Raw genomic sequence first — 53,805 nt, forward strand, 5'->3', positions numbered from 1 at the left:
AAATGAATAAATGGATCGTCCGCTGTCCCGGTCTTCAGGAACGCCTGCTCGATCTGGGCTATCAGCCGCAGCACCGTTCTTACACTCCGCTGGAGGTAAGAGTGATTGTGGATGCGCTGGGAGAACCATGAGCAGGTAATAAGTATTAGGTAACAGGTAATAAGTGTTGGATACTGCGAGGGGCGCTTTGTATTAGCTAAAGCTAAGCTTTAGAGGCCATAAAGCACCGCTTTAGAAGGCGTAAAGCATAGCTTTAGCCTACACAAAACGCTATACTCTGATTTTCATAAAATAACGATAAAAGACGATGTTATCAACAGGTACAGTAGGTACACTTTTACCCGCCCTCCCTAACACACGCACACGCGTGCGTGCGCGTAAGTACCTTTACCGTCAAGATTGACTATCAGTCCCTGTTTTACCAGTCGTTTCAGCCAGGTGAGGGCAGTGTTGGGCTTGATTCCCATAGTCGTAGCCTGCTCCAACAACTGTGCACGGGTAAATTGGATACCCAGTGCCTCAAAGAATGCGTCACGGTCGGCATTGGCCCTATGGCTGACTTCTGAAGGAGGAAGGAAAGACAAGATATGCGTGGCATGCTGATAGAGTGGTTTCACAAGGTTCAACACAGCCTTAAAATCTTCGGGAGTGATCGTCATATCCCAACGGGTAATGATACCGTCTTTGATATTATCAGTGGCGATTTCCTTGTCCGGTGTAAGCAGGGGATGAGAAGATGCCTGGTATTGATACGGCTGAGGATTTTCAAGAGCACGAAGCATGGCCACTACTGACATGATACGGCAGATGTTGACAGCCATTCGGGCGATGGAACTGTTCATTTCTCTGCCATTGGCAATCGTTGACCGGGTGAATAGTTCGGAAAAGAGATCATTGAACTCCTGTTTCTGTTCATCTGTGAGCCGGAGTGTGTGGAGACCATGTTCCTTGAGTAAGTTCAAGAGCTTTTTCCATTCCAGACCAATGGAGGTGAAGATGGCTTCCAAGTCCGTTTCGTTCTCGTCAAACTGATTGATCCATTGATAGATACCGTGCATATAATAGAACAGCTGGCGTGAAAAAAGTCCGTTCTCTACTGAAGGAATGAGTGGTTTCACCTGTGCGGGTGTCCCCGAAAGCAGGAGAGAGAGGTAACTTTTCTTGTTTTCCCGGTACTCCTGATTGGTACGTCGGTTGTATGCTAACCAGTCATGGTCGAATGCTCTGCGAAGCGTCTCACTCCAGTGACCGTATTCCGAACCGATGGCGGTAGAGATCGTATCCGCCTCGGTTTCGCAGATGAGGCCTGTTCCGTTGTTATCCATAATATTTTGAAGGATACCGGTACCGGTATTGTTGCCGGAGATGAGGAACATTCTGTTTAAAGGCATTTCGGGGATTTCCGCTTTGGCACGCTCTTTGCCCATCATTTCGTAGGCGACTTTTGCCTTTTTGTAGACATTCATCTCTTTTTCAACTTGTTGGCGGATATCATCGTGGATAGGCATAACGAGCAGGCGGATGAGTGATAGTACTCCCTTGCCCGAGGCTGCCGGAGCTACAATGAAGGATTGCATGCAGGGCGATTGGTATTTGCCGGCATAATGACATCTCACGTATCGTTCCATGGTGGCACCCAGGGCAGTCAATGCTCCGAGCAAGAGTACGTCTTTTTGAGTGACGGTAGTACCATAACTTATGATGCGTAGCAGTAGCTTCGGCCAGTCTTCTAAGGTGAAAGTAGGTAATGGGTGATGCGGGTCGCTGCCTTCCAGCAGTTCTTCTGATTCACTCTTTTCTTCTTCTACTTTATTATATACGTGCGCGTGTGTGGAAAAATTGTGCGGTGAACTTTCTGTACCTACTGTACCCGTCCGGTTGTTCATAACTTTCTTCCGGTCTTCCCTGCAGATTTTTACTCCTGTCGATTCAGCGAGGTGAAATGCCGTTCCGAGATGTATTGCTCCCTGCTGTTTCGTGAGTGCATTGGAAAACATTCGTTCGGCATGGGCGGATTGATACTTGGCGGAAATCCGGCACAGGCGATGAAAAAACTCCCGTCCTGCTTCACCACAGTCCGTTGCGATGGCGAATGCTAATTGTACGTACTCGGCGTAAGTGGGTGCAATGTCGGCACCTGCTGTTTCGACTGCTTCGGTGAGGAGGCGTAAAGATTCAATATCGGTCATTTTTTGATAATTGACAATTGACAAATGATAATTGACAATTGAAGTTTGATCATTCGTGATTATAATTTAATATTCTCTGAATAGTGCTTGTGGGTCATGGCTGAGGAAGCAGGCTCTTACGATGTCTTTGCCGGAGGTGTCTACGGCTTTTTGAACTGTTTCGATGGAGTTGTTCATTTCTGATCCGTAGGTCATTTCTACGTATTCCATTGCCCAGCTCATACTCTCTCTTACATTACGGCTCTGATCGTCTGTGTACAGGTTGCTGTAAGGTACGAATGTTTTCACACCCCGGTTGCTGGGACTGATAAATGCGAGTACAGGGTGGAGAAAAGGATCGTCGAACAGTGTACGACGCATTTCTACGGCTTTCTGATAGGAGTCGAGGTTATCTATATCTACCACTACGAGTCCGGAAGGAGATGCGAAGAATTTACTGTTCCGGCGGATGAATGTGCCGCACGGAGTCACGTATGGCAGCAAGGATGTTTTCGCCATTCGTATATCTTCGGCGCTGCGCACCTGTTCGGTCAGTGCTTTGAGATTTTCATTGCAGGTGATCATCTGATATACTTGCTCTACTGAGACTTCGCAGAAGGGAGTGAGAGTGGCGGGTGTAACGGTTTGTCCTTGTTCGTTCCTGATGGGAGCAATCGGGGGCATGAAATAAGACATTCTGAAAAAGTTTTGCATAGAATACTTCTATTAGGACGTTTAATAAATGACTTTGACTTTCAAAGCATGGTGCGAAAGTAAGACAAATAAAATAAGTCGAGTTCAGATATGTCTGAAGTAGTGTGAAAATGTTTAATATATAAGACGTGTTTTTAACTAATAATAAGAAAAATGGAAAATAAAATCGTGCATCCTAAACTCGGTGAGTTTATTGAAAAGGTGCTTAAAGTAGCACATGTGAATCTTTCAAAAATGTGTCAAGAGATACATATGGGACCTGCTACTTACCAAAAGGTAAAAAAGGGGAAGAAAAAGCTCTGATTCATTATGAGCGTATTCTTGAATATTATTATAGGACTCGCACCGAAGAAGAGTTTTTGGAGAAAGTGAATGAGTGGGCAAAACTTTATATTCGATATAAGAAGGAGAAGAATGACATTTGAATATTGGAATTTTTTAGTAGCTTTGTGAAAAAGAAAGTTGTTATGGAAGATTTGCAGAGATTATATCCTATAGGGATACAGACATTTTCTAAGATTCGTGAGGGAAATTTCCTCTATGTAGATAAGACAGAATACGTTTACCGGATGACGCATTCTGCTTCCAGTTATATGTTCCTGAGCCGTCCGCGTCGTTTTGGTAAATCATTGTTAACCTCTACGTTGCATAGCTATTTCTCCGGTCGTGAAGAACTGTTTCGTGGATTGGCGATGGAGAAGCTGGAGAAAGAATGGATACAGTATCCGGTTCTGCACTTCGATATGAGTATGGCCAAGCACGTGGACAAAGATAAACTGATGAATCTTTTAGACTTCATGCTAACAGAACACGAACGTACACTAGGGATTGATGCAGCAGGTACAGACCCTAATTTGCGCCTGACTAATCTGATAAAACGTGCTTATGAACAGACTGGCAGGAAGGTCGTGGTCCTTATTGATGAATATGACGCTCCTTTGCTGGATGTGGTACACGAACGGGAGAACTTGGGGGTATTGCGTGACGTTATGCGTAACTTCTATAGTCCGTTGAAAGCCTGTGATCCTTATTTGCGCTATGTGTTTCTTACAGGTATCACTAAATTCTCACAGCTCAGCATTTTCAGTGAACTCAATAACATCAAAAATATCAGCATGGATGAACCTTATGCTGCCATTTGTGGCATAACGGAGAATGAGATACTTACCCAAATGAAAGAAGATGTGGATAGGATGGCTGTCAAATTGAATATTACTGCGGAGGAAGTACTGGCTAAGTTGAAAGAGAATTATGACGGCTATCATTTCACTTATCCATCGCCCGACATCTATAATCCATTCAGTCTGCTCAATGCTTTTGCAGATGGGAAATTTAATTCTTATTGGTTTGGTAGCGGCACTCCTACCTATCTGATAAAGATGCTGGATAAGTTTGGAGTAGAGCCTTCTGAAATAGGAAATAAATTGGCGGCGGTCGAAGAATTTGATGCTCCCACTGAAACGATGAGTAGCATTACTCCATTGCTGTATCAAAGCGGCTATGTCACTATCAAGGATTACGATAAGGAATTGGAACTATATACGTTGGATATTCCTAATAAAGAGGTGAGGGTGGGATTGATGCGAAGCTTGTTGCCTTATTATGTAACCAATGACACACGTGAGGCGACGAACATGGTGGCTTTTATTTCCCGTGATATCCGGAAAGGTGATATGGACGCGGCATTACGGCGTTTGCAAACCTTTCTGTCTACTATACCTCAATGCGATCATACAAAGTACGAAGGTCATTACCAGCAGGTATTCTATATCATATTCAGCTTGCTGGGATACTATGTGGATGTCGAAGTACGTACTTCCCGTGGTCGTGTGGATGTAGTGTTGCGTACTGAGGCCACATTATATGTGATGGAATTGAAACTGGATAAGAATGCGACAGTTGCTATGGAACAGATAAATTTAAAGAATTATCCGGAACGCTTTGCTCTATGTGGACTGCCAGTGGTGAAGGTGGCTGTTAATTTTGATAGTGAAAGTGGCACACTGGGGGATTGGATGATTGAAAAATAGAGATTGATAAGTGAATATAAAAAGTGTAAGGACGAAGGCCATTTTCTTTAATTATCAGATTAATAACATTTTAATAACTCCCTAAAATAAAAAGAGCCCCGCAAGGGGCTTTTCCTTTGTCTTTTTAATAGACATGCAAAGAATAATGTGTTTTTTCTTATTGTAACCTTACGATTTATACTTTTTTATTCCTCTCTTAATTAATTTTATCACAAATATTTGGTATTTTCGGACGCTTTTTGGACAAACGACTTGAATTACTAATAGTTTATTATATGGAAAATATCGAAACAGCGATCCTGCTGATGGTGGTCGGCATGGCTACCGTATTTGTTATTCTGCTGATTGTGATTTATTTAGGTAAGTTACTGATTACTCTTGTCAACAAGTATGCTCCCGAAGAAGTGATTCCTGCGAAGAAGGAAGCGCTACAAGGTCCTGCGCCTATTCCGGGTAATATAATGGCGGCTATCACAGCAGCTGTGAATGTGGTGACATTAGGAAAAGGAAAGATTACAAAAGTAGAAAAGTTATAAACCTATCAAAAGTATATCATAGAAAAACATGAAAAGAGAAGTTAAGTTTAGTCTGGTTTTCCGAGATATGTGGCAATCTGCCGGAAAATATGTACCTCGTGTAGACCAACTCGTAAAGGTAGCTCCTGCCATCATTGAAATGGGCTGTTTCGCCCGTGTAGAAACAAATGGCGGAGGTTTTGAACAAGTGAATTTATTGTTTGGTGAAAACCCGAATAGAGCCGTGCGCGAATGGACGAAGCCGTTCCACGAAGCCGGCATACAGACACACATGCTCGACCGTGCATTGAACGGACTCCGTATGAGCCCCGTTCCGGCAGACGTCCGCAAGTTGTTCTACAAAGTAAAGAAAGCACAAGGCACAGATATCACCCGTACATTCTGCGGATTGAACGACGTACGCAATATCGCTCCTTCCATCACGTATGCCAAAGAGGCAGGCATGATCTCACAGTGTTCACTCTGTATCACCCATTCGCCGATCCACACGGTAGAGTACTACACCAATATGGCGTTAGAACTTATCAAGCTGGGGGCGGACGAGATTTGCATCAAAGACATGGCAGGTATCGGTCGCCCCGTTTCATTGGGCAAGATCGTGGCCAATATCAAAGCGGCACATCCTGAAATTCCTATTCAGTATCATAGTCATGCCGGTCCCGGTTTCAACATGGCAAGCATCCTCGAAGTATGCGAAGCCGGTTGCGACTACATTGACGTAGGTATGGAACCGCTTTCATGGGGTACGGGACACGCCGATCTTCTCAGCGTACAGGCTATGCTGAAAGATGCCGGATATCAGGTACCGGAAATCAATATGGAAGCCTACATGAAAGTGCGTGCGCTGATTCAGGAATTTATGGATGACTTCCTCGGCTTGTATATCAGCCCGAAGAACCGTCTGATGAACTCGCTGCTGATCGGTCCGGGACTTCCTGGCGGTATGATGGGTAGTCTGATGGCTGACCTCGAATCGAATCTGGAATCTATCAACAAGTATAAAGCCAAACATAACCTGCCGTTTATGACACAGGATCAGCTGCTGATCAAGCTATTCAACGAAGTGGCGTATGTATGGCCCCGCGTCGGTTATCCTCCATTGGTAACTCCGTTCAGCCAGTACGTGAAGAACCTTGCCATGATGAATGTGATGGCAATGGAGAAAGGCAAGGAACGCTGGGGAATGATTGCCGACGATATCTGGGATATGCTGCTAGGTAAAGCAGGACGCCTGCCGGGTACACTGGCTCCCGAAATCATCGAGAAAGCCGAACGTGAAGGACGTAAATTCTTCGAAGGTAATCCGCAGGACAATTACCCCGACTCACTCGACAAGTATCGCAAGCTGATGAAGGAAAACAAATGGGAAGTGGGAGAGGACGACGAAGAACTCTTCGAATATGCCATGCATCCGGCTCAGTATGAGGCTTACAAGAGTGGAAAAGCGAAGGAAGACTTCCTGGCAGACGTGGCAAAACGTCGTGCAGAGAAAGATAAATCGCCGGAAGAAGATGCAAAACCAAAAACACTGACTGTACAGGTGGACGGACAGGCTTATCGTGTGACGGTAGCATACGGAGATGCCGAACTGCTTGCTGCACCTGTAGCTGCAGCTCCGGCAGGAGAGGGCAAAGATGTTCTTTCTCCGCTGGAAGGTAAATTCTTCCTGGTGAAGAATGCGCAGGAATCTGCCTTGAAAGTTGGCGATGCGGTGAAAGAGGGCGATGTGCTTTGTTATGTGGAAGCAATGAAGACTTACAACGCTATCCGTGCCGAATTTAGCGGTACGATAACTGCTATCTGCGCTAATCCGGGAGACACTGTTTCAGAAGATGATGTATTAATGAAGATAGGATAATGAACGAGATATTTGAGAACTTATATGACATGACTGCGTTCAGCAATATCATTGCCGAACCGCAGTTTCTGATAATGTATGCCATCGCGTTCGTCCTGCTTTATCTGGGTATCAAGAAACAGTACGAACCGTTGCTGCTTGTTCCGATTGCTTTCGGTGTGTTGCTTGCCAACTTCCCCGGAGGAGATATGGGAGTGATACAGGCAGACGAGAATGGTATGGTGATGATAAACGGTGTGATGAAGAATATCTGGGAAATGCCTTTGCATGACATTGCGCATGAACTGGGAATTATGAACTTCATCTATTATATGCTGATCAAGACCGGGTTCCTGCCTCCGATCATCTTTATGGGGGTCGGTGCGTTGACGGACTTCGGACCGATGTTGCGTAATCTGCATCTTTCCATCTTTGGAGCTGCTGCACAGTTAGGTATCTTTACTGTTCTGTTGGTAGCCATCCTGATGGGATTCACTCCGCAAGAAGCTGCTTCACTGGGTATTATCGGTGGTGCGGACGGACCGACAGCCATCTTTACAACGATCAAGCTGGCTCCGCATTTGCTGGGTCCGATCGCTATTGCCGCTTATTCTTATATGGCACTGGTGCCTGTGATCATTCCGTTGGTAGTGAAGCTGTTCTGTACTAAGAAAGAACTGAGCATCAACATGAAGGAACAGGAAAAGAAATATCCTTCGAAGACGGAAATCAAGAATCTGCGTGTACTGAAGATTATTTTCCCGATTGTAGTGACTACGATTGTAGCTCTCTTCGTCCCAAGTGCAGTACCTTTGATCGGTATGCTGATGTTCGGTAATCTGGTGAAAGAAATCGGAAGCAATACTTTCCGTCTGTTCGACGCTGCTTCCAACAGTATCATGAATGCTGCTACTATCTTCCTCGGACTTTCGGTAGGTGCAACCATGACGGCTGAAGCCTTCTTGAACTGGACGACAATCGGTATTGTCATCGGTGGTTTCCTTGCATTTGCTCTTTCTATTACCGGTGGTATCTTCTTTGTGAAGTTAGTGAATCTATTCTCCAAGAAGAAGATTAATCCGCTGATCGGAGCGACCGGACTGAGTGCCGTTCCGATGGCAAGCCGTGTGGCGAATGAGATTGCGTTGAAATACGATCCGAAGAATCATGTATTGCAGTATTGTATGGCAAGTAACATCTCAGGGGTAATCGGCTCGGCAGTAGCTGCAGGTGTACTGATCTCCTTCCTTGCATAATAAAAAGAACAACCAATAAAGATTAGGCACGGATTACGCGGATAAACACGGTTTTTAGTTACTCAACTCTTAAAACCGTGAAATCCGTGTCATCCGTGCCTAATTTTGTTTTTATCTATTCGCTGGTCACCTTCTTGTATTCAGCCACAGCCATCTTCTCTGCCAGATAAGCATTGATCAGATTGGTGTGTGCTTGCGTCCATGACAACTGGGCGGAAAGTACATCTACCATGCTCGCTTTTCCTTCATTGTAGGAGAAAGTGGCCAGATCCAGATTCTCATTTGCCAGACTCATGTTTTCTTTCGCTGTTTTCACCTGAGATTCTGTTTCCGTCAGTTTGGTGAGAGCTGCCGACAGTTCTTCGTTGATATTGTCCGTCATATAACTCTGTTGCAACTTTTGTATTCCGATATATGCCTTCTGCTGCCGGTTCGTCTTGAAACGGGCTCCCCAGCGGAAAATGGGAATATTCAGATTGACTCCTACGATGGGATTGAAAGATACGTCGTATCCCAAGTTGGGTGTGGCCGTTGCCCAGCCACCGCTGAAATACATGTTTAATTGGGGATTGAACTGGCTGAGAGCCGCTTTACGTTGTGCCTGGCTCTTCATGATGTTTACTTCCGTACTGGCATAATCGGCACGTCGTTGCAAAACATCTTCCAGAGGCAGTATCCGGACAGGAGCGGAGATCATTCCGATGTTGTACAGGCTGTCTACAGGAGTATTCGGTGCTTCTCCCATCAGAATATTCAGTTGTTGCAGCGCTAATGTATAATTCTGGCGGGCTTTGATATACTGCAGTTCCGCTTCTTTCAGCCGGGTGGAAATCATCAGAAGATCTGTACGGCTGATCATTCCGTCATCGAAACGGTCCTGAATAATGTCATATTGCTGTTTGACAATGCTCTGGTATTTGTCGGCCGCTTGTAGCATGGCTTTTGAAGCGGAGGCATTCCAGTAGACAGCATCACTTTGATAGTGAATCTGGTCTAACGTGAGTTCCTCGTTCAGTTGGTTCAGCTTTTCGTCTGCCTTCGCTATCTGATGTTGGGCATTGAGCGCACCGCCTGTGTAGAGTGGCTGTGATACGACAAATACTCCCTGGTAGGTATGGTTGCGGTATTCGCCCACCGGTTCGTTCCATGCGCTAAGGTCGCTCATGTTCAGGGTACCGTCTGCATTTACGTCGATTTTCGGCAGGAAACCTGTATGGGCTATCTTTCGCGCCTCCGAACTGGCCAATGTCTTTAGTTTTTGTTGTTTCAATATCTGGCTGTAAGCCTCCACTTTTTCGCGGTAGGCGTCCTGACTCAGGCAGGGCTGTTGCGCCCAGGCTGTGGAGCCAAGGAGCAACAGTGAAAATAGTATGAGTTGGGTTTTCATTTCTTTCATGGATAATCTTTTTAGTTGACAATTGACAGTTGACAATTGACAATTGTCAGTTGATGGTTATTGTTCTCCTTTGATCCGGTGGATGGCGCAATAGGCTACAGGAAGGACGAATAGTGTCAATGCCGAGGCTACTAACAGTCCGCCCATGATGGTGGCGGCCATTCCGCCGAACATGGCGTCGAACAGTAGCGGCAACATACCCAGAATCGTTGTTCCGGAGGCCATCGCTACCGGAATGATGCGACTGGTCGTGGCACTGATGACTGCGTCCAGCGGTTTTTTGCCTGCTGCTGTTTCCAAATCGATTTGGTCTACCAGTACGATAGCGTTCTTGATGTTCATACCAATCAGACCTAGCAGACCCAATATGGAGAAGAAGTCGAACGACTTGCCGAGTACGAGCAGTCCCAACACGATACCGATGAAGATCAGCGGCAGCATTAACAGGATGACGGTCGGCTTGCGATACGTCTTGAACAAGAAGAGCAGCGTCACAAACATCAGGAAGAATGTCAGCGGTAAGTTTTTGGCCAGCGCTTCATTCGATTCCACCTGACTTTCCTGTTCACCGAAATACTTCATGGTATATCCTTCCGGTATTTTTATCTCTTGCTGTACTTGCGACCATACCTGGTTGAAAGCGGAAATCGCATTGGTTCCGCGACGCGGGTCGCATTGTGCCATCATCACCATCTGCCGGTTATAGTCTTTCACGTTCGAGAACCGGTACTGGAAGTCAAATTCAGATACTACCTGTTCCAGGCTGGTCGTCTCGTTGCCTGTCCCGAATACGGGCAGTGTGCGCAGATCATTGATCCGGAATGAATCCAGCTGGTTATTTTTCAATAGGATAGGAAGTACCTGATCTCCCTGCCGGTATTCTCCCAAAGTCATTCCCGTGGTACCGATCTGAATGCTCTGTGCCATTCCCTGTCGGGATACACCCAGCGGTTGTGCCCGTTCCGGGCTGTAAACCGGTTTCCAGACGGGTATCTTGTTTCCCCACGAATTGCGGATATTAATTAAATCCGGATTCTGGTGCATAATGGCTATTGCCTGATTGGTAAGTGATACAAGCGTATCCACATTCGGACCGATAAAGCCGATTTCGATAGCCGCATCCACTGCGGGGGACAGTTTGAACAAGCTGGTCCGTGTGATTGCACTCGGATAATTGGCTTTCATATATCCGTCAAAATCTTCTTCGTATTCTTTCGTATATTTACTGTCTGTCAGTTCGACGAGTACATTGGCAAAATTCGGTTTCGGACCTACGGAAGTGGAGGCAAGGTAATACCTTAGCGGGGTGCTGCCGAATGTGATGGATACCTTTTTTACTTCCGGCTGCTTCGCCAGGTGCTCTTCTACCGATTTCATCTCTTTCACTACGTCATTGATGCTGTATCCGTCCGGATAGAATACATCCGCCCGGAAATAAGGCTTATCGAGCGACGGGAAGAAGTTCTGCGGCATCGTTCCCATAATAATGAGCGAGATGATGAAGAGGATCACCATGGATACCAGTGTCACTGCTTTCTTGCGGATCAATACTCCGAGAACGGAAGCGAACTTATGATAGAACGGCTTGTCGTATGGATCTTTCGTGCTGTCGCCTGTTTTGGCTTTCAGAATGAAATTTCCGAATACGGTAGTCTGCGTCAGGGCAAGTACCCAGCTCAGTCCTAGTGAAATGGCAAGTACCACAAACAGCGGTTTTACGATTTCCGCTACAGCAGAGGGAGCAAGGTAAAGCGGCAGGAAGGAGCAGATGGCAATGAAAGTTGCTCCGAGCAAGCCCCATTGTGGTCCGGTTGCTCCGTCTATCAGGGCTTTCCGTCGGTTTATACCTCGGGCAATGGCTATTTGGGCGTTGTCCGTCACTACGATGGCGTTGTCCACCAGCATACCCATGGCGATGATAAATCCTGCCAGGGACGTTCTGTTGAGTCCGACGCCGAAGAAAGACATGATGAGCAGTGTACCTCCGATAGAGAAAATCAGCGAAGAGCCGATGAGCAGACCGGCACGGAGTCCCATCACCAGCATGATAATGACAATCACGATCAGGATGGATTCGATCAGGTTGATGATAAATCCGTTGTTGGCTTCGTTGGCGATCTCGTTTTCGAGGTAGAGGCTTTGCAGTTCCAGTCCCACAGGCATGAGGGGGAGGAGCTCGTTCAGTTTTACTTTTACGTTCTCACCCGTCTGCACTACATCTCTTTGCGGGTCGGTGGAAACACCGATGCCGATAGCCCGTTTCCCGTTCACATGCATGATGTTGGATGGAGGGTCGAGATAACCTTTCTCGATCACGGCTATGTCGCCCAGTTTCACCTGTCCGGCTTTGGTGGTGATTACCTGGTTGCGGATATCGTCTATGTTGGCATACATTCCGTTGGCTGTTACCCGTAACTGCTGTACGCCTGCACGGATTTCTCCGGTGTTGATAATCTGGTTCTGCGATTGCAGAAGGTTGGCCAGCTGTTTGGGATCGATTCCCATTCCCACCAGTTTGTTGGTAGAAACGAAGATGTTGACTACTTCCGTCTGTACGCCGAACAGTGCTACTTTCATCACGCCGTCTGCTGTGACAACCTGCGTCTTGATCCTTTCCGCCCAGTTACGCATTTCCTCATAAGTGAAGCCGTCATCTGCCGTCAGTCCATAATAAATGCCGAATACGTCGCCGAAATCATCGGAGACGGTCGGGGTGGAAGCACCGCTGGGCAGCTGCGGCTGAATATTGAGCACTTTGCGTCGCAGTTCGTCCCATTTCTGAGGGATGGAACTGGCGGAAAGTGAGGGTTGCAGTTCGAACGTGATTTTGGAGAGCCCGTACATGGACTCTGATTTTATCTTGTACACGCCGCTCATACTTTGTATCTCACGGGAGATAGGCTCTGTGATCAGCCGTTCTACTTCTGCCGGTTCGGCTCCCGGATAGCGTGTCATGATGACCGCTGATTTGATAACGAAGGGGGCATCTTCTTTCTTGCCCAGCTTTCCGAAGGAGGTAATACCTCCAATCAGCAGTACGGCAAGGAAGAAATAGATGATCTTCGTGTTATCCAGTGAATATTTTGCTAAGTTCATTTGTCTATTGATTTAATACTTTCTCCTTCTACCAACTGGTATACTCCTGCTATGACGATTTGTTCTCCGGGTTTCAGTCCTTCGGACACGAGTACTTGCGCCTCTCCTGTGGGGGCATTGACGACGATTTTGCGTTTGTGCACTTTGTTGTCCTCTACTACCCAGACATACATGTTGTTTCCGTCACTTTCGCCGAAAACAGCACTGAGCGGGATGATTGTCCAGCTATCCTGCACCAGTGGGCCTACATCGGCTGTGAAACGGATGCTGCAAGTGAAGCCGGGCTTCACGGCATATAAGTCCCGGTCGAATGAAGGGTCGTCGATAGTGATGCTGACCGGAATACCCGTTCCTTCGGTGGATATGTCCAGATATTCCTCCAGTCTCGCCTTGAACACATGGCCCTTGAAGGTATCAAACTCTACAAGGAAACGGGGATCTTTGGCACGGAGGAGATAAAGATATGCATCCGGTATGGTGAACTTGATACGCAGGTTCTGTGTGTTGACCAGTTGTACGATCCCTTCTCCTGAATTGACACGCTGGTAGTTCTCCACCAGCCGCTTCTCGATAGAACCGTCGAAAGGGGCCGTCAGTTTGGTGTCACGCATGTTGTTGCTGGACAGTTCGTACTCCGATTTTGCTTTCTGATAATTGGAAAGGCTGATTTCATACTCCTGCACGGAGATCGCTTGCCGGGAGAGCAGGCGCTTGTTGCGTTCCACTTGTGCGGAAGCCGTTTCGTAGGCAGACTTGGTGGCAGCATACTGCAATGCGATATCTCTGGGATCGATAGCTGCAATCAGTTGCCCTTTTTTCACTTTCTCTCCTTCGATAACAGGCAGGCTGATGATCTGTCCGCTGACGCGGAATGCCAGTTTGACATACTCCACTGCTTCTACAATGCCGGAGAAGTCTTTTCTGATTACTGACCTTGATTCGACAATAGTTGTCTTAACAGGTCGGGTGGCGGGTGCCGTCATCTCTTTTTTTTGCCCGCAGCCTTGAAATAGGATGGCTGCGAGTGCAATCACATAGATATTTTTCATAAGTCGTTCATTGTTTGGGAAGTAAACAATTTGATACTTGACTATGTTCAGTAGAGACGGGTATATTAGAAATGTGAAATTAGTATCAACATTAAAGGAAAATGATTGTTTATAGATAAAAAATGCCTTTTCTGTTGATTTTATCAGAGATTATTCCCACTTTTGCACCGCACTAGTATTACAGTCGCGGAATGCGATATGAGAATTTAATTCTCGAATTTAAGCTACGAGCATGTGGGAATATGCTCGTGGCTTCCTTAGATATACGGTTCTGTCCCCCGTGTGGAGCGTTAATGCGCCCACTGTATCTCATCCCTCGTGGACTGTAATATGTAGTGCAACGGGTCAGCAGGACCGTCTTTTTTGCCTGCTGAATATTATTATATATAATAGGAAGTATTTCTCCTGAATAGTACTATTTAATAAACCATCATTTTTCAGGAGATCAGACAATATAATGGTATGGTATATTCCCTTAACTATACCATTTTTATATTACCTGGTAATAGTTCCCCTTAGCCAGTTAATATACGGACCGCACTACTCTGTGAAGAATGGTGCGGTCCTTTAGTTTATCTATGAAACGAAAAAGAGGAAATTTCCAACCGGAAATCTCCTCTTTTTTCATCTTAACGAAAGATTGAATTATTTCTTCTTACGGTCACCGTAACGGCTCATGAACTTATCAACGCGACCTGCAGTATCTACCAATGTAGATTTACCTGTATAGAACGGGTGAGAAGTGTTAGAGATTTCAATCTTCAGCAACGGATAAGTTTCACCTTCGAATTCGATGGTTTCTTTAGTTGCTACAGTTGATTTAGACAAAAACATATCACCATTTGACATATCTTTGAATACTACCGGACGGTATGATTCTGGATGAAGGCCTTTTTTCATTTCAGTATCTGTTTTTTTAATTTATATTCTGTTACTATTTTGGTAAGAAATAGTGTAATGGTCATTTTCAGAGCGCAAAGATAGCACATTTCTCCGGAATAGAAAAAACTTTGCTGAAAAAACTTCTGTGAATTATGCTATTTCTATGAATTATATGATTGGCACGAAAAGAATGTCTTGTGCTTTTTATGGTATAATACCTGTTTTGGGATAGAACCTTTCAGCCGTTTATTTGCTAGGTGGACATTACAATCTAATGTCAGACCCGCTTACGGATGAATATTTGCTGATCGATTTAAACCTTTTTCTATTATATTTTTCTTTCCGATGCTCGTTATTCGGTGGATAATGCTTACTTTTGCGTAGAATTTTAATTCACTAACAATAAACTTTAAACAAAATGGTTAATTACAAAGACTTAGGATTGGTAAACACAAGAGACATGTTTGCTAAGGCTATTAAGGGTGGATACGCTATCCCAGCATTCAACTTCAACAATATGGAACAGATGCAGGCTATCATCAAGGCTGCAGTAGAAACAAAATCTCCGGTGATTCTTCAGGTTTCTAAAGGTGCTCGTCAGTATGCTAACGCTACTTTGTTGCGTTACATGGCTCAGGGTGCTGTAGAGTACGCAAAAGAATTAGGTTGCGCACATCCTGAAATCGTTCTTCACCTTGACCACGGAGATACTTTTGAAACTTGCAAATCTTGCATCGATTCAGGTTTCTCTTCAGTTATGATCGACGGTTCTCATCTTCCTTACGAAGAAAACGTTGCTTTGACTAAGAAGGTGGTTGAATACGCTCATCAGTTCGACGTAACAGTTGAAGGTGAACTTGGTGTATTGGCAGGTGTAGAAGATGAAGTTTCTTCTGACCACCACACATACACTGACCCTGAAGAAGTAATCGATTTCGCTACTCGTACAGGTTGTGACTCATTGGCTATCTCTATCGGTACTTCTCACGGTGCTTACAAGTTTACTCCGGAACAGTGCCACATCGATCCGGCTACCGGTCGTATGGTTCCTCCTCCATTGGCTTTCGAAGTATTGGATGCTGTAATGGAAAAACTTCCGGGATTCCCTATCGTACTTCACGGATCATCTTCAGTTCCTGAAGAAGAAGTTGAAACAATCAACAAGTTTGGTGGTGCTCTGAAAGCTGCTATCGGTATTCCTGAAGAAGAATTGCGTAAAGCTGCCAAGTCTGCTGTTTGCAAAATCAACATCGACTCAGACTCTCGTCTGGCTATGACTGCTGCTATCCGTAAGACTTTCGCTGAAAAACCAGCTGAATTCGACCCACGTAAGTATCTTGGTCCGGCTCGTGACAACATGGAAAAACTGTACAAGCACAAAATCCTTAATGTGCTGGGTTCTGACAACAAATTGGCTGAATAATCACAGATTATCCTATTATATAGAAAGGCTGCAATCGTTTGACGGTTGCAGCCTTTTTACGTAATATTCTCTATCTGCTTATTCCGGTTTCTGAGCGGGCACATTTCCTCCCAAGAAGAAATCTTCTATCTTTTGCTTACTTTGAATGTCTTTCAGCCAGTTAGCTGCAGCATTATAATAATTCTTAGTGCCTAAAACGAGTTCGCCTCGTTCGTTTAGTTTCGCTTCTTCTTCCTTATCTTCTTTCGGGCGTGTTTTTAAGAATGCTTCCAGACAGCGTTCGGTGTTTTTCTTGTCTTTCAGCGAATAGAAATAAATGAAAGCCATATCATAGAGCAGCTTATGATTTTGTTTATCGTATTTCCGGTAGCGTTCTCTGATCGATTCAATCTGCTCTTTAGGCATCTGTGCCATTTTGTAGCAGTCGGTCATGCCAATATAGAGCCGTACCATATTACTGTCTTTGGGAATAGTCAGATCAAGCGCTTTTTCGAGATACTCTACGCCTAACTTCTTCCATGAAGTCTTGGCGCAGGCACGGCCGAGATAATAAAGCAGGTTTACGTTTTCAGGATCATGTTTTCGGGCGGCTTCCAGAAAGTCATGTGCTTCGTAATATTTCTCTTCCGCATAATAGCTGATACCCAGATAATAACAGGTATGAAAAGAACTGTCGCCCTGGCTCACCAGGTATTCATAACGCTGGATAGCGGTAGGATAATCCTTATTCAGACAATATGCCAGTGCATTCTGGCGGTTGACAGCGATGTTGGTGGTGTCAATCTGCCGATATTTCTCCGTGGCTTCAATTGCTTCGTTGAAATAAGAACCGGCTATGTTCAGTGCGGCGAGCTTGGCGGCGGCAAGATAGTCGTCGGGGTATTTCTCCTGTATATTATAGTAGCACCCCGTGGCGGGGAGAAGCTCTCCCATACCTTCGAAACTTTGGGCCTGCAGATGCAAGGCGATGGCGGAACTGTCTTTCTCTGTCATCAGACTACTTTCTCCTAAAGCATCCTGAAACTTCTGTAAAGAGAGCAGTAGTCCGATGTATTGAATACGCACATATTTGTTTTCCGGATTCAGATCGAGTGCCTGTTCATAATATTTCAGTGCCTGTTGGTATTTGGCCAATGAACGGCAGCATTCGGCTGCTTCGATATATGCACGGGTATTGGCAGTGTCATTGGTTATGATTTCCTGATAAGTGGAAAGTGCTTCTGTATTCATCCCAAGTCCCCGTTGTGCTTTACCTTTTTGCAAGAGTAGGGGAATTGTCGGCTTTTCTTTGGCAATGAGAGTGAGAGCTGCCTCGTAATCGTAGTTTGCTATTGCTTCCTGAACATGATTGATGCGCTGCGCCATCACCAGGGTGGTGGTACAAAGGAAGGCGAGGAGAATAATCCGTTTCATAAATATTTATTTTAGTGTGTCGTAACAAAGACGCAAGATGCTAAAAAATATCGTATTTACGAATTATTCGTAGCCTTTTTGGAATAGATTAACGGAATGATAAGAGAAGATAACATAATGATAAGTGCGGATATTGCATCTAAAACAGCAATATCCGCACCTAATATTTTGTCCCGGCATTCCGAATGGAAGCCTGACAGGGGCACCTTGTCCCTACATTAAGAATCCTAACAGGATACCGGCAGCAACAGCCGAACCGATTACACCTGCTACGTTCGGACCCATAGCGTGCATCAGCAAGTAGTTGGTTGGATCATATTCCAGACCGACAACTTGTGAGATACGTGCAGAGTCGGGAACGGCAGATACACCTGCATTACCGATCAACGGATTGATCTTATTGCCCTTCTTGAGGAAGAGGTTGAAGATCTTAACGAAGATCACACCTGATGCGGTAGCAATGATAAATGACAAAGCACCGAGGGCGAAGATCTTGATGGAGTCGAGTGTCAGGAACTCAGAAGCCTGAGTAGAAGCACCTACTGTCAAACCTAACAGGATAGTGATTGTGTCAATCAGTGGACCGCTGGCTGTGTTAGCCAGACGACGGGTTACACCACTTTCTTTCAACAGGTTACCGAAGAACAGCATACCCAACAGAGGCAGACCGGAAGGAACCAGGAAGCAGGTCAGCAACAGACCGATAATCGGGAAAATCACTTTCTCTGTATGAGAAACGGCACGTGGCGGTTTCATACGGATAACGCGTTCGTGTTTGGTGGTGAGCAGACGCATGATAGGCGGCTGTATCACCGGAACTAACGCCATATAAGAGTAGGCGGATACCGCAATGGCTCCCATTAAGTTAGGTGCCAGCTTGGACGAAAGGAAGATAGCCGTCGGACCATCTGCTCCACCGATGATACCGATAGCACCGGCCTGCATCGGGTCAAATCCCATTTCCAATGCAATCATGTATGCACCGAAGATACCAAACTGGGCGGCCGCACCGATCAGCATCAGCTTCGGATTGGAGATCAGTGCCGAGAAGTCTGTCATGGCACCGATACCTAAGAAGATGAGCGGTGGATACCAGCCGGACGTTACTCCCTGATACAATATGTTCAATACAGAACCTTCTTCATATATACCGACTTTTAGTCCGGCGTCCATATTGAAAGGTATATTACCGATCAGAATACCGAATCCGATAGGAATTAACAACATCGGCTCGAACTCTTTGGCTACAGCCAAATAGATGAAGAACAAGCCAACGAGGATCATCACGATATGACCAACTGTCGCGTTGGCAAATCCCGTGTAGGTCCAGAAGTCGGCAAGGTTATTTCCTAAAAAGTTAATAAAATCTCCCATATTATTCAATAATTACGAGGTCATTACCTTCAAGAACAGAATCTCCCTTGTTGACATTGATAGCAGTCACTTTACCGTCTTTGTCTGCATTGATATTGTTTTCCATCTTCATGGCTTCCAATATAATGATAGTCTGTCCTCTTTTCACTGTATCACCTACATTTACTTTGATGTCAAGGATAACGCCTGGTAGCGGGGACTTAACGCCTGATTTGCCTGTAGAAGGAGCAGCCGGTTTTACTACCGGTGTGGTAGGAGCAGCCGGTGAGTTAGGCATAGGACGTACTACTACCGGTTTGGGAGCAGTTTTCGGTTGTTTCTCCATTTCTACTTTGTAGTGCGTACCGTTCACTTCTACATGAGCGATATTATCTTCAATATCTCCGATGGTTACTTTGTATGAGTTACCGTTGATTTTATATTTATATTCTTTCATCGTTTTATCTTTTTAGGGAATGATTTACTTTCTGTTAGGATTTTCACGCAAGGTGTAAATCTTCGAACTCCACGGTGAATAACTGCGTTTCACACGAGTGATGGTCAGCACCGTTTCTTCTACGTCATGTACCTCATCCTGCATTTCGTGTAATGCCATTGAAATAGCAGCATAAACTTCACCCGGAGCCTGTGAAAGCTCTTTCGCTTCGACTTTATCGATGCCTTTAGCCTTCATCGCATTGCGTTTGCTCAGGTTGACAGCAACTTTACCTACCACCTTGAAGGCAATGAAGAGAAGAATCAATCCGCAGAATACTACGCTCATGGCTGAAATAGACATACCGATACCGACTGAGTCATGTTCTTCGAACTTTTCCATCTTGGCATTACTGTCAAGGGTTTTGTTGTTCGTGCTCGGGGTTACGTATTTGTCTTTGCTTCCGCCTTTTACTTCCCAGTCTGCTGCTCCGTCGCTTATGCGTGCATAAGACTGGTTGGGACCTAAAGTTCCTGCTGGTATGACAACTTGATCAAGTAGCTTTCTGCCTGAATCAAAAAGACCGACCCAATTGGCTGTTTCAGGGTTCAGTTTGAAGCTGGTATGGAAGGTACCACGATTAGGTTCGCCGTCTGCCCAAAATAACGCATGTTGGCGTGGCTTTACTAATGTAAGTATGTCACCTTTCGGGATAAAATAGGTTACTGTATCGCCCGGCTGGCTGCTTACTTTCAATAAACAAGCTGCTAAGTCTGCGCTACCGTATGATTTGTTGAATATTTCAATCCATGCACTGTGCAAGCCGTAGTCATCCTGAAAGTTGTTTTGATTGTCTATCAGGACTTCATTCAGCAATAGCTTATTGTTCGACTTTTGCTCTCCGCAGGAAGTCAATCCAATCAGCAACAGCAGAGAAAGGAATATTCCGATTTTGGTTTTGTTCATAATCGTTCTTGTTTTAATGTGAAAAGTTGGATTACAACGGAATATTACCATGTTTCTTCGCCGGGTTAGACAGTTTCTTAGTCTGCAACTGCTGCAAAGCACGGATCACGCGGAAACGTGTGTTACGCGGTTCGATGACATCATCGATGTAACCATACTTAGCTGCATTATAAGGGTTGGCAAACAGTTTTGTATATTCTGCTTCTTTTTCGGCAAGGAACTGAGCCGGATTTTCCTGGTCTTTGGCTTCACGCGCGTACAATACTTCTACTGCACCTGCACCACCCATTACAGCGATTTCAGCTGTTGGCCAAGCATAGTTCATGTCACCACGAAGTTGTTTACAACTCATCACGATGTGAGAACCACCGTAAGATTTACGCAATGTGATTGTTACTTTAGGTACAGTAGCTTCACCGTAAGCATACAGCAGTTTGGCACCATGAAGGATAACGCCATTGTATTCCTGGCCTGTTCCCGGAAGGAATCCCGGTACGTCTACCAACGACACGATAGGGATATTGAAAGCATCGCAGAAACGAACGAAACGTGCGCCTTTGCGAGATGCGTTGCTGTCGAGTACACCGGCAAGGAATTTAGGCTGATTGGCTACAATACCTACAGACTGACCGTTGAAACGGGCAAAACCGATAATGATATTCTTGGCATAGTCTTTCTGGATTTCCAGGAATTCACCGTTGTCCACGATAGCGCTGATAACCTCGTACATATCATACGGTTTGTTGGGGCTGTCGGGGATAATATCGTTCAGTGAATCTTCCAGACGGTCGATCGGATCTGTGCAATCCACATATGGAGCTTCTTCGAGGTTGTTTTGAGGAATATAGCTCAGAAGTGTGCGGATCAATGCCAGACCTTCTTCTTCTGTTTTGGCAGTGAAATGAGTAACACCCGATTTGGTAGAGTGAACGCTTGCTCCGCCGAGGTTTTCCTGGCTTACGTCTTCACCGGTTACAGTTTTCACTACTTTCGGACCTGTAAGGAACATATAAGAAGTACCTTCCATCATCAGTGTGAAGTCTGTCAGTGCCGGAGAATAAACAGCACCGCCGGCACAAGGCCCGAAGATACCGGAAATCTGCGGAATGACACCCGAAGCGAGGATATTGCGCTGGAAGATTTCTGCGTAACCTGCCAAAGCGTTAATACCTTCCTGGATACGTGCACCGCCCGAGTCATTGATACCGATACAAGGAGCACCCATCTTCATTGCCTGATCCATAATCTTACAGATCTTCAGTGACATTGTTTCCGACAGTGAACCTGCAGTAACGGTAAAGTCCTGTGCAAAAAGATATACGAGACGACCTTCGATAGTACCGCAACCGGTTACTACACCATCACCCGGATAGTGCTTTTTCTCCATGCCGAAGTTCGTGCATCTGTGCTCAACGAACATGTCCATTTCTTCGAAGCTACCTTCATCCAACAGCATGGCTATACGCTCACGCGCTGTGTATTTCCCTTTTTCATGTTGCTTCGCAATTGCTTTTTCGCCGCCTCCGATGCGTGCAACGGCACGGCGTTCAATAAGCTCTTTAATTTTTTCAAGTTGATTACTCATGAGTTCTTGTTGTTTTTTTAGAGTTTATGATTAGTGTTCGCAGAGTTCTGTCAGCACACCCAGTGTTGATTTCGGGTGAAGGAAAGCGATGTTCAGACCTTCGGCACCTTTGCGGGGAGCCTTGTCAATCAGACGGATTTCTTTGCTTTCTGCTTCTGCCAAAGCATTAGCTACGCCATCTTCTACGGCAAATGCTACGTGATGAACACCTGCACCTTTGTTTTCAATAAATTTAGCAATGGTGCTTTCGGGGCAAGTCGGCTCCAACAATTCGATTTTTGTTTCACCTACCTTTAAAAAAGCGGTTCTTACTTTTTGATCTTCTACTGTTTCGATGTTGTAACATTTCAGACCCAATACGTTTTCGTAGTAAGGAAGGGCTTCTTCGATGCTTTTTACAGCAATGCCCAGATGCTCAATGTGTGAAATCTTCATAACTATATTTTTTTATATGGTTTAATTATGTGCTTATATGGCATAAAACAGCACAAAGAAAGACATTTCTTGTCTAATAAAGAAATATTTCTGCATTTAATTATTGGGGAATAAAGCATAAAAAATGCTCCGGATGGGTGACAAAGACGGGTTTTGTAATCTTGAGATTACATTTAGACATAAAACTTGACCAGAAGATTATTCAGCCATGGCCAGCTGATACGGAACCAACGGCGGGTACTGCTTTGTTTGCCTCCGAAACGGAGTACGAAATCACGATAACCATGTTTGCGGAAGGGAAGTCCTACATCCATGAACTCCATGTGACGGAATCCCCGTTCATGGGCATCTTCAAGTGCTTTCCATACTGCCAGTATGCCGGGTGACTGCAGTGCATACGTCTTTCGCATTCCTCCTGAAAACCAGATAAAAGCATTTTCGCCGGAATAGATGCAGACGGAGCCGCCGATAATCTTTTCCTTGTATTTTACGATGAATATTTTTGCCTGTTTTCCTCTGATAAGCATGCTGTTCATGTGGCGGAAAAAGTCATTGGCAGGGAAATATCTCCGTATTCGTGAAGAATAAACTTTGTGCAGCATCCGCGAGAATTCCTTAATCTCTTCCACCGTATGGGCTTCTACTACTTTGGCTCCGTTTTTGAGTCCTTTCCGGATCTGACGGATACGTGACGGGCTGAAACGGTCTTCCGCTTTCTGCGTACTATGCAGAGAGTTACGGACACGCAGCCAGTTGACCGGAAAAAAGTCGTTCTTTCGGAAGAAACGGTAACCGAACATGGAATTATCCAGATTGCGGAATTCAATAAGAATGCAGGTGCGTGATGCTTCTTGTGTGAGATGCTCCAGCATTTCACCGAAAATTTCTTCCTCCTTCTCTTTACTTGCCGGTAGAGAAGTGTCCAGAAATTCACCTGCACCATATACCACACATTGTTTGACAAGAGAGGAGGGAAGCCACTTTTTGGTCTTGCGTATGGCGGCAAGCAGGCGTGCTACAGGTCTGCCTTCTTCTGTTGCCACTATCAGTAGCGGGGTATATCCCGGAGTCGATTCATAGATCTGAAACAACTCCTTGGAATGAAAAGTATTGGTTCCCGGTAAATCAGGAATGTCTTTTCCGCGATAATATGTTGTTAGTTTAAGTGGCATCCAAATACAAATTTACACTTTTTATTCTTCATTCAACAATAAAAAAGAGAATTTGTTGGCTTAGCCTAAAATTTGTCTTTTTATCCTTTGCATATATTTGAGGAAAAAAAGGCTTGGAAAAGCGAATTTTTGTATTATTGTCGTCCTTTGTGAGTACAGAAGTAAAATGGAAACGTCTATGTAAAAGATTATGCTAATTGTATTTTACTAAACAAAGGAAAATTAATATTAACTTTAAATTAAAACGAATGAGAGAGAATGCATTTGTTGAAGCGTGGAAGACACAGCATAGACGCGTTTCCATGATTTTAGGGCTGACTTTATTGTGTGCCCCTTCTGCCATATCTGTTTATGCAGAAAATGGTGTGAATGATATTACTGTGCAAGCCGTCATGCAGACAAAGACAGTGAAAGGAACTGTTTTAGATGAAAATGGAGAACCGTTGATCGGTGTTTCTATTGTGGTGAAAGGTACAAGTACAGGTACGATAACTGATTTTGACGGTAAGTTCTCCATTAATCTTCCGGGCGGAAGTAAAGAACTGGTTGTTTCTTATATCGGATATAAAGAACAGGCTATCATTGTGAGCGGAAATGCCCCGCTGAATATAAAGATGGTTCCGGATACACAGGCTTTGGATGAGGTAGTGGTCATCGGTTACGGTACGGTAAAGAAACGTGATTTGACAGGTGCGGTTGCTTCTGTGAAATCAGAGGATATCACCATGAATCCGGGCGTGAATCCGATGGATGCGCTGCAAGGTAAAATTGCAGGTCTGGATATCACTAATTCTTCAGGTCAGGCAGGTTCGTCACCGACAGTTCAGTTGCGTGGTACCCGCTCTTTACAGTTGGATGAGGATGGTAATATCTCTTCAGATGCATTTAAGCCGACTTATATTATCGATGGTATGCCGGGTGATATTGCTACCTTGAATCCCAATGATATTGAATCTATCGAAGTACTGAAAGATGCATCTTCTACGGCTATCTACGGTTCAAGTGGTGCGAATGGTGTTATTATCGTGACTACGAAAGGATCCAAGAGTGGAAAACCGGTCATCAATTTTAATGCTTATGCCGGAACGACTATGGGTGCCCGAGTTCCTAAGATGCGTACGGGTGACTCATACATTAATTATATAAAAGATTCTTATAAGCCTGTCGGTACTACTAATGAGGAGGAAATTTTCGGTGAAAGATACGATGCCATCAAAAACAACCAATGGGTAAACTGGGGAGATGAAGTATTACACTCAGGTTTGAAGCAGAATTATAGTATTTCCGTTGCCGGAGGTACTGAGAAGACGAAAGCCTATTTCTCGTTGAACTATACTGATGAGAAGAGTATGTATGAGAATGATGACTATAAAGTGTACTCTACCCGTGTCCGTATAGATCAGGAAATCAATAAATGGATGAATGCCGGTATTAATGTTCAGGCATCTTTCTCCAACAAGAATTCACGTAATGCCGTTTTGGAAAGAGCATTGTTTGCCACCCCGTTAGGTACTCCTTATAATGAAGATGGCTCTATTACGGAATTTCCGATTCCCGGTTCATCATCAGATCCAAATCCGTTAGCAGACGAACAAGATGGAGTATATAAGAATAATACTAAAGCAGGAAGGGCTTATGTTGACGCTTATCTTGAATGGAAACCGGTAAAAGGATTGTCTGTCAAGTCACAGCTTGGAGGCAGTTATTCTCAATCTCGTGCCGGTAAATTTATGGGAGAAGGCTCTTATAATGTGTTGAAAGGCAGTACGGTGGCATATGGCGAAGCTACCAATAAGACAGGATATAATTACAAATGGGAAAACATAGTAACTTATCACAATACATTTAATAAGGATCATGACCTGACGGTTACAGGGGTTACTTCCTGGAATTACAATCAGAGTGAAGAATATTATGTCTATGGTGAAAACCCGGCGACCAATGATATGTTGTGGTATGCATTGCAGAATGCTGATAATAAGAAACTGAACAGCAAATATCTGATGTCGAAAGGGATGGGCTTTATCGGTCGTGTCAACTACTCATACAAAGGTAAATACCTGTTCTCTGCTTCCAGTCGTTATGAAGCGGATTCCCGTTTGTCGAAAGACAATAGATGGAATTTATTCCCGGCAGTTTCTGTAGGCTGGAGAATCTCGGATGAAGCATTTATGGCTGGTACAAAAAGCTGGTTGGATAACTTGAAACTGCGTGTAGGCTATGGTGTTGCCGGAACTACTGCCGGTATTGCTGAATACAGTTCTATGGCATCTTTGGAAAATGTGACAACCTCTTTGGGAGGAATGACTGTTCCGTCAGCCAAGTTTACGGAGTATATCACTAACCGTAATCTGACATGGGAAAAGACTCATGACTTGAATATTGGTATTGACGCCAGCTTCCTCAATAATCGTATTGATCTGACGGTGGATTTGTATCGGACAAAAACAACGGATGTAATTCTTTCTCAGGCATTGCCGACATCTATTATGGGTAATTACACAGGTAGCACTACTTATAAAATGAACAAGAATGCTGCTGAAACAGAAAATCGCGGTATTGAACTTGCTCTTAATACCCGTAATATTGTGAAGAAAGATTTTACTTGGAGCTCAACAGTGACATTTACCGCCAACAAAGAAAAAATTAAATCTTTGATCGAAGGGCAGGATATGATGTTCAATGCAAAAAAGGGTGATATGGTGTTCAAAGTCGGCGAAGGAGTCGGTTCTTTCTATAGATATAAAGTGTTGGGTATCTGGCAATATAGCGAAAAGGAAACTGCTGCTTTGTTCGGATGCGAACCGGGCGATATTAAGCTGGATTTACCTAGTGTGAAGAAGGACGGAAATGGTTATTATTATATGAATCCTGAAGGAGAGCGCGTTGATATTACGGCAGAAAATCCTTATGGTGTACGTGCGGATTATGATCGTCAGGTAATAGGTCGTAATACTCCGGACTGGACATTGGGCTTTAAGAATAATTTCAGATACAAAGATTTTGATTTGTCTGTCTTCCTTTATGCACGTTGGGGGCAAATGATGAACTATGGCAGTGTGATAGGTAAATATTCGCCTAATCCGGATTACAATATTCCTACTTATTTTACTTACTATGACAAGACGATCGAAGCAGATCAGGATGTCTTGTTCTATGCTATCGATAAATCCAAGGATAGAAGTGCTTATGAAGGATATGATTCGATGTATTATGTGGATGGATCATTCTTTAAACTTAAAAACGTAACATTGGGTTATACGTTACCCGGTAAACTTACAAAACGTTTTGGTATCAGTAATCTGAGAGTTTATGCGACAATGACCAACCTGTTTACTTATTCGCCAAACAAATATGTGAAGAATTACGATCCGGAAATGAACGGAAGCATCAACTTCCCATTGTCTCGTGATTGCATATTTGGTCTTAATTTAACTTTCTAAAAAATAGCAATATGAAAAAGATATATAGTTTAGTTCTACTTGTTGCCGGTGTTTTTTCTTGGGGCTCTTGCAGTCTTGATGAAGTGAACCCCAACAACTCGGGTCAGTTCTCCGATGGTTCTTATACATTGGAAACTTATAAGGCATTCACCAACTCGTGCTATACAGCCTTGATCAACAACATCTATCAGAGTAGTGACTATCTGGTTTGTACGGAAGCGGGTACTGATATTTGGGAAGAACCCAAATCGGGCTCCAGCTATCAGCGTTATCATAGTTATAACGGTATGAAAACCGATGATAGCTATTATTATAAAGTGTGGCAATATTCTTATCTGTGTATCAACAGCTGTAATATTGTGATTGACGGAGCTGAGAATGTGACAGGGGATGAGAATGAAATCAATGAATGTGTGGCACAGGCCAGATGTCTGCGTGCTTACTATTATATGAATTTGGTGGAGCAGTTTGGAAATGTCGATTTGCAGTTGAAGGCTGCCGATAGCGAGAATATTTCTTTTGATGCTCACCGTTCTACCGTTCCCGAAATTTATGCTGCCATTATCGAAGACCTGAAGTTTGCCGTAGAGAATCTGCCCGTAAGTTTCAGTGATTACTATAGCCGCGTTACAAAGAAATCGGCGATGGGATTATTGGCACGTGCATATATTAATGGTGCCGGTTATGATCTGAAAGATACCGATGGTGTCAGCTTTCTGGAAAAAGCCTATGATACGGCGACAACCATGATTAATAATAAAGCGATTTATGAGTGGTATATGCATCCTGCTTTTGCCGATGTATTCAACGAAAATAATAATCGTAACAATGAAGAAGCTCTGTTCATTGCTGCGGGTGCCGAAAGAAATTCGGACGCTTACACCAATGGTAACTACTCACAAAGTGAAATGTTCCGTCACTTCTTACCTTCGTTGGGAACATATACGGATCTGGGTTTGGTAGACAAGACTTCAAACTTCGTTTACGGTCGTCCGAACAGTAATATCTTCCTGCCATCCAAATATCTGATGGACTGTTTTGCTGCTGATATGAACGACTCTCGTTTTCGTTATTCATTTATCTCAGCTTACTCGTCTTATTCTATACCGGCATGGGGGGCGACTTATGAATATGGAGGTTCAGCGTGTGCCAAAGAAATCACAAGCACACTTGCTACTAAATTTGGTATTCCCGCATCTAATATAGGTAAGAAAGTTTATCCTCATTTTAACTTGGAATCCAATAGTACAGCCGATGCTAATTACTGCCAGCTGGCTATCTGGAATGCAGATGGAACAGCGAAGACTACTCAGGATAAAACAGATGGTAATATTCTTCATCCTGCTATGCCTTTAGATCCGGCAGAAGCTCATCAATATGCCGTTTATTGTTCTTTGAAGACGCTGACAGAAGAGGAAAAAGCTCAATATCCGGGGTTGGTTCTTAATGTTTTCGATCTTTACGATGAGAATGGAACAGCCAGGGCTACCTATGACAAGCCTAGTGCTGCCAGTGCTTTGTGGTTATCTATTTATCCGGCTCTTTCTAAATTCAATATGCCGGGTAATAAGTTTGTCGGCAGAGACGTTCAGAGAAAAACTGTGGATGTGATGATCATGCGTATGGCGGAAGTTTACCTGATTGCTGCTGAAGCATCGGTACGCTTGAACAAGGGAGATGCTGCCAAATATATTAATGTACTCCGTACGCGTGCCGGTGCCGGTACGGTCAGTGAGTCGCAAGTGGATCTGAATTATATTTTCGATGAATATGCCCGTGAACTTTGTGGCGAATGTGGCCGCTGGTATTTGCTGAAACGTAATGCTGCTTTTGAGACTCGTTTGGCTGCTTATAATAAGCGTGCTGCTGAGCACTTTAAGAAAGAATTCTATTTGCGTCCTATTCCTACGAAATATCTGGATGCGATCAATAATCCGGCAGAATTCGGACAAAACGCCGGTTATTAATCAGTTAATTAATAATCAAGCATAATTAATAGGAGCCGGGCAGGAGATTTCTCTTGTCCGGCTCTTTGTTTCCATACCTGTATCCTGCGTAAAAGTTTAAAAAGGATTTCTGGTATATTTTCATTGTTTCCTGATACAGCTTTTTATTATTTTCTTTATTTTTGTGTGTCCAAACAAAATAGCGCTATGATAGAAGAAATGCTTGCTTATAACAGAGAGTTCGTTAAGAACGAGGGATATAAAGAATATATAACGAATAAGTATCCCGATAAAAAGATTGCTATCTTATCCTGTATGGATACACGTCTGACAGCTTTACTCCCGGCCGCACTAGGCATTAAGAACGGAGACGTTAAAATGATCAAGAATGCAGGAGGCGTCATTTCCCATCCTTTCGGTAGTGTGATTCGCAGTCTGCTTGTCGCTATCTTCGAGTTAGGTGTGGAGGAAATAATGGTGATTGCCCATTCTGATTGTGGAGCCTGCCATATGCACAGTGAAGAAATGCTTGAGAAGATGAAGGCACGGGGTATTAATGCCGATTATATTCATATGATGAGTTTTTGTGGAGTCGATTTTCATTCTTGGCTAGATGGCTTTGAAGATACGGAGAAGTCGGTAAGGGGAACGGTCGATTTTATAGTTCATCATCCTTTGATTCCGTCGGACGTGAAAGTGCACGGGTTTATCATAGACTCCACTACTGGAGAACTGACGCGAATTGTATAGGAAATCGCCCTTTCTGCCTATCAGGAACTGCATAAAACATGGTGTCACTATCGCAACAGGATAGTGTCACTATCACTGTCTCATGGTGTCACTATGTCATTGGGATACCGACACTATCCCAAATGAAAAAAATAAGGCAGCTTTTTATCGGCTGCCTTTATCTTTCTGCGGTTATATACTTTCTTTGACTCATGCACTCGTTTGTAACAAACGGGGTGTCCGTGCTCTTTGATTTCTGCCTCACGGCTGGCTTTACGATTCGCTTTGATGTAATCGTCTTGTGTAATTCGTTTTTTCATAATGAATATATTTCTCAGTGCAAAGATACAATTTCATTTCTTATTACGATCGGTTTGCGCTATCTTTGCATACATAAATCAAATGAAAACGGAAATAATATGGAAAATTTCAGTGAACTGATAAAGAATCGCCGCAGTATGCGCAAATTTACGGATGAGGAGTTAACACAGGATGAGGTTGTGGCACTGATGAAAGCTGCCTTGATGTCTCCCAGTTCCAAACGTAGTAATAGCTGGCAGTTTGTGGTAGTCGATGATAAAGAAAAGTTGAAAGAACTGTCTCACTGCAAAGAGCAGGCTTCCTCGTTCATTGCGGATGCTGCTTTGGCGATTGTTGTGATGGCCGATCCGTTGGCAAGCGATGTGTGGATTGAAGATGCTTCTATTGCTTCCATCATGATACAGTTGCAGGCGGAAGATTTGGGGCTGGGAAGCTGTTGGGTACAGGTTCGCGAACGTTTCACTGCAACCGGAATGCCGTCTGACGAGTTTGTTCATGGAATTTTGGATATTCCTTTGCAACTGCAGATTCTTTCCGTGATTGCCATCGGACATAAGGGAATGGAACGTAAGCCTTTCAACGAAGAACACCTCCAGTGGGAGAAAATTCATATTAATAAGTTCGGAGGAAAATAACGATGGGAGCTGTCAAAGCAAATAATAATAAAGATACTTATAAGGCCACTGCCGTCGCTTTTATTGTTATCGGAACTCTTTTCCTGATAAATAAACTGCTCCCCTTTGCTTCTATAGGTTTGCCTTGGGTGATGAATAAGGACAATTTGTTGTTGTATGCCTCTATCAGTTTTCTTATTTTCAAACGTGACAAGTCGGTCGGCTTTGTGCTGTTGGGACTGTGGCTGGTAATGAATATCGGTCTGGTAATGTCATTGCTCGGTTCCTTGTCCGGTTATCTGTTGCCATTGGCACTGTTGATCATCGGAATTATTTTATTTTGGGTTTCAAAACGTTAAAGAAACAATGAAAAGAAGTATTGAAGATACGCCCGTTGTGTTTCTCGGTGCCGGAAATCTGGCAACTAATCTGGCGAAAGCGCTTTACCGGAAAGGATTCCGTATCATGCAGGTGTACAGCCGAACGGAAGAATCGGCTCGTACGTTAGCCAATGAAGTGGAAGCGGAATATATCACTGATTTAAAAGGCGTATCGAATGAAGCGAGATTATATATTATTTCATTGAAAGATGCCGCTTTCGTCGAACTGTTGCCTCAGATCACTGATGGGAAGCAGCATGCGCTGCTGGTACATACGGCAGGTAGCATCCCGATGAATATTTGGGAAGGTCATGCGGAACGCTACGGAGTATTTTATCCGATGCAGACGTTCAGCAAACAACGTGAAGTTGATTTTCGGGAAGTACCTTTCTTTATTGAAGCAAAAAGACCGGAAGATGCCGAGCTGCTGAAAGCGGTTGCCGGTACGCTCTCTGATAAGGTGTACGAAGCCGATTCGGAGCAACGCAGAAGTCTTCATCTGGCAGCTGTCTTTACCTGTAACTTTACCAACCATATGTATGCTCTTGCCGCCGAATTGCTGGAAAAATATCATTTGCCATTTGATGTTATGCTTCCCCTGATTGACGAAACGGCACGCAAAGTGCATGAACTTGCTCCTCGTGATGCGCAGACCGGACCGGCTGTACGCTATGACGAGAATGTGATGAATAAGCATCTTTCTATGCTGGCAGACAGTCAGGCATTACAGGAAATTTATAAATTAATGAGTAAAAGTATCCATGAGCACCATCAATTATGATCTATCCCGCATCAAAGCACTGGCTTTTGATGTTGACGGAGTATTGAGTTCGACAACAGTCCCGTTGCATCCTTCCGGAGAACCGATGCGTACGGTGAATATTAAAGACGGTTATGCCATTCAGCTGGCAGTAAAGAAAGGACTCCATATTGCTATCATTACCGGTGGACGGACAGAAGCGGTACGTATCCGGTTTGCAGCATTGGGTGTGAAGGATCTGTATATGGGGTCTGCAGTGAAAATTCATGATTACCGTGATTTCCGCGATAAATACGGTCTGTCTGATGACGAAATTCTGTATATGGGCGATGATGTGCCTGATATAGAAGTGATGCGTGAGTGCGGGTTGCCTTGTTGTCCCAAAGATGCAGTTCCGGAAGTTAAGTCGGTTGCAAAGTATATATCTTATGCCGATGGCGGTCGTGGCTGTGGACGTGATGTGGTGGAACAAGTATTGAAAGCTCATGGCAAGTGGATGGCGGAAGATGCTTTCGGCTGGTGAGTTGTAAATCACTAAATGATAAATAAAACTATGCTTGGAAATTTAGATAAATATCAGATTATATTAGCCTCCAATTCTCCCCGCCGGAAAGAACTGATGTCAGGCTTGGGAGTGGATTATGTGGTCAGGACATTGCCGGATGTGGACGAATCATATCCAGCCGATCTGGCTGGTGCTGCGATTCCGGAATATATCTCCCGAGAAAAGGCGGATGCTTACCGGAGTATTATGCAACCGGGGGAACTGTTGATTACGGCAGATACGATTGTCTGGCTCGATGGTAAAGTGCTTGGAAAACCGGAAGGTCGGGAAGGGGCGGTTGAAATGCTCCGTTCTTTGTCCGGTAAGTCACATCAGGTGTTCACCGGTGTTTGTCTTACGACTACTGAATGGCAAAAGAGCTTTACTGCTGCATCCGATGTGGAATTTGATGTTTTGTCCGAAGAGGAAATCCGGTATTATGTGGACAAATATCAGCCTATGGATAAAGCGGGAGCGTATGGAGTGCAGGAATGGATCGGATATATAGGGGTAAAGTCTATTTCGGGCAGCTTTTATAATATAATGGGACTCCCCATACAGAAACTGTACGGGGAGCTGAAGAAGTTATAATAAATCCAGCATTAACGGGATGTCCTCTTCTTGAATACCTTGTTTGAGAAGAGCTTCCTTGTCTTTCCGAAACATCTCCAGAAAGCGTTCACGGTTTCCGTTGGCTGTGATTGACTTGCCGTACAGGGCGGCCGCTTTCTGAATGTCTCCCATTGTCCATGCGACGTGTCCGGCATTCATATAGTCGATAGCCAGTGGCTTCTGTTCAATGATTTTTTCGTAATATTTCATGGCTTGTTCGTATTTCCGGCTGATGAATGAACACCATCCGATGCCGCGCCATGCTTTTATGCAATTACTTTCGATGAAATCCAGTTTGAAAAAGTAGTTGGCAGCTTCTTCGTATTGTCCGAGTTCGGCCAGGCAACTGCCGATATGGAAAATAACATTGGTATCTTCCGGTGTAGCTTCTTCCACCTTTTTATAATAGCTCAATGCAGCCTGATAATTTCGGTTTAACCGGTAACAGATAGCCAGATGGCGGTTGTTCCAGATGTTATCCGGTTTCAGTGTATCCGCTTTCAGATAAGCATCGATCGCTTCTGCATACTTCTTGTTTTTTTGCAGAGCATATCCCAGTTTCTGATAATATTCTGCACCTCTTCCCTGAAGTGCTCCGATCGTTTCCATTTCCTCGTACACTTCTATTGCCTCATTCCAGCGTTCTTTCTTTAAATAGAAATCTGCGATCGGGAATAGGATATCTTCACTATATAATACGTTACTAAGTGCAGGAATGTGGTGTAAATCGAGTTTCTCCTTAAAGATGTCCCTAAACTCGTGGCGGCGTACACTGAGCTTGAAGAAACGGTACAGGTCATGCAGATATTGATTGCTGACGGTTCCCGGTCGCTCATTGAATTTCTTCATTGTTTCCGCACTCGACTTTTCGGACAGCTCTGCCACTTGCTGTTCACCGAGCTGGCTTAGCATCATGTCTTGCTGTGCCTTTGGCAACTGCCGGATCGTAAAGAAGAGTGAATACTTATCACTGTTACTGAAAAATCCTGATTGAAGAATTAAATCCAGCAATGTATTTTTCTCGTTACCTTCCTGTTTCAGTTGCTTGATGACATCGGATTGCTGCTTGCTGAACGGGTAAAACCAATTCTGTACTTCCCGGAAGAACGGATAACTTTTCAGTGCTGCAAATGTACTCATATATACGTCGGCTCCTTCCAGTTGCAGCTCATTCATTTCGCGCAACTTGTCTCCCAGTCCTGATTGTTCGAAAGCGTCCGCCCAATCCGGATTCTTGTCATCGTTCTCATCCTCATTCTCCTCAAAGCCGAATCTCATGTTCCGCATGGACGAAACATTCTTCAACATTTCAGGAATAATTTCCTCTCTCATTTTCTTGTCTATCTTTTCTGTTTCCTGGCATAGTAGCATTTGGCGATAGATACGTGCCACATCCTCTTTGAATGGAGGAATCTCATCCATGAGGTCGACTCTCTTGACCAGATCGTTGTAGAGTGAGAGACGGTTCCTGTAGATATGGAAAATGAAAATGACACCTACCAGTGCACGTTGACCGGCATTGACATCCGGATGGCGGTAAGCATCCAGCAACCACATGATTTTACGCAGGTCAAAACATTCCATCAGACTTAATGTGACAGCACTGATAAACAGGCACAGATCATTCACCGGAAGAAGTTCGGAGGTAAGCATGGATTGTGCATCCTCTTCCTCTTCGGGAGTCCATGCACTGTTGGTCCATGTTTGCAGAAACATATATTTAAGTGTTTCTTCATGCCGTTTCAGTACCTCGTCCATCTTTTCGTCAGACAGCAGTCCACTGACTGCCAAGTCGTCATTGAATGACTCCAGCATGTGCAGCAATTTTTTGAGTGTATATGCTGACAGACTTTCCGGTCGGGGAGTGCGGCGTACCTCATGATAATATCTTGATGAAGCATTGTCCAGCATAAGCAGGCGCGAACGGTCGGCTATTTCCCAGGTATCAGCTACGAGTTTTCTGTATACATTCCAGCGTTCTGGGTCGTTTGCGCCTTGGCGCATATACTCCAGCATATACTTGTAGGAGGTTTGCAGCTGCTCCAAGCGGGTACGTAAATCCCAGTCCGGACATTGCCAAAGCAGGGATTCCAACTGCATCAAAGCTTCTTTAAGTCTTTTTTCTTCAAGCAGAGAGCGTATATAGGTGTATTGTTCATTAATCGTTTTTTCATTCATAATGGTTCAATTATTTATAGGTAATAGAACAAAAAGGATGCCAAAAAGTTAGAATCTGACTTGCACCTGTGCTTGTATCAGATTAGAATCCTTTTGTCCGTCTCCTTTTTTATCACAAAAAGTGTATTGTGCCTGCACACGGCATCTGGGATAAAACCAGTATTGCAGTCCGGCAATGTAATTATTTTGTTTGAAATCTGCCGCTTTGTTCGGATTGAAATAATCGAAAGAGGCGATAAAGTCGAAATTTTGTAATAAACGTACGCTGCCTGTCGCATAGAATCCTTCGCTTTTTACGTTTCTGTCTTTTCCTGCAAGATATTCCGTACGGAAGTTGAATGCGGAAGTGGTAACAACCCCTCCCAGGCTCCAGCGTTTCTTGGCGTAATTTTCTCCTGTTTTGATTCCCGAATATTGGGAGTCACCTATGGCGTGTCCGGTTCCCCGAATGAAAGATCCTCCTACAGACAGCCATTTGTTAGGATACACCATCAGGTTGCCGACTACATCTTTCTGACTGTTTTTGTCTTTGGTGTTTAATCCCTGTCCGTTCATGACGGCAAATTTGTATTGCAGGAGATCATGAAATAGTTTTCCGTGAATCATCATACCGATGTCTCGTCCGGAAGTCATTCCATAACATTTGTCACTGCCGCTGACTCCTGCCAGATAACAGACTGACTGAGAATAGCAGTTGATCAGCTCTACCGTTGTGGGAGACAGTTCGTTTTCAATGGTGTAAGGAACTTTAAATTCTCCGATACGTGCTGTAAGTCCGGAGAGGATCCGGTAGTCTGTATATACTTCGAGCAGCATACCACCGTTGTAGAAATCATACATGAAATCGCATGTCCATCTGTCGGTGATTTTACCGTGTGCCATGAAGATGATCCGTTTGATGTCGAATGTATTGTCGGGATTGGCGGCATCGTCGTATGTATACCCCAGTTGTGCATAACCGGCAAGACTGATTCGTTCTTTCAGTGTATTGACTACTTGATTCAACGGCGTTTTCTCCTGTGCGGTGAGCGTATTCTGCATACTAAGCAGGGTGAACGCGATCATTGAGAGTCGAAAGAGTGTTTTTCGCATGTGATTAGTTGTTATTTGATTGTTGTTGAATTTGTTTTTGTAAAAGTTGTATCTATCAGATTTTTGTATCCGGAATATGTCTGAGATATCCGGTTATTTGTTTTCAGCCATGTTACTGCTTTATCCAGGGCATCGGCTGAGGGGCGCTCCGCTTTTCTGTAAACAGGGAGTGCAATGAGGCCGGTCAGGTTTTCCGGAACGCCGATATCTATCAATACCTGTTTCCATTCTTTTTGCGGGTGCATTTTTATATAGTCTATTCCCAGATTATATCCGGTGATTAATAGTTCGATTTCTCTTCTTTTTTCGTTGATGGCTTCTCGGGAGAAAGCGGTGACAGTGAAATCAATTCCCAATTCCTGTGTGCTGATCAGAGACCGGTGACGGGCATTCATTGCGATGGATGCGGCAGGGTCGGGGAGGAAGGATGCGTCAATCTGATCGTATTGCAGCATTTGCAGGCGAAGAGGGAGCTGGGCGATTTCCGGTTTGTTCACTTCTGCCTGACTGATTCCCGCTTTGTTCAGTAGCTGTCCGGTTGCATACTCGATAATCGTATTATGTGAAACAGCTATATTTTTTTCTTTGAGTTCCTGAAGTTGGTTGATACCGCTTTCTTTGGAGACTATAAAACAGAAATAACCGTCATGTTTCAAAATGATTCCTAAGTCGGTATGGTGGATAGCCTGTAGAGTTACTGCACTGGGATAGTCGGTGATCATGCCATCCATTGATTTGAACTGGAACGCTGCGTCGCGGTCATAGGCGGAATTGAAAGAAAGGATGGTTAAATCCAATCCCAGCGAATCGTAGATTCCTTGTGCTTTAGCTATGTGAAAAGGCAGTCCGTCCAGAGTCGGGAGCATTCCCAGTGTGAGTGGTTGTAATTCTGTTGAAGGTATAAAGACGCTTTCTCCTTTTTTTCTTTGGCAAGAATAAAGGAAGAAAAGGAGGATACAGAATATGAGTGCTGCTCTCTTCATGCCTTAGTTGATGGGTCAGATATAAATAAGGGCAACTCTTTTCACAAAGAACTGCCCTCGTATCTAAAATTACATTGTTATAAATTCATTATTCATTAATGGCAGCGATACCCGGAAGAACTTTTCCTTCGATTGCTTCGAGCAATGCGCCACCACCTGTAGAAACATAAGATACGCCGCTAGCCAGACCGAACTTGTTGACACAAGCTACAGAGTCGCCACCACCCACAAGTGAGAATGCACCGTTCTTGGTTGCTTCAACGATAGCTTCACCTACTGTACGTGAACCGTGAGTGAAGTTTTCAAATTCGAATACACCTGTAGGACCGTTCCAAAGAATAGTTTTGGATTCTTTGATTACGTTAGCGAAGATTTCTTCAGTCTTAGGACCGATGTCAAGACCTTCCCATCCGTCAGGAATTTCATCAACAGCGCAGAACTGAGTGTTAGCGTCGTTAGAGAAAGCGTCAGCGATCTTAGCGTCAACAGCCAGTACAAGGTTTACACCCTTTTCTTTTGCTTTCTTGATCAGATCCAAAGCCAGGTCAAGTTTGTCGTCCTCACAGATAGAGATACCGATTTTACCACCCATTGCTTTGGTGAATGTATAAGTCATACCACCTGCGATGATCAGGTTGTCTACCTTATTCAACAGGTTTTCGATGATTTCGATTTTAGAAGAAACTTTAGAACCACCCATGATAGCAGTGAACGGACGTTGGATGTCGTTCAATACTTTATCAACAGCTTTTACTTCTTTCTCCATCAGGTAACCGAACATCTTGTTGTCAGTGTCGAAGTATTTAGCGATCAGAGCTGTAGAAGCGTGTGCACGGTGAGCTGTACCGAATGCGTCGTTTACGTAGCAGTCAGCGTAAGAAGCCAATTTCTTGGTGAATTCTTTCTGGCTTTCTTTGACAGCCTTCTTTGCAGCAGCCTTTTCTTCGTCTGTGGCATCTTCAGCCAAACCTCTTGGTTTGCCTTCTTCCTCAGCATAGAAGCGAAGGTTTTCGAGCAACAGAACTTCTCCCGGTTGCAGAGCAGCAGCTTTTACAGCGGCTTCTTCGCCCATGCAGTCGTTAGCAAACTGAACTTCAACGCCCAGCAGTTCAGACAGATGTTTGATGATATGTTTCAAAGAGAATTTGTCGGCAACGCCTTTCGGACGGCCCAGGTGAGAACCGATGATGATGCTACCGCCGTCAGCCAAAATCTTCTTCAAAGTAGGAAGAGCTGCACGCATACGAGTGTCATCTGTAATGTTGAAGTTTTCGTCCAGGGGTACATTGAAGTCCACGCGAACAAATGCCTTTTTACCGGCAAAATTGAATTTGTCAATTGTCTGCATAATACTCTATTTTTATTTAAAAGTGTTTTTAATATTCTCTTTTTTGATCGACCGCAAAGTTACTATTTATTTCGGTTCCTTGCTATTAAATCGTTATTTATTCTTGGCTTTTGGTGCCTCTTTTGTAACTTTATAAGTGTTACAGAAATATTTGCACATCATTTGCAAACCGCAGGTGTCACATTTCGGCGTACGTGCCTGACAAACATAACGACCATGCAGAATAAGCCAGTGATGGGCTATGGGTATTAATTTTTCCGGAATGTTCTTCACCAGTTCTTTCTCTACGCTGAATGGAGTCGTACAACTGTCCGGCACCAGTCCGATGCGGTGACTGACACGGAAAACGTGGGTATCAACCGCCATCGCTGCTTTGTTGAAAACGACGGACTGAATCACATTGGCGGTCTTTCTTCCTACACCGGGAAGTTTGATCAGGTCATCCATGTTGTCGGGCACTTTGCTGTTGAAGTCATTAACCAGCATTTTAGCCATTCCTACCAGATGTTTGGCTTTGTTATTCGGATAAGATACGCTCCGGATGTATTCGAAAATAACTTCAGGCGTACTGGCAGCAAGAGCTTCCGGAGTCGGGAAGTCCTTGTAGAGAGGCGGAGTGATCATATTTACTCGTTTATCCGTACATTGTGCAGAAAGGATTACAGCGATCAGTAATTCATACGGATTATTGTAATGTAATTCTGTTTCGGCTACAGGAACATTTGCCTGAAACCATGCGATTACTTTTTCATAACGTTCTTTCTTTCTCATCTTAACTTGTTTTTATGGTAGTGAGGCGTTACTTTTAATTTGAAATAGACAGCGGAAACTACTGTCAGGCAGGCACCGAAAAGATATGCTTTGTCAAACGAACAGATTTCGGCTATATATCCTCCGGTCAGCATACCGATACCAATTCCTACATCCCATGAGGTCAGGTAGGTGGAAGTAGCTGTTCCCCGTTGGTTGTTGGGGGCAAGGTTTACGAACAGAGTATTGAATGCCGGAAACATAATTCCGAATCCGATTCCCATCAGCAGGGCAATTCCGAAAAAGAGAATGGTGCAGGCAGCATCATTCCATTGAATCAGATATACACAGGATGCGAGCAGGAAGAAACTTATTATAACCAGATTGAGTCCGGCGGCAATTACTTGGGTTATCTTTCCCCGGTCCACCAGCTTTCCTGAGAATATACGGGAAATGGCCATACCGATCGCCATAAAGGTAAAAAAGAAACCTGTTTGTGTATGGATTCCTATTTCGCGGGCATACATGGCTACATAATTGGTGGTCATTCCGTAGGGGATGGAGAGTAGCAACAGGCTGAGTCCCGCAGGCATTCCTTTTAATAAAATGAAACGGTCGAGTGAAATCGGTTCACGCTTTACCGGTGGTTTATAAGGTGTCTTCACCAGGCTTGCGGACAGGAATCCCAGCATACAGGAACCGAGCGCATAGCAGAATATTGTAGCGAAAGAAACCCCTCCGTCATGTAAAAACAGTCCGAACATCGGTCCGATGGACATGGCGATATTATTGGTCAGTCCATAATAGCCCAGCCCTTCACCTCTGCGGGAAGAGGGCATAATGTCAATGACTACTGTATTTCCACCTACTGTGACCATGCCGAAAGAGACTCCATGAATAATTCGGAATATAATAAATAGGGTAAGCGAGCCGGCGATAAGATATCCCGCAAACATCAGCATAAAGATGAAATAAGCGAAAAGATAAAGCGGCTTACGGGCAAACGTATCCAGCAGATAGCCGGAAAACGGGCGGATGCAGAGTGCAGCTACCGTATAACAGGAAAGCACGATGCCGATAGTGGAATTTCCTGCCTGAAAGAACTCGGATAAATAGAACGGCAAAACAGGAATCAGCAACCAGAAACCGAAGTAGAGCAGGAAGTTGGCTGCCAAGATGAAACAATAACCGGGAGTAATGAGTCTATCCTTTGCCATAATAAGTGAACGTTCAATTTGCTGATCGGAACGGTGATAAGCCATCCCGTTTCAGTGTAATCGGTATATTGATTAAATGCCAATGTCCCAATTACCATCAGATGGTTTTATTGGCACATTGGCATACTGGTAAATTCTGTGCTCTATTTAATATGCTGCTTCGAATTCTTTTAAGAAGCGTGTATCATTTTCGGAGAACATACGGAGGTCTTTTACCTGATATTTCAGGTTCGTGATGCGTTCGATACCCATTCCGAGAGCATAACCGCTGTATACTTTGCTGTCGATGCCGTTTGATTCGAGTACGTTCGGGTCTACCATACCGCAACCGAGGATTTCCACCCAACCGGTATGCTTGCAGAACGGACAACCTTTACCACCGCAAATGTTACAGCTGATATCCATTTCAGCACTTGGTTCTGTAAATGGGAAATAAGACGGACGCAGACGGATTTTGGTGTCTGTGCCGAACATTTCTTTGGCGAAGAGCAGCAATACCTGTTTCAAGTCGGTGAATGATACGTTTTTGTCTACATACAACGCTTCTACCTGATGGAAGAAACAGTGTGCACGGTAGCTGATAGCTTCGTTACGGTATACACGTCCCGGACAGATGATGCGGATAGGAGGTTTGGAAGTTTCCATCACACGGGTCTGTACAGAAGAAGTATGAGTACGGAGTACTACATCCGGATGAGCTTCGATGAAAAATGTGTCCTGCATATCGCGTGCCGGATGATCTTCGGCAAAGTTCAGTGCCGAGAATACATGCCAGTCGTCTTCGATTTCCGGACCTTCGGCGATGCTGAATCCCAGACGTGCGAAGATATCGATGACTTCGTTCTTTACAATTGTAATCGGATGACGTGTACCGAGTTCAATCGGATAAGCCGAGCGGGTCAGGTCAAGACCGTCGCAACTATTATCCTGGCTCTCGAACTGTTCCTTCAACGCATTGATTTTGTCCTGCGCTTTAGTTTTCAGTTCATTCAGTCTCATGCCGACTTCTTTTTTCTGTTCGGCAGCTACGTTACGGAAATCCGCCATCAAATCGTTAATGGCTCCCTTCTTACTCAGGTATTTGATGCGGAGAGCTTCGAGTTCTTCGGCATTGGAGGCGTGCAAAGCTTCCACCTCTTTCAGAAGTTGTTCAATCTTAGCTATCATATTTTTGATGTATTGTTATTCAGTTTCTTAGTAAAAACCGTGCAAAGATATAATTTTATCACGAACCATCGAAATAATTTGTATCTTTGTTGCCGAATGTACCGAAAATCGGGGAACACTTATGAAAAAGATTGTTATTTCTCTTCTGCTATTGACTTTATCGTTTCGCCTGTCAGCTCAGATCGACTATCTGGAGCCGGTGAAGCCTTTTACTACCTATACGGGTGAGTTGGGTGAGTATTATCGAAATGTCTTTTCTTTGCTTAATACAGGTTTTCAACAGCGTCCTTACGCGCGTTTTGTAGCCATTCCTTCTTTTTCACCGGAATATGCAATGTCGGTAGAGAAGAAGAACGGACGTTGTCTGTTGATTGCGAATACTTTGTCGCGTACCTATTGGCAGGCAGAGAAAGGAACGGTGAAAGTGGAAACTAAATCAGTGGAGATCAGTCAGTCCTTATACCAGTCTTTGGGAGCTATCGCCCGTCTGGTAACCAGCCAGATACAGGATTTGGACGGTTCGACAGCCGGACTGGATGGAGTTGTTTATTACTTCTCATCGACAGATGCGAAAGGAAAAGAGATGATGGGACGGAAGTGGTCACCCATGAAAGGTACTTTGATGGAGCGGCTTGTGTTGGTTTGTCAGTCGACTTACATGTTTTCTCAGGGAGAAAATATTTCGGAACAAGCATTGGCGGAGGAAGCAACCGCTTTATTGAAAGAGCTGGAGCACCGTACCAAAGAACAGCCGGACGCTCACAAAAAGCCGATGTATGTGGGGATTTATTCTGTTGGTCCGAAGCTCAAAACGCATTCGGGAAAGCAAATTGAAGAATTACCCTGCTTGGCTGATGTTTGTGTACGGGAATATGTAGCCAGACAAATGATTTATCCTGTGGAATTGCTTAAAGACAATGTCTCGGGATATGCTTTGTGTGAGTTTACTATAGATAAGGAGGGAGTGATTCTTCGTCCTCATATATTAAAATCGACTCATCCGGAGTTTGCAGAAGAAGCTCTTCGCATTGTGAAGGAAATGCCAAATTGGACACCGGCACTGGTGGGAGGCAAGGCGGTTGAAAGTGATTATACCCTTTATGTCCCTTTCCGTCCCCAGTTGTATAAAGAACAGTTGCAGATACGTGAACGCGAGTTGTCCAAAAAACATTAACGCCCGGAACTTTTCTCTTTTTATATTGTATTATCATTGTAACCAATAAAAAAAGAGAAGATATGGATGATATGATTAACAGACACGATTCGATTGCTGAGGAAAATATCGAACCGAATGGCCGTCCGGCTAAGAATGAGTTTGAAGAATGGAGCACTGAAGTTACCGATCGTGCAGATAATGTATTCAAAGGTGATACGAAAGACGGTCCTATCAAGGATCGTGAGAAACGAATAAAAGAAATGGATGAAGTGATAAAAAAGGACCTTGAATAAAGGTCCTTTTTTATTGTATATATGATATCTTTTTTAACACGATCTCGTGCTTATCGTTGTAGGCCATGAGAAACTTTTCAGTAACTTTGTAGCCCAAAAATATAGATAGTATGATAAAGGTATTATTGCTTGATGTAGATGGAACTTTGTTGAGTTTTGAAACTCATAAGGTGTCGCAATCCTCTATAGATGCTCTTAAAAAAGTACATGATAGTGGAATTAAGATTGTGATTGCTACCGGTAGAGCGGCAAGTGATCTTCATGAGATTGATGCTGTGCCGTATGATGGAGTTATTGCACTTAATGGAGCAGAGTGTGTATTGCGTGACGGAAGTGTGATAAGAAAAGTAGCAATACCTGCACAGGATTTTAGAAAATCAATGGAGCTTGCACGGGAATTTGATTTTGCAGTCGCTCTCGAATTAAATGAAGGTGTATTTGTCAATCGCCTTACCCCGACTGTCGAACAGATTGCCGGAATTGTTGAGCATCCGGTTCCGCCGGTTGTCGACATCGAAGAGATGTTTGAAAGAAAAGAATGCTGTCAACTTTGTTTTTATTTTGATGAGGAAACAGAACAAAAAGTAATGCCGCTTCTGCCTGGTCTTTCCGCAACACGCTGGCATCCTTTATTTGCTGATGTTAATGTTGCAGGGACAAGTAAGGCAACCGGTCTCTCGTTATTTGCCGATTACTACAGGGTTAAAGTTTCTGAAATAATGGCGTGCGGTGATGGCGGTAATGATATCCCCATGCTGAAGGCTGCCGGAATAGGAGTGGCGATGGGAAATGCGTCCGAAAAAGTTCAGTCAGTTGCCGACTTTGTCACTGATATGGTGGACAATAATGGACTTTACAAGGCTTTGAAACATTTCGGGGTAATATAAAAATGTCTTAATGAAGGCTGACTACAAAGCCAATCGCAGGTTTAAAATAAAAAAAGAGTAACTTATCATAAGTTACTCTTTTCATTTTGTGGAGCGTATCGGACTCGAACCGATCACCTCGACACTGCCAGTGTCGCGCTCTAGCCAGATGAGCTAACGCCCCATTTTTATGCCACTGATATAACGTTTGTCAACGTTTTGCTTTTGTTGGCGCAAATATAATGGAATATTCTGAAATAATTGCTATGTTTGCGGAAAATAATTTATTGAAAGGACAGATGATATGCTGATTTATAATACAACTTTTCAGGTGGACGATGCTGTTCACGATAATTTTTTGATTTGGATAAAGGAAAGCTATATACCTGAAGTACAGAAACACGGGACGTTGAAAGCACCGCGTATCTGTCGGATACTGAGTCATCGGGACGACGGAAGTTCTTATTCTCTGCAATGGGAAGTAGAGAGTAGTGGATTGCTGCATCGCTGGCACATGGAACAGGGAGTGCGGCTGAATGACGAACTTACGAAAATATTCAAGGATAAAGTAGTCGGTTTTCCGACATTGATGGAGATAGTAGAGTGATTCAACCGGTAAAAGAAAAGATTATTTTGGGTATAGACCCCGGTACGACCATCATGGGATATGGAGTCTTGCGCGTGAAAGGGACTAAGCCTGAGATGATCGCGATGGGAATTATCGATTTACGTAAATTTGCCAATCATTATCTGAAGCTGCGGCATATTCACGAACGGGTATTAAGTATCATCGAAAGCTATCTGCCTGACGAACTGGCTATCGAAGCTCCTTTTTTCGGCAAGAACGTACAGTCCATGTTGAAGTTGGGACGTGCTCAGGGAGTGGCGATGGCAGTGGCATTGAGCCGTGATATTCCGATCACAGAATATGCTCCTTTGAAGATCAAGATGGCTATAACCGGAAACGGACAGGCATCAAAGGAACAAGTAGCGGATATGCTGCAGCGTATGCTGCATTTTCCCAAAGAAGAGATGCCTACCTTTATGGATGCGACGGACGGTTTGGCGGCAGCCTATTGTCATTTTCTGCAAATGGGACGTCCGGCAATGGAAAAAGGATATAGCAGTTGGAAAGATTTTATTGCGAAAAATCCCGATAAAGTAAAATAAACCCGCAATGAAAGAGGCTGGGAGTGAGAAAAGTTATAAACAAGTAAGTGCGAAGGTAGTGTGAGTACCGCAGGGGAGGTTTAGTATGAAAATGGGAACCAATTATTTAGCGATATTAGGGGTGACTACGGTGACGACAGTAATGAGTTGTACTACTGCGAAAAAGGAATATATGTCTTATGAATTATATCCGGTCCGTACAGGAAGTCTGATTGAAATGGAGTATACACCGGAGGCAACGAAGTTTACTCTTTGGTCGCCTACGGCAGATGAAGTACGTCTGATGCTTTATGAGGCAGGCGAGGGCGGACATGCCTATGAAACGGTAAAGATGCAGTCGGAGGAAGAAGGAACCTGGACAGCTGTGGTAAGTAAGGACCTTATTGGCAAGTTCTATACTTTCAATGTGAAGATCGATGACAAGTGGCAGGGAGATACTCCCGGAATAAACGCCCGTGCTGTCGGAGTAAACGGGAAGCGGGCCGCCATTATCGACTGGCAATCCACCAATCCGGACGGTTGGGAGAGTGACACCCGACCTCCTTTGAAGTCTCCCGCCGATATGATTATTTATGAGATGCACCACCGTGACTTTTCGGTCGATTCTACTTCAGGAGTGAAGAATAAAGGAAAATATCTGGCACTGACCGAACATGGAACGATGAACTCCGACAAGTTACTGACAGGTATCGACCATCTGATTGAACTGGGCGTGACACACGTGCATCTGCTTCCTTCTTTTGATTACGCTTCGGTAGATGAAACCAGACTGAATGAAAATTCGTACAACTGGGGATATGATCCGCAAAACTATAATGTACCCGATGGTTCCTATGCCACTAATCCCTATCAGCCCGCCACTCGTGTGAAAGAATTCAAGCAGATGGTACAGGCACTGCACAAAGCTGGTATCCGTGTGATAATGGATGTGGTGTACAATCATACATTCAATACCGATGAAAGTAACTTCGAGCGCACCGTTCCCGGTTATTTCTATCGCCAGAAAGAAGATAAAACCTTGGCAAATGGCTCAGGCTGTGGTAACGAGACTGCCAGCGAACGCCTTATGATGCGTAAGTTTATGGTAGAATCCGTCCTTTATTGGATAAAAGAATATCATGTTGACGGCTTCCGGTTCGACTTGATGGGAATTCATGATATCGAAACGATGAACGAGATACGGAAGGCTGTGAATGCGGTCGATCCTACCATTTGCATTTACGGAGAGGGGTGGGCTGCCGAGGCGCCTCAGTATCCGGCTGACTCCTTGGCAATGAAGGGAAATATAGCACAGATACCCGGAGTTGCTGTCTTTTCTGACGAGCTGCGTGACGGGCTTTGCGGACCTGTAGGCGATAAGCGCAAAGGAGCTTTTCTTGCCGGAATTCCGGGAGGGGAGATGAGCGTAAAGTTCGGCATAGCAGGCGCTATCGAGCATCCGCAAGTACAGTGCGATTCGGTTAATTATACTCAAAAGCCGTGGGCGAAACAGCCTGTGCAAATGATCAGTTATGTTTCCTGTCACGACGGGCTGTGTTTGGTAGACCGACTGAAGGCAAGCATGCCGGACATCACTCCCGAACAACTTATACGTCTCGATAAACTGGCACAGACTGTGGTCTTTACTTCACAAGGTATTCCGTTTATTTACGCCGGAGAAGAAATCATGCGTGATAAGCAAGGCGTGGACAATAGTTATAAGAGCCCGGATGCAGTGAATGCCATCGACTGGCGGCGCAAAACCACCAACGGAGATGTCTTCATGTATTATAAACGATTGATCGATCTGCGTAAATCTCATCCGGCCTTCCGCATGGGAGATGCAGGACAGGTTCGAAAACATCTGGAATTTCTTCCTGTGGAAGGAAGCAACCTGATTGCTTTCCGTCTGAAAGACCATGCAAATGGAGATCATTGGGAAGATATCATCGTCGCATTTAATTCTCGTCCTACTCCTGCCAGGCTTACTATTCCGGTTGGTAAATATACAGTGGTATGTAAAGACGGAGTGATAGATGTACGTGGATTAGGCATACAAAACGGACCGGAAGTTATTATTCCCGGTCAGTCAGCTTTGATTTTATATAAGTAAATTCAGTCTTTTGATAATCGAACAGAATAGAAGAATATGATTCAGAATACATTCAACATGGCGGGGGGCGTGGCACGCAACCCGCTTGTGCGTTTAGCTGCACCCATCACGGCAACGATTTCAGCCGGAGAACACATTGCAATTGTAGGGCCCAACGGGGGAGGAAAAAGTCTTTTTGTCGATACGCTGATCGGTAAATACCCATTGCGTGAAGGGACGCTGCAATATGACTTTTCTCCTTCTGCCACCCAGACCGTCTATGATAATGTGAAGTATATCGCTTTCCGTGACACTTATGGGGCTGCGGATGCTAATTATTACTATCAGCAACGCTGGAACGCCCACGATCAGGACGAAGCGCCCGATGTTCGTGAAATGCTGGGAGAAATTAAGGATGAACAACTGAAACAAGAACTATTTGAACTTTTTCGCATAGAACCGATGCTTGATAAGAAAATAATTCTTCTCTCCAGTGGCGAACTGCGTAAGTTCCAGCTGGCCAAAACTCTGTTGACGGCTCCCCGTGTATTGATTATGGATAATCCGTTTATCGGGCTGGATGCACCTACCCGCGAATTGCTGTTCTCTTTACTCGATCGTTTGACAAAGATGTCGTCCGTACAGATTATTTTGGTATTGTCAATGCTGGATGATATTCCTTCATTTATTACCCACGTAATTCCTGTGGATAAAATGATGGTGTACTCCAAAATGGAACGTGAGGCCTATCTGGAAGCTTTTCGTTCTAGGGATGTAGCTGTTTCTTTTGATGAGTTACAGCAACGTATCGTTGATTTGCCCTATGGTGGCAATAATTACGATTCTGATGAAGTGGTCAAATTGAATAAAGTCAGCATCCGGTATGATGACCGCACTATTCTGAAAGAGCTCGACTGGACGGTGCGACGTGGTGAGAAATGGGCATTGAGCGGTGAAAACGGAGCCGGAAAATCTACTTTGTTAAGCCTTGTCTGTGCGGATAATCCACAATCATATGCTTGTGACATCAGCCTTTTCGGGCGGAAGCGGGGTACAGGGGAGAGTATTTGGGAAATTAAAAAGCATATTGGCTATGTAAGTCCGGAGATGCATCGTGCTTATCTCAAAAATCTGCCGGCTATTGAAATCGTGGCCAGTGGGCTTCATGACAGCATCGGGCTGTACAAACGTCCCCAGCCGGAACAAATGGCCATCTGCGAATGGTGGATGGATATATTTGGTATTGCGGAATTGAAAGACAAACCTTTTTTGCAACTTTCCAGTGGAGAACAACGGCTGGCATTGCTGGCACGTGCTTTTGTGAAGGACCCGGAGCTGCTGATTCTGGATGAACCGCTTCACGGTCTGGATACTTACAACCGTCGTCGGGTAAAGAAGATTATTGAAGCTTTCTGCCATCGCAAAGACAAGACGATGATTATGGTGACTCACTACGAATCAGAGTTGCCGGGCACTATTACAGACCGTATTTTCCTGAAGAGAAACCGATGAAATGGACTGTTGTCTGAAAAATAATGTTTGGCTCTGCCATTCTGAATATAATGAAGGATGACAGAGCAATTTAAAAAAGATTTTTTTAATTAATTGGATGGGTGAACCAAAAGCAGGACCCTTTTCCTGGTTCTGATTCCACACCGATTTTCCCTCCCAGTTGCGTGACGATACTTTGGCAGATAGACAGTCCGAGTCCCGTACCGGGAATAAAACTGTTGAGCTTTACAAATCGGGTGAAGATAGCTTCCTGTTTTTCCGGCTCTATCCCCATTCCCGTGTCCTGAACGGAGAATTTCACTTCGTTTCCGTCTATTTGGTAGTCGATGGTGATATTTCCTTCGGAAGTGAATTTTAATGCGTTAGTCACAAAGTTCAGTAATACCTGATAAAGTCTGTTCTTGTCACTGGTGAACGTCAGTTCGGGTAAATTATCTTTCAGGCGGAGTTCTACTTGCGGACTAGTTTTCATTTGTATAGCCTGAAACAGATCGTTACAAAGCTGTTTCGCATTCACCCTTTCAGGAATAATGTCGAAAGTTTCCGCTTCGATTTTCGATAAGTCGAGGATATCGGAAATAAGCTGAAGCAACAACTTGTTATTATCTTCTATGATCGTGATATACTGATGCTTTTCTTCCTGATCCTCCGCCTCTTCCAGCATACTTGAGAAACCGACGATCGCATTGAGCGGAGTACGTATCTCGTGACTCATGTTGGCAAGGAAGGCAGATTTTAAACGATCCGCTTCTTCGGCTTTCTCTTTGGCTTTGATAAGCATTTGCTCGGTTTCTTTTAGCTGGGTAATATCAAAGTTGATACACAGCATTTCGATGACATTATCCTGCGGTCGGTAGTTGCGGACCAACACATTCACCCGTGTCCACGTATAACTTCCGTCGGCTCTGCGGATACGTACATCCCTGCATAATTTCGTACTTTCGCCTTTGACCACTTTCGCCAGAAAGTCGAGCATAACAGCCCGGTCCTCCGGATGAAAGTGAGAATGGATACCGATAATTTCCGGTAGGGGCGTGCCTTCCTCTTCTCCTACATTTTTATACCAGCTGCTTAAGGCATAACCATTGCGGCTTAACGCATCAAAATGAGCGTATCCAACCTTGGCATAATCTCCTACCAGTTCAAAGAAATTTTTAAATTCCTGAATTTTGTTGTAGGCGATGGTGTTTTCCGTCTTATCTACGTTTATCAACAGATAATTGATAGGCTGCCGGTCATGATCATAGAGTGTTGTTATTCTTGTTGTCAGATTAATGAAACCGGATGTTTTTTCCGATTCATAATATCCTTTGATTTTTGAAAAATCATATTGGAAGGTGAATTCAACCTCTTCATTATCTCTGATCTTTAGCTTTATTTCTTCGGGTAGTGCCGGATTCTCAAAGATATTGATACCAATAACTTTTTCTTTATGGGTGATATGGAACATTTCCAGTTCCTTTTTATTCAAGTCAAGCAGATAACCGTCTTTATTATACAGTTCAATGCCGACGGGAAGGTTTTTATAGATATTGTGCAGGATACGTTCACTGTTTTGCAGTGCCTGATAGGCGGAAGCCATGTGGGGACCATCTTGAGTTTCTGCTATTCCGTATATTTTGGTGTTTCCTTCCTCATCAGTTTCCTGAAAGCATATTTTACTGCGAATCCATACTTCCCCGTGGGGAGTATGGAGCAGGTACACCTCCTCAATGCTCTGTTGCAATTTATCGAAAGAGTAGCTGGTAGTATGGTGCTGATCCTCCCTTAGAATACGTTTATTGAAATCTTCAAAACTGATCACTCCGTCTTCGTCTATCCCGAGTAATCGGGAGATAAACTCGGAACATAAATAACTTTCTGTTTTTAAGTCCGCTTCCCACCATCCCATATTCGCTTTATTCAGCAGTTTTTGCAGGAATGTGTATTCTTTCTGTTTGCTTGTTTCCAATGTCTGACTTGTTTTAACTGGCGGTTGAATATTCATTTAGTCCGTAAAAATAATCATTTTTATTGAATTCTTTTCAATAAACCATCACTTTTAGGTATTGATACCTGCTGATTCTTTCGTGAACTTTGTAGAGTAACAAAATGTTGTATATATAAAAAGATGAAAGGAGATTATTAAGAATGAAAAAGATAGTATTACTTCGTCATGGAGAAAGTGCTTGGAACAAAGAAAACCGTTTCACAGGTTGGACGGATGTAGACCTGACGGAAAAGGGAGTTGCCGAAGCGGAAAAGGCGGGCGTTACGTTGAGGGAATATGGCTTCAACTTCGATAAAGCCTATACTTCTTATCTGAAGAGGGCAGTCAAAACCTTGAACTGCGTGCTTGATAAAATGAATCTGGACTGGATTCCTGTCGAGAAGAGCTGGCGTCTGAATGAGAAGCATTATGGCGACCTGCAAGGACTCAATAAGGCGGAAACTGCTGAGAAATACGGAGAAAAGCAAGTGCTGATATGGCGCCGCAGTTATGATATTGCTCCCAATCCGCTTTCCGAAAGCGATTTGAGAAATCCGCGTTTCGATTTCCGCTATCACGAAGTACCCGATGCGGAGCTGCCGCGTACCGAATCATTAAAAGATACCATCGACCGTATTATGCCGTACTGGGAGTCGGATATATTTCCGGCTTTAAGAGATGCGCATACCTTGCTGGTTGTCGCGCACGGCAATAGTTTGCGAGGTATCATCAAGCATTTGAAACATATTTCTGATGAAGATATCATCAAACTGAATCTTCCTACTGCCGTTCCTTATGTATTCGAGTTCGACGAGAACCTGAATGTTGCCAACGATTACTTCCTGGGCAATCCGGAAGAAATTCGTAAGCTGATGGAAGCGGTAGCCAATCAGGGGAAGAAAAAATAGCAGGCTTCATCGCCTGTATATAAATTGTTATACATTAAAAAAATAAAGTTATGAGTAAAGTAGTTGATTTATTAGGAGATAAGACCAGTTATTATCTGGACCATACCTGTAAGACCATTGATAAGTCGTTGATTTATATACCCTCACCGGATACCATTGATAAAGTCTGGATTGATTCGGACCGAAACATAAAAGTATTGAATAGCCTGCAAACCCTTTTAGGGCATGGACGCTTGGCAAATACGGGTTATGTGTCCATTCTTCCTGTCGATCAGGATATTGAGCATACAGCCGGCGCATCCTTTGCACCGAATCCCATTTATTTCGATCCGGAGAATATTGTGAAACTGGCTATCGAAGGAGGCTGTAATGCAGTAGCTTCCACATTCGGTATTCTAGGATCAGTCGCACGTAAATATGCGCACAAAATACCTTTCGTGGTAAAGTTGAATCACAATGAGCTGCTGACTTATCCGAATACATACGATCAGGTATTGTTCGGCACGGTGAAAGAAGCTTGGAATATGGGAGCTGTAGCAGTAGGAGCAACTATTTATTTCGGTTCGGAACAGAGTCGCCGCCAGTTAGTAGAGATTGCCGAGGCTTTCGAATATGCTCACGAGCTTGGTATGGCTACCATTCTGTGGTGTTATTTGCGTAATAGCGATTTCAAGAAGGGAGCTATCGATTATCATGCTGCTGCCGACCTTACCGGACAGGCTGACCGTTTGGGAGTTACCATCAAAGCGGACATTGTGAAGCAGAAACTTCCTACCAATAATGGTGGTTTCAAAGCGATTGGTTTCGGAAAGACAGATGAACGCATGTACACGGAACTCACATCGGAACACCCGATTGATCTCTGTCGTTATCAGGTGGCAAATGGTTATATGGGGCGTGTCGGATTGATCAATTCCGGTGGAGAATCTCATGGGGCTTCCGATTTGCGTGATGCGGTCATTACGGCAGTTGTCAATAAGCGTGCCGGTGGTATGGGATTGATCAGCGGACGTAAAGCCTTCCAGAAGCCGATGAATAAGGGTGTCGAATTATTAAACGCTATTCAGGATGTCTACCTCGATCCGGCAATAACCATTGCCTGATCTAGGAAAGATGAGAAATAATTCTTATCTTTGACTACCAGATAGTTAACCATTAAAAAATAGAATTATGAAGTTTTTTATTGACACAGCCAATTTGGAGCAGATTCAGGAGGCGTATGACCTCGGAGTACTTGACGGAGTGACTACCAATCCTTCGCTGATGGCGAAAGAAGGCATTAAAGGTACGGAGAATCAGCGTGAACATTACATTAAAATATGTAAAATTGTCAATGCTGATGTAAGTGCGGAAGTAATAGCAACGGATTATGAAGGGATGATCCGCGAAGGGGAAGAGCTTGCCGCACTCAATCCGCACATTGTTGTCAAGGTGCCTTGTATTGCTGATGGTATCAAAGCTATCAAGTACTTTACAGAAAAAGGAATCCGGACCAATTGTACATTGGTATTTTCCGTCGGGCAGGCATTGCTGGCTGCAAAGGCCGGAGCGACTTACGTTTCGCCTTTTGTCGGACGCCTGGATGATATTTGCGAAGACGGGGTAGGGCTTGTCGGTGATATTGTACGTATGTATCGCACCTATGATTACAAGACTCAGGTATTGGCGGCTTCTATCCGCAATACGAAGCACATCATCGAGTGTGTGGAGATGGGAGCAGATGTGGCTACCTGTCCGTTGAGTGCTATCAAAGGGTTGTTGAATCATCCGCTGACTGATTCGGGATTGAAGAAATTTTTGGAAGATTATAAAAAGGTGAATGGATAATTGGGTTTGAGAAACTAAGTTTTCTTCAAAGTTATATTGATAGAGGCTTCTGACATAAATATATGTTAGAAGCCTTTTTTAGTTATTTTAATAATGTCAAACAACATAAAACTAAGACTTCTCGTTTATTCATCTTAATTTGTATCGTGTAATCTAACTAGTGATGTAAATAATGAATAAAAATGGATTTAGTCGATGTGCC

47 protein-coding genes and 1 tRNA gene are annotated in these 53,805 nt (G+C 44.1%); 25 read left to right on the plus strand and 23 right to left on the minus strand.

The features are described 5' to 3' along the window. A partial coding sequence (locus DW640_RS19000; protein ID WP_117578841.1) for a DUF4248 domain-containing protein occupies window positions 1–131 on the plus strand: 131 nt, incomplete at its 5' end. 219 nt (window positions 132–350) lie between these two features. On the opposite strand, the gene DW640_RS19005 is transcribed toward DW640_RS19000, so the two are convergent. After that, window positions 351–2,189 carry a DUF3987 domain-containing protein gene (locus DW640_RS19005; protein WP_113748306.1) on the minus strand — a complete coding sequence of 613 codons (1,839 nt, stop codon included), beginning with the start codon at window positions 2,187–2,189 and terminating at the stop codon, window positions 351–353. 66 nt (window positions 2,190–2,255) lie between these two features. Continuing rightward, complete coding sequence (locus DW640_RS19010) at window positions 2,256–2,882, minus strand: BT4734/BF3469 family protein (RefSeq protein ID WP_008767834.1); 627 nt, start codon at window positions 2,880–2,882, stop codon at window positions 2,256–2,258. A gap of 153 nt (window positions 2,883–3,035) precedes the next feature. Between DW640_RS19010 and DW640_RS23810 the strand changes: the two genes are divergently transcribed. From DW640_RS23810 to DW640_RS19035, 5 genes are all read left to right on the plus strand, one after another. Then, a complete protein-coding gene (locus DW640_RS23810; protein WP_008767835.1) occupies window positions 3,036–3,185 on the plus strand; it encodes a hypothetical protein in 150 nt (49 codons plus the stop codon). A gap of 164 nt (window positions 3,186–3,349) precedes the next feature. Continuing rightward, the gene (locus tag DW640_RS19020) at window positions 3,350–4,912 is read left to right on the plus strand and encodes an ATP-binding protein (protein WP_008767836.1); all 1,563 of its coding nucleotides are present in this window, start codon (window positions 3,350–3,352) and stop codon (window positions 4,910–4,912) included. Window positions 4,913–5,187: 275 nt separating this feature from the next. Beyond that, window positions 5,188–5,448, plus strand: coding sequence for an OadG family protein (locus tag DW640_RS19025; RefSeq protein ID WP_008767837.1), 261 nt, complete (start codon window positions 5,188–5,190; stop codon window positions 5,446–5,448). Between the two features lie 28 nt (window positions 5,449–5,476). Then, window positions 5,477–7,306 (plus strand): biotin/lipoyl-containing protein, encoded by a 1,830-nt coding sequence (locus DW640_RS19030; protein WP_008767838.1) that lies wholly within the window; start codon window positions 5,477–5,479, stop codon window positions 7,304–7,306. Beyond that, entirely contained in the window at window positions 7,306–8,541 is a 1,236-nt protein-coding gene (locus tag DW640_RS19035; protein WP_008763355.1) for a sodium ion-translocating decarboxylase subunit beta, read from the plus strand. Before DW640_RS19030 ends, DW640_RS19035 begins: the two co-directional genes overlap by 1 nt. A 115-nt stretch (window positions 8,542–8,656) precedes the next feature. Here DW640_RS19035 and DW640_RS19040 read toward each other — a convergent pair whose 3' ends face one another. The 4 genes from DW640_RS19040 to DW640_RS19055 all read right to left on the minus strand — a co-directional run bounded on the left by DW640_RS19040 (window position 8,657) and on the right by DW640_RS19055 (window position 14,982). Continuing rightward, window positions 8,657–9,928 carry a TolC family protein gene (locus tag DW640_RS19040; RefSeq protein WP_032813712.1) on the minus strand — a complete coding sequence of 424 codons (1,272 nt, stop codon included), beginning with the start codon at window positions 9,926–9,928 and terminating at the stop codon, window positions 8,657–8,659. Window positions 9,929–9,994: 66 nt separating this feature from the next. Continuing rightward, window positions 9,995–13,033, minus strand: coding sequence for an efflux RND transporter permease subunit (locus DW640_RS19045; RefSeq protein ID WP_048695625.1), 3,039 nt, complete (start codon window positions 13,031–13,033; stop codon window positions 9,995–9,997). Then, window positions 13,030–14,082, minus strand: coding sequence for an efflux RND transporter periplasmic adaptor subunit (locus tag DW640_RS19050; RefSeq protein ID WP_008767840.1), 1,053 nt, complete (start codon window positions 14,080–14,082; stop codon window positions 13,030–13,032). The genes DW640_RS19045 and DW640_RS19050 overlap by 4 nt, the downstream gene beginning before the upstream one ends. Window positions 14,083–14,727: 645 nt before the next feature. Continuing rightward, window positions 14,728–14,982, minus strand: a complete 255-nt coding sequence (locus DW640_RS19055) for a type B 50S ribosomal protein L31 (RefSeq protein ID WP_005678397.1) — start codon at window positions 14,980–14,982, stop codon at window positions 14,728–14,730. 400 nt (window positions 14,983–15,382) lie between these two features. Between DW640_RS19055 and DW640_RS19060 the strand changes: the two genes are divergently transcribed. After that, entirely contained in the window at window positions 15,383–16,387 is a 1,005-nt protein-coding gene (locus DW640_RS19060) for a class II fructose-bisphosphate aldolase (RefSeq protein ID WP_008763359.1), read from the plus strand. Between the two features lie 78 nt (window positions 16,388–16,465). Here the strand turns inward: DW640_RS19060 and DW640_RS19065 are convergent, their stop codons facing one another. From DW640_RS19065 to DW640_RS19095, 7 genes are all read right to left on the minus strand, one after another. Next, window positions 16,466–17,800 (minus strand): tetratricopeptide repeat protein, encoded by a 1,335-nt coding sequence (locus tag DW640_RS19065; RefSeq protein WP_008767841.1) that lies wholly within the window; start codon window positions 17,798–17,800, stop codon window positions 16,466–16,468. 213 nt (window positions 17,801–18,013) lie between these two features. Beyond that, window positions 18,014–19,174 (minus strand): sodium ion-translocating decarboxylase subunit beta, encoded by a 1,161-nt coding sequence (locus DW640_RS19070; RefSeq protein WP_117578842.1) that lies wholly within the window; start codon window positions 19,172–19,174, stop codon window positions 18,014–18,016. Window position 19,175: 1 nt separating this feature from the next. Then, complete coding sequence (locus tag DW640_RS19075; RefSeq protein WP_008763362.1) at window positions 19,176–19,610, minus strand: biotin/lipoyl-containing protein; 435 nt, start codon at window positions 19,608–19,610, stop codon at window positions 19,176–19,178. A 24-nt stretch (window positions 19,611–19,634) separates the two neighbouring features. Next, the gene (locus DW640_RS19080) at window positions 19,635–20,555 is read right to left on the minus strand and encodes an OadG family transporter subunit (protein WP_008767844.1); all 921 of its coding nucleotides are present in this window, start codon (window positions 20,553–20,555) and stop codon (window positions 19,635–19,637) included. 31 nt (window positions 20,556–20,586) lie between these two features. Further along, window positions 20,587–22,140, minus strand: coding sequence for an acyl-CoA carboxylase subunit beta (locus DW640_RS19085; protein WP_008763364.1), 1,554 nt, complete (start codon window positions 22,138–22,140; stop codon window positions 20,587–20,589). A gap of 30 nt (window positions 22,141–22,170) precedes the next feature. Then, window positions 22,171–22,575 (minus strand): methylmalonyl-CoA epimerase, encoded by a 405-nt coding sequence (mce, locus tag DW640_RS19090; RefSeq protein WP_002561104.1) that lies wholly within the window; start codon window positions 22,573–22,575, stop codon window positions 22,171–22,173. 173 nt (window positions 22,576–22,748) lie between these two features. Further along, window positions 22,749–23,747, minus strand: coding sequence for a GNAT family N-acetyltransferase (locus DW640_RS19095; RefSeq protein WP_008763365.1), 999 nt, complete (start codon window positions 23,745–23,747; stop codon window positions 22,749–22,751). 248 nt (window positions 23,748–23,995) lie between these two features. Between DW640_RS19095 and DW640_RS19100 the strand changes: the two genes are divergently transcribed. From DW640_RS19100 to DW640_RS19110, 3 genes are all read left to right on the plus strand, one after another. After that, window positions 23,996–27,190, plus strand: coding sequence for a TonB-dependent receptor (locus DW640_RS19100; RefSeq protein ID WP_117578843.1), 3,195 nt, complete (start codon window positions 23,996–23,998; stop codon window positions 27,188–27,190). A gap of 11 nt (window positions 27,191–27,201) precedes the next feature. Beyond that, window positions 27,202–29,157, plus strand: coding sequence for a RagB/SusD family nutrient uptake outer membrane protein (locus DW640_RS19105; RefSeq protein ID WP_016267003.1), 1,956 nt, complete (start codon window positions 27,202–27,204; stop codon window positions 29,155–29,157). Window positions 29,158–29,343: 186 nt separating this feature from the next. Further along, a complete protein-coding gene (locus tag DW640_RS19110) occupies window positions 29,344–29,886 on the plus strand; it encodes a carbonic anhydrase (RefSeq protein ID WP_008763367.1) in 543 nt (180 codons plus the stop codon). A gap of 113 nt (window positions 29,887–29,999) precedes the next feature. On the opposite strand, the gene DW640_RS19115 is transcribed toward DW640_RS19110, so the two are convergent. Next, the gene (locus tag DW640_RS19115) at window positions 30,000–30,185 is read right to left on the minus strand and encodes a hypothetical protein (RefSeq protein WP_008763368.1); all 186 of its coding nucleotides are present in this window, start codon (window positions 30,183–30,185) and stop codon (window positions 30,000–30,002) included. Between the two features lie 99 nt (window positions 30,186–30,284). Between DW640_RS19115 and DW640_RS19120 the strand changes: the two genes are divergently transcribed. The 5 genes from DW640_RS19120 to DW640_RS19140 are packed head-to-tail and all read left to right on the plus strand — an operon-like array spanning window position 30,285 to window position 33,075. After that, a complete protein-coding gene (locus DW640_RS19120) occupies window positions 30,285–30,821 on the plus strand; it encodes a nitroreductase family protein (protein WP_008767848.1) in 537 nt (178 codons plus the stop codon). 2 nt (window positions 30,822–30,823) lie between these two features. Then, window positions 30,824–31,159, plus strand: a complete 336-nt coding sequence (locus tag DW640_RS19125) for a hypothetical protein (protein WP_008763370.1) — start codon at window positions 30,824–30,826, stop codon at window positions 31,157–31,159. A 7-nt stretch (window positions 31,160–31,166) separates the two neighbouring features. After that, window positions 31,167–31,961, plus strand: coding sequence for a Rossmann-like and DUF2520 domain-containing protein (locus tag DW640_RS19130; RefSeq protein WP_008763371.1), 795 nt, complete (start codon window positions 31,167–31,169; stop codon window positions 31,959–31,961). Next, window positions 31,942–32,463, plus strand: a complete 522-nt coding sequence (locus tag DW640_RS19135) for an HAD family hydrolase (protein ID WP_008763372.1) — start codon at window positions 31,942–31,944, stop codon at window positions 32,461–32,463. The genes DW640_RS19130 and DW640_RS19135 overlap by 20 nt, the downstream gene beginning before the upstream one ends. A 30-nt stretch (window positions 32,464–32,493) precedes the next feature. Continuing rightward, a complete protein-coding gene (locus tag DW640_RS19140; RefSeq protein ID WP_016267006.1) occupies window positions 32,494–33,075 on the plus strand; it encodes a Maf-like protein in 582 nt (193 codons plus the stop codon). On the opposite strand, the gene DW640_RS19145 is transcribed toward DW640_RS19140, so the two are convergent. The 7 genes from DW640_RS19145 to pheS form a co-directional block, all read right to left on the minus strand. Next, window positions 33,070–35,274 carry a tetratricopeptide repeat protein gene (locus tag DW640_RS19145; RefSeq protein WP_016267007.1) on the minus strand — a complete coding sequence of 735 codons (2,205 nt, stop codon included), beginning with the start codon at window positions 35,272–35,274 and terminating at the stop codon, window positions 33,070–33,072. The genes DW640_RS19140 and DW640_RS19145 overlap by 6 nt on opposite strands. Before the next feature lie 48 nt (window positions 35,275–35,322). Beyond that, window positions 35,323–36,315, minus strand: coding sequence for a porin (locus DW640_RS19150; protein ID WP_164674637.1), 993 nt, complete (start codon window positions 36,313–36,315; stop codon window positions 35,323–35,325). Window positions 36,316–36,377: 62 nt separating this feature from the next. Further along, window positions 36,378–37,349, minus strand: coding sequence for an ABC transporter substrate-binding protein (locus DW640_RS19155; protein WP_048695648.1), 972 nt, complete (start codon window positions 37,347–37,349; stop codon window positions 36,378–36,380). An 88-nt stretch (window positions 37,350–37,437) separates the two neighbouring features. After that, window positions 37,438–38,697, minus strand: a complete 1,260-nt coding sequence (pgk, locus tag DW640_RS19160) for a phosphoglycerate kinase (RefSeq protein ID WP_008763375.1) — start codon at window positions 38,695–38,697, stop codon at window positions 37,438–37,440. Window positions 38,698–38,790: 93 nt separating this feature from the next. After that, window positions 38,791–39,468: an endonuclease III gene (gene nth / locus DW640_RS19165; protein ID WP_008767855.1), complete on the minus strand. Its 678-nt coding sequence runs from the start codon at window positions 39,466–39,468 to the stop codon at window positions 38,791–38,793. Continuing rightward, window positions 39,465–40,664, minus strand: coding sequence for an MFS transporter (locus tag DW640_RS19170; protein ID WP_008763377.1), 1,200 nt, complete (start codon window positions 40,662–40,664; stop codon window positions 39,465–39,467). The genes nth and DW640_RS19170 overlap by 4 nt, the downstream gene beginning before the upstream one ends. A 147-nt stretch (window positions 40,665–40,811) precedes the next feature. After that, window positions 40,812–41,831, minus strand: coding sequence for a phenylalanine--tRNA ligase subunit alpha (gene pheS, locus DW640_RS19175; RefSeq protein ID WP_008763378.1), 1,020 nt, complete (start codon window positions 41,829–41,831; stop codon window positions 40,812–40,814). 121 nt (window positions 41,832–41,952) lie between these two features. On the opposite strand from pheS, the gene DW640_RS19180 reads away from it, so the two are divergent. The 3 genes from DW640_RS19180 to DW640_RS19190 all read left to right on the plus strand — a co-directional run bounded on the left by DW640_RS19180 (window position 41,953) and on the right by DW640_RS19190 (window position 44,167). Next, entirely contained in the window at window positions 41,953–43,005 is a 1,053-nt protein-coding gene (locus DW640_RS19180; protein WP_117578844.1) for an energy transducer TonB, read from the plus strand. Window positions 43,006–43,067: 62 nt separating this feature from the next. Then, window positions 43,068–43,280: a hypothetical protein gene (locus DW640_RS19185; protein ID WP_008767859.1), complete on the plus strand. Its 213-nt coding sequence runs from the start codon at window positions 43,068–43,070 to the stop codon at window positions 43,278–43,280. 110 nt (window positions 43,281–43,390) lie between these two features. Further along, on the plus strand, window positions 43,391–44,167 hold the full coding sequence (locus tag DW640_RS19190; RefSeq protein ID WP_061474010.1) for a Cof-type HAD-IIB family hydrolase: 777 nt from the start codon (window positions 43,391–43,393) through the stop codon (window positions 44,165–44,167). A gap of 89 nt (window positions 44,168–44,256) precedes the next feature. Here DW640_RS19190 and DW640_RS19195 read toward each other — a convergent pair. Next, a tRNA-Ala gene (locus tag DW640_RS19195) sits at window positions 44,257–44,330 on the minus strand. A 120-nt stretch (window positions 44,331–44,450) separates the two neighbouring features. Between DW640_RS19195 and DW640_RS19200 the strand changes: the two genes are divergently transcribed. The 4 genes from DW640_RS19200 to DW640_RS19215 all read left to right on the plus strand — a co-directional run bounded on the left by DW640_RS19200 (window position 44,451) and on the right by DW640_RS19215 (window position 48,899). Next, the gene (locus tag DW640_RS19200; protein WP_008767861.1) at window positions 44,451–44,753 is read left to right on the plus strand and encodes a DUF4286 family protein; all 303 of its coding nucleotides are present in this window, start codon (window positions 44,451–44,453) and stop codon (window positions 44,751–44,753) included. Continuing rightward, a complete protein-coding gene (gene ruvC, locus DW640_RS19205; RefSeq protein ID WP_008763383.1) occupies window positions 44,750–45,316 on the plus strand; it encodes a crossover junction endodeoxyribonuclease RuvC in 567 nt (188 codons plus the stop codon). Before DW640_RS19200 ends, ruvC begins: the two co-directional genes overlap by 4 nt. 85 nt (window positions 45,317–45,401) lie before the next feature. Then, window positions 45,402–47,408, plus strand: a complete 2,007-nt coding sequence (gene pulA, locus DW640_RS19210; RefSeq protein ID WP_117578845.1) for a type I pullulanase — start codon at window positions 45,402–45,404, stop codon at window positions 47,406–47,408. A gap of 36 nt (window positions 47,409–47,444) precedes the next feature. After that, the gene (locus DW640_RS19215; RefSeq protein WP_061474163.1) at window positions 47,445–48,899 is read left to right on the plus strand and encodes an ATP-binding cassette domain-containing protein; all 1,455 of its coding nucleotides are present in this window, start codon (window positions 47,445–47,447) and stop codon (window positions 48,897–48,899) included. Window positions 48,900–48,984: 85 nt separating this feature from the next. Here DW640_RS19215 and DW640_RS19220 read toward each other — a convergent pair whose 3' ends face one another. Further along, window positions 48,985–50,790 (minus strand): PAS domain-containing protein, encoded by a 1,806-nt coding sequence (locus tag DW640_RS19220; protein ID WP_117578846.1) that lies wholly within the window; start codon window positions 50,788–50,790, stop codon window positions 48,985–48,987. Between the two features lie 239 nt (window positions 50,791–51,029). Here DW640_RS19220 and gpmA point away from each other — a divergent pair, with 239 nt between their 5' ends. The 3 genes from gpmA (at window position 51,030) to fsa (ending at window position 53,603) form a co-directional block, all read left to right on the plus strand. After that, complete coding sequence (gene gpmA / locus DW640_RS19225) at window positions 51,030–51,776, plus strand: 2,3-diphosphoglycerate-dependent phosphoglycerate mutase (protein ID WP_008763386.1); 747 nt, start codon at window positions 51,030–51,032, stop codon at window positions 51,774–51,776. A 50-nt stretch (window positions 51,777–51,826) separates the two neighbouring features. Further along, window positions 51,827–52,879 carry a class I fructose-bisphosphate aldolase gene (locus DW640_RS19230; protein ID WP_008763387.1) on the plus strand — a complete coding sequence of 351 codons (1,053 nt, stop codon included), beginning with the start codon at window positions 51,827–51,829 and terminating at the stop codon, window positions 52,877–52,879. A 67-nt stretch (window positions 52,880–52,946) separates the two neighbouring features. Then, entirely contained in the window at window positions 52,947–53,603 is a 657-nt protein-coding gene (fsa, locus tag DW640_RS19235) for a fructose-6-phosphate aldolase (protein WP_008763388.1), read from the plus strand. The last annotated feature ends 202 nt before the right edge of the window (window positions 53,604–53,805 follow it).

The sequence above is a fragment of the Bacteroides sp. AM23-12 genome, assembly GCF_003434395.1.
Classification (GTDB): domain Bacteria; phylum Bacteroidota; class Bacteroidia; order Bacteroidales; family Bacteroidaceae; genus Bacteroides; species Bacteroides thetaiotaomicron.

Coding starts and splice junctions, on each gene's coding strand:
- DW640_RS19020 (WP_008767836.1), top strand. CDS start 3,350: ATGGAAGATTTGCAGAGATTATATCCTATAGGGATACAGACATTTTCT.
- gpmA (WP_008763386.1), top strand. CDS start 51,030: ATGAAAAAGATAGTATTACTTCGTCATGGAGAAAGTGCTTGGAACAAA.
- fsa (WP_008763388.1), top strand. CDS start 52,947: ATGAAGTTTTTTATTGACACAGCCAATTTGGAGCAGATTCAGGAGGCG.
- DW640_RS19190 (WP_061474010.1), top strand. CDS start 43,391: ATGATAAAGGTATTATTGCTTGATGTAGATGGAACTTTGTTGAGTTTT.
- DW640_RS19215 (WP_061474163.1), top strand. CDS start 47,445: ATGATTCAGAATACATTCAACATGGCGGGGGGCGTGGCACGCAACCCG.
- DW640_RS19035 (WP_008763355.1), top strand. CDS start 7,306: ATGAACGAGATATTTGAGAACTTATATGACATGACTGCGTTCAGCAAT.
- DW640_RS19045 (WP_048695625.1), bottom strand. CDS start 13,033: ATGAACTTAGCAAAATATTCACTGGATAACACGAAGATCATCTATTTC.
- DW640_RS19135 (WP_008763372.1), top strand. CDS start 31,942: ATGAGCACCATCAATTATGATCTATCCCGCATCAAAGCACTGGCTTTT.
- DW640_RS19085 (WP_008763364.1), bottom strand. CDS start 22,140: ATGAGTAATCAACTTGAAAAAATTAAAGAGCTTATTGAACGCCGTGCC.
- DW640_RS19040 (WP_032813712.1), bottom strand. CDS start 9,928: ATGAAAACCCAACTCATACTATTTTCACTGTTGCTCCTTGGCTCCACA.
- DW640_RS19030 (WP_008767838.1), top strand. CDS start 5,477: ATGAAAAGAGAAGTTAAGTTTAGTCTGGTTTTCCGAGATATGTGGCAA.
- DW640_RS19065 (WP_008767841.1), bottom strand. CDS start 17,800: ATGAAACGGATTATTCTCCTCGCCTTCCTTTGTACCACCACCCTGGTG.
- DW640_RS19025 (WP_008767837.1), top strand. CDS start 5,188: ATGGAAAATATCGAAACAGCGATCCTGCTGATGGTGGTCGGCATGGCT.
- pulA (WP_117578845.1), top strand. CDS start 45,402: ATGAAAATGGGAACCAATTATTTAGCGATATTAGGGGTGACTACGGTG.
- DW640_RS19070 (WP_117578842.1), bottom strand. CDS start 19,174: ATGGGAGATTTTATTAACTTTTTAGGAAATAACCTTGCCGACTTCTGG.
- DW640_RS19110 (WP_008763367.1), top strand. CDS start 29,344: ATGATAGAAGAAATGCTTGCTTATAACAGAGAGTTCGTTAAGAACGAG.
- pheS (WP_008763378.1), bottom strand. CDS start 41,831: ATGATAGCTAAGATTGAACAACTTCTGAAAGAGGTGGAAGCTTTGCAC.
- DW640_RS19055 (WP_005678397.1), bottom strand. CDS start 14,982: ATGAAAAAAGGCCTTCATCCAGAATCATACCGTCCGGTAGTATTCAAA.
- pgk (WP_008763375.1), bottom strand. CDS start 38,697: ATGCAGACAATTGACAAATTCAATTTTGCCGGTAAAAAGGCATTTGTT.
- DW640_RS19120 (WP_008767848.1), top strand. CDS start 30,285: ATGGAAAATTTCAGTGAACTGATAAAGAATCGCCGCAGTATGCGCAAA.
- DW640_RS19010 (WP_008767834.1), bottom strand. CDS start 2,882: ATGCAAAACTTTTTCAGAATGTCTTATTTCATGCCCCCGATTGCTCCC.
- DW640_RS19115 (WP_008763368.1), bottom strand. CDS start 30,185: ATGAAAAAACGAATTACACAAGACGATTACATCAAAGCGAATCGTAAA.
- mce (WP_002561104.1), bottom strand. CDS start 22,575: ATGAAGATTTCACACATTGAGCATCTGGGCATTGCTGTAAAAAGCATC.
- DW640_RS19170 (WP_008763377.1), bottom strand. CDS start 40,664: ATGGCAAAGGATAGACTCATTACTCCCGGTTATTGTTTCATCTTGGCA.
- DW640_RS23810 (WP_008767835.1), top strand. CDS start 3,036: ATGGAAAATAAAATCGTGCATCCTAAACTCGGTGAGTTTATTGAAAAG.
- DW640_RS19220 (WP_117578846.1), bottom strand. CDS start 50,790: ATGGGATGGTGGGAAGCGGACTTAAAAACAGAAAGTTATTTATGTTCC.
- nth (WP_008767855.1), bottom strand. CDS start 39,468: ATGAGAAAGAAAGAACGTTATGAAAAAGTAATCGCATGGTTTCAGGCA.
- DW640_RS19150 (WP_164674637.1), bottom strand. CDS start 36,315: ATGCAGAATACGCTCACCGCACAGGAGAAAACGCCGTTGAATCAAGTA.
- DW640_RS19185 (WP_008767859.1), top strand. CDS start 43,068: ATGGATGATATGATTAACAGACACGATTCGATTGCTGAGGAAAATATC.
- DW640_RS19140 (WP_016267006.1), top strand. CDS start 32,494: ATGCTTGGAAATTTAGATAAATATCAGATTATATTAGCCTCCAATTCT.
- DW640_RS19155 (WP_048695648.1), bottom strand. CDS start 37,349: ATGAAGAGAGCAGCACTCATATTCTGTATCCTCCTTTTCTTCCTTTAT.
- DW640_RS19105 (WP_016267003.1), top strand. CDS start 27,202: ATGAAAAAGATATATAGTTTAGTTCTACTTGTTGCCGGTGTTTTTTCT.
- DW640_RS19060 (WP_008763359.1), top strand. CDS start 15,383: ATGGTTAATTACAAAGACTTAGGATTGGTAAACACAAGAGACATGTTT.
- DW640_RS19050 (WP_008767840.1), bottom strand. CDS start 14,082: ATGAAAAATATCTATGTGATTGCACTCGCAGCCATCCTATTTCAAGGC.
- DW640_RS19230 (WP_008763387.1), top strand. CDS start 51,827: ATGAGTAAAGTAGTTGATTTATTAGGAGATAAGACCAGTTATTATCTG.
- DW640_RS19125 (WP_008763370.1), top strand. CDS start 30,824: ATGGGAGCTGTCAAAGCAAATAATAATAAAGATACTTATAAGGCCACT.
- DW640_RS19130 (WP_008763371.1), top strand. CDS start 31,167: ATGAAAAGAAGTATTGAAGATACGCCCGTTGTGTTTCTCGGTGCCGGA.
- DW640_RS19075 (WP_008763362.1), bottom strand. CDS start 19,610: ATGAAAGAATATAAATATAAAATCAACGGTAACTCATACAAAGTAACC.
- DW640_RS19145 (WP_016267007.1), bottom strand. CDS start 35,274: ATGAATGAAAAAACGATTAATGAACAATACACCTATATACGCTCTCTG.
- DW640_RS19005 (WP_113748306.1), bottom strand. CDS start 2,189: ATGACCGATATTGAATCTTTACGCCTCCTCACCGAAGCAGTCGAAACA.
- DW640_RS19100 (WP_117578843.1), top strand. CDS start 23,996: ATGAGAGAGAATGCATTTGTTGAAGCGTGGAAGACACAGCATAGACGC.
- DW640_RS19080 (WP_008767844.1), bottom strand. CDS start 20,555: ATGAACAAAACCAAAATCGGAATATTCCTTTCTCTGCTGTTGCTGATT.
- DW640_RS19180 (WP_117578844.1), top strand. CDS start 41,953: ATGAAAAAGATTGTTATTTCTCTTCTGCTATTGACTTTATCGTTTCGC.
- DW640_RS19095 (WP_008763365.1), bottom strand. CDS start 23,747: ATGCCACTTAAACTAACAACATATTATCGCGGAAAAGACATTCCTGAT.
- DW640_RS19200 (WP_008767861.1), top strand. CDS start 44,451: ATGCTGATTTATAATACAACTTTTCAGGTGGACGATGCTGTTCACGAT.